Source organism: Effusibacillus consociatus (assembly GCF_042652925.1).
Taxonomy (GTDB): domain Bacteria; phylum Bacillota; class Bacilli; order Tumebacillales; family Effusibacillaceae; genus Effusibacillus; species Effusibacillus consociatus.
In genome coordinates this window covers 1-57,671 of sequence record NZ_JBHSHC010000132.1, presented here as the reverse complement: position 1 = coordinate 57,671, position 57,671 = coordinate 1, and the positions used below count along the sequence as shown (strand labels likewise).

56 protein-coding genes and 2 pseudogenes (1 of these 58 running past the window's edge) are annotated in these 57,671 nt (G+C 46.1%); 48 read left to right on the top strand and 10 right to left on the bottom strand.

Annotation, left to right across the window (positions count from 1 at the left end):
* The 13 genes from ACFO8Q_RS19300 to fabZ form a co-directional block, all read left to right on the top strand.
* A protein-coding gene (locus ACFO8Q_RS19300) for a complex I subunit 4 family protein (protein WP_380028093.1) crosses the window boundary here: on the top strand, positions 1-949 show its 3' portion. The gene continues 584 nt to the left of window position 1, outside the view; the window shows 949 of its 1,533 coding nt (coding positions 585-1,533); its start codon lies beyond the left edge, outside the window; its stop codon occupies positions 947-949.
* Between the two features lie 3 nt (positions 950-952).
* Positions 953-2,464: an NADH-quinone oxidoreductase subunit N gene (locus ACFO8Q_RS19295; RefSeq protein WP_380028091.1), complete on the top strand. Its 1,512-nt coding sequence runs from the start codon at positions 953-955 to the stop codon at positions 2,462-2,464.
* A 10-nt stretch (positions 2,465-2,474) separates the two neighbouring features.
* Complete coding sequence (locus tag ACFO8Q_RS19290) at positions 2,475-2,726, top strand: DUF1146 domain-containing protein (RefSeq protein ID WP_380028089.1); 252 nt, start codon at positions 2,475-2,477, stop codon at positions 2,724-2,726.
* A gap of 133 nt (positions 2,727-2,859) precedes the next feature.
* Positions 2,860-3,618 carry a YwmB family TATA-box binding protein gene (locus tag ACFO8Q_RS19285; protein WP_380028087.1) on the top strand — a complete coding sequence of 253 codons (759 nt, stop codon included), beginning with the start codon at positions 2,860-2,862 and terminating at the stop codon, positions 3,616-3,618.
* Between the two features lie 48 nt (positions 3,619-3,666).
* Positions 3,667-4,929, top strand: a complete 1,263-nt coding sequence (gene murA / locus ACFO8Q_RS19280) for a UDP-N-acetylglucosamine 1-carboxyvinyltransferase (protein ID WP_380028085.1) — start codon at positions 3,667-3,669, stop codon at positions 4,927-4,929.
* 293 nt (positions 4,930-5,222) lie between these two features.
* Positions 5,223-6,215: a stage II sporulation protein D gene (gene spoIID / locus ACFO8Q_RS19275; protein WP_380028083.1), complete on the top strand. Its 993-nt coding sequence runs from the start codon at positions 5,223-5,225 to the stop codon at positions 6,213-6,215.
* A gap of 182 nt (positions 6,216-6,397) precedes the next feature.
* Positions 6,398-7,096 carry a peptidoglycan DD-metalloendopeptidase family protein gene (locus ACFO8Q_RS19270; protein WP_380028081.1) on the top strand — a complete coding sequence of 233 codons (699 nt, stop codon included), beginning with the start codon at positions 6,398-6,400 and terminating at the stop codon, positions 7,094-7,096.
* A gap of 208 nt (positions 7,097-7,304) precedes the next feature.
* Positions 7,305-7,613, top strand: a complete 309-nt coding sequence (gene spoIIID, locus ACFO8Q_RS19265; protein WP_380028080.1) for a sporulation transcriptional regulator SpoIIID — start codon at positions 7,305-7,307, stop codon at positions 7,611-7,613.
* A gap of 145 nt (positions 7,614-7,758) precedes the next feature.
* Positions 7,759-8,775 carry a rod shape-determining protein gene (gene mreB / locus ACFO8Q_RS19260; RefSeq protein ID WP_380028079.1) on the top strand — a complete coding sequence of 339 codons (1,017 nt, stop codon included), beginning with the start codon at positions 7,759-7,761 and terminating at the stop codon, positions 8,773-8,775.
* Between the two features lie 5 nt (positions 8,776-8,780).
* Positions 8,781-9,626: a flagellar hook-basal body protein gene (locus ACFO8Q_RS19255; protein WP_380028078.1), complete on the top strand. Its 846-nt coding sequence runs from the start codon at positions 8,781-8,783 to the stop codon at positions 9,624-9,626.
* 38 nt (positions 9,627-9,664) lie between these two features.
* Positions 9,665-10,510, top strand: a complete 846-nt coding sequence (locus ACFO8Q_RS19250) for a flagellar hook-basal body protein (protein WP_380028076.1) — start codon at positions 9,665-9,667, stop codon at positions 10,508-10,510.
* Positions 10,511-10,668: 158 nt separating this feature from the next.
* Entirely contained in the window at positions 10,669-11,181 is a 513-nt protein-coding gene (locus ACFO8Q_RS19245; protein ID WP_380028072.1) for a CDP-alcohol phosphatidyltransferase family protein, read from the top strand.
* Positions 11,182-11,191: 10 nt separating this feature from the next.
* Positions 11,192-11,623, top strand: coding sequence for a 3-hydroxyacyl-ACP dehydratase FabZ (fabZ, locus tag ACFO8Q_RS19240; protein WP_380028069.1), 432 nt, complete (start codon positions 11,192-11,194; stop codon positions 11,621-11,623).
* A gap of 204 nt (positions 11,624-11,827) precedes the next feature.
* On the opposite strand, the gene ACFO8Q_RS19235 is transcribed toward fabZ, so the two are convergent.
* A complete protein-coding gene (locus tag ACFO8Q_RS19235; protein WP_380028066.1) occupies positions 11,828-12,481 on the bottom strand; it encodes a YigZ family protein in 654 nt (217 codons plus the stop codon).
* A 510-nt stretch (positions 12,482-12,991) separates the two neighbouring features.
* On the opposite strand from ACFO8Q_RS19235, the gene ACFO8Q_RS19230 reads away from it, so the two are divergent.
* Entirely contained in the window at positions 12,992-13,549 is a 558-nt protein-coding gene (locus tag ACFO8Q_RS19230; RefSeq protein WP_380028063.1) for a DUF5317 domain-containing protein, read from the top strand.
* Positions 13,527-14,849 carry an HD-GYP domain-containing protein gene (locus tag ACFO8Q_RS19225; protein WP_380028057.1) on the top strand — a complete coding sequence of 441 codons (1,323 nt, stop codon included), beginning with the start codon at positions 13,527-13,529 and terminating at the stop codon, positions 14,847-14,849. The genes ACFO8Q_RS19230 and ACFO8Q_RS19225 overlap by 23 nt, the downstream gene beginning before the upstream one ends.
* Positions 14,850-14,963: 114 nt before the next feature.
* Here the strand turns inward: ACFO8Q_RS19225 and ACFO8Q_RS19220 are convergent, their stop codons facing one another.
* From ACFO8Q_RS19220 to ACFO8Q_RS19195, 6 genes are all read right to left on the bottom strand, one after another.
* A complete protein-coding gene (locus tag ACFO8Q_RS19220; RefSeq protein ID WP_380028055.1) occupies positions 14,964-16,712 on the bottom strand; it encodes a DUF2325 domain-containing protein in 1,749 nt (582 codons plus the stop codon).
* A 158-nt stretch (positions 16,713-16,870) separates the two neighbouring features.
* Entirely contained in the window at positions 16,871-19,162 is a 2,292-nt protein-coding gene (locus ACFO8Q_RS19215; RefSeq protein WP_380028156.1) for an S-layer homology domain-containing protein, read from the bottom strand.
* Positions 19,163-19,298: 136 nt separating this feature from the next.
* Positions 19,299-20,372, bottom strand: a complete 1,074-nt coding sequence (locus ACFO8Q_RS19210) for a PAS domain-containing sensor histidine kinase (protein ID WP_380028053.1) — start codon at positions 20,370-20,372, stop codon at positions 19,299-19,301.
* A gap of 213 nt (positions 20,373-20,585) precedes the next feature.
* A complete protein-coding gene (locus ACFO8Q_RS19205; RefSeq protein WP_380028051.1) occupies positions 20,586-21,356 on the bottom strand; it encodes a hypothetical protein in 771 nt (256 codons plus the stop codon).
* Complete coding sequence (locus ACFO8Q_RS19200; protein WP_380028049.1) at positions 21,349-22,884, bottom strand: FG-GAP repeat domain-containing protein; 1,536 nt, start codon at positions 22,882-22,884, stop codon at positions 21,349-21,351. The genes ACFO8Q_RS19205 and ACFO8Q_RS19200 overlap by 8 nt, the downstream gene beginning before the upstream one ends.
* Positions 22,881-24,092: an O-antigen ligase family protein gene (locus ACFO8Q_RS19195; protein WP_380028047.1), complete on the bottom strand. Its 1,212-nt coding sequence runs from the start codon at positions 24,090-24,092 to the stop codon at positions 22,881-22,883. Before ACFO8Q_RS19195 ends, ACFO8Q_RS19200 begins: the two co-directional genes overlap by 4 nt.
* 207 nt (positions 24,093-24,299) lie before the next feature.
* On the opposite strand from ACFO8Q_RS19195, the gene ACFO8Q_RS19190 reads away from it, so the two are divergent.
* Together ACFO8Q_RS19190 and ACFO8Q_RS19185 are read left to right on the top strand one after the other, a co-directional pair.
* On the top strand, positions 24,300-24,482 hold the full coding sequence (locus ACFO8Q_RS19190) for a hypothetical protein (protein WP_380028158.1): 183 nt from the start codon (positions 24,300-24,302) through the stop codon (positions 24,480-24,482).
* 1 nt (position 24,483) lies between these two features.
* Positions 24,484-24,561 carry a hypothetical protein gene (locus ACFO8Q_RS19185; RefSeq protein WP_380028154.1) on the top strand — a complete coding sequence of 26 codons (78 nt, stop codon included), beginning with the start codon at positions 24,484-24,486 and terminating at the stop codon, positions 24,559-24,561.
* Positions 24,562-24,835: 274 nt separating this feature from the next.
* Here the strand turns inward: ACFO8Q_RS19185 and ACFO8Q_RS19180 are convergent, their stop codons facing one another.
* On the bottom strand, positions 24,836-25,126 hold the full coding sequence (locus ACFO8Q_RS19180) for a DUF6429 family protein (RefSeq protein WP_380028045.1): 291 nt from the start codon (positions 25,124-25,126) through the stop codon (positions 24,836-24,838).
* A 132-nt stretch (positions 25,127-25,258) separates the two neighbouring features.
* On the opposite strand from ACFO8Q_RS19180, the gene ACFO8Q_RS19175 reads away from it, so the two are divergent.
* From ACFO8Q_RS19175 to ACFO8Q_RS19065, 24 genes and pseudogenes are all read left to right on the top strand, one after another.
* The gene (locus tag ACFO8Q_RS19175) at positions 25,259-25,657 is read left to right on the top strand and encodes a nucleotidyltransferase substrate binding protein (RefSeq protein WP_380028042.1); all 399 of its coding nucleotides are present in this window, start codon (positions 25,259-25,261) and stop codon (positions 25,655-25,657) included.
* Positions 25,654-25,851, top strand: coding sequence for a nucleotidyltransferase domain-containing protein (locus tag ACFO8Q_RS19170; protein WP_380028040.1), 198 nt, complete (start codon positions 25,654-25,656; stop codon positions 25,849-25,851). Before ACFO8Q_RS19175 ends, ACFO8Q_RS19170 begins: the two co-directional genes overlap by 4 nt.
* A gap of 215 nt (positions 25,852-26,066) precedes the next feature.
* Positions 26,067-26,459 (top strand): hypothetical protein, encoded by a 393-nt coding sequence (locus ACFO8Q_RS19165; RefSeq protein WP_380028038.1) that lies wholly within the window; start codon positions 26,067-26,069, stop codon positions 26,457-26,459.
* A gap of 56 nt (positions 26,460-26,515) precedes the next feature.
* The gene (locus ACFO8Q_RS19160) at positions 26,516-26,812 is read left to right on the top strand and encodes a hypothetical protein (protein ID WP_380028036.1); all 297 of its coding nucleotides are present in this window, start codon (positions 26,516-26,518) and stop codon (positions 26,810-26,812) included.
* 196 nt (positions 26,813-27,008) lie between these two features.
* Positions 27,009-28,157 (top strand): D-alanyl-lipoteichoic acid biosynthesis protein DltD, encoded by a 1,149-nt coding sequence (locus tag ACFO8Q_RS19155; RefSeq protein WP_380028033.1) that lies wholly within the window; start codon positions 27,009-27,011, stop codon positions 28,155-28,157.
* Positions 28,154-29,344: an MBOAT family O-acyltransferase gene (locus tag ACFO8Q_RS19150; RefSeq protein WP_380028031.1), complete on the top strand. Its 1,191-nt coding sequence runs from the start codon at positions 28,154-28,156 to the stop codon at positions 29,342-29,344. The genes ACFO8Q_RS19155 and ACFO8Q_RS19150 overlap by 4 nt, the downstream gene beginning before the upstream one ends.
* 380 nt (positions 29,345-29,724) lie before the next feature.
* Positions 29,725-29,868, top strand: coding sequence for an AbrB/MazE/SpoVT family DNA-binding domain-containing protein (locus ACFO8Q_RS19145; RefSeq protein ID WP_380028029.1), 144 nt, complete (start codon positions 29,725-29,727; stop codon positions 29,866-29,868).
* A 259-nt stretch (positions 29,869-30,127) separates the two neighbouring features.
* Positions 30,128-30,289 carry a hypothetical protein gene (locus tag ACFO8Q_RS19140; protein ID WP_380028027.1) on the top strand — a complete coding sequence of 54 codons (162 nt, stop codon included), beginning with the start codon at positions 30,128-30,130 and terminating at the stop codon, positions 30,287-30,289.
* A 112-nt stretch (positions 30,290-30,401) separates the two neighbouring features.
* A complete protein-coding gene (locus tag ACFO8Q_RS19135; RefSeq protein WP_380028025.1) occupies positions 30,402-31,532 on the top strand; it encodes a glycosyltransferase in 1,131 nt (376 codons plus the stop codon).
* Positions 31,533-32,219: 687 nt separating this feature from the next.
* On the top strand, positions 32,220-35,222 hold the full coding sequence (locus ACFO8Q_RS19130; protein ID WP_380028023.1) for an S-layer homology domain-containing protein: 3,003 nt from the start codon (positions 32,220-32,222) through the stop codon (positions 35,220-35,222).
* Positions 35,223-36,051: 829 nt separating this feature from the next.
* Entirely contained in the window at positions 36,052-38,082 is a 2,031-nt protein-coding gene (locus ACFO8Q_RS19125) for a sigma 54-interacting transcriptional regulator (RefSeq protein ID WP_380028021.1), read from the top strand.
* Between the two features lie 270 nt (positions 38,083-38,352).
* Positions 38,353-39,162, top strand: a complete 810-nt coding sequence (locus ACFO8Q_RS19120; RefSeq protein ID WP_380028019.1) for a carbon-nitrogen hydrolase family protein — start codon at positions 38,353-38,355, stop codon at positions 39,160-39,162.
* Positions 39,163-39,188: 26 nt separating this feature from the next.
* Positions 39,189-40,652 (top strand): NCS1 family transporter, encoded by a 1,464-nt coding sequence (locus ACFO8Q_RS19115; RefSeq protein WP_380028017.1) that lies wholly within the window; start codon positions 39,189-39,191, stop codon positions 40,650-40,652.
* A 92-nt stretch (positions 40,653-40,744) separates the two neighbouring features.
* Complete coding sequence (locus ACFO8Q_RS19110; RefSeq protein ID WP_380028014.1) at positions 40,745-41,632, top strand: polysaccharide deacetylase family protein; 888 nt, start codon at positions 40,745-40,747, stop codon at positions 41,630-41,632.
* An 80-nt stretch (positions 41,633-41,712) separates the two neighbouring features.
* On the top strand, positions 41,713-42,057 hold the full coding sequence (locus ACFO8Q_RS19105) for a hypothetical protein (protein ID WP_380028012.1): 345 nt from the start codon (positions 41,713-41,715) through the stop codon (positions 42,055-42,057).
* A gap of 12 nt (positions 42,058-42,069) precedes the next feature.
* The gene (locus ACFO8Q_RS19100) at positions 42,070-43,101 is read left to right on the top strand and encodes a CobW family GTP-binding protein (RefSeq protein ID WP_380028010.1); all 1,032 of its coding nucleotides are present in this window, start codon (positions 42,070-42,072) and stop codon (positions 43,099-43,101) included.
* Between the two features lie 226 nt (positions 43,102-43,327).
* A complete protein-coding gene (locus tag ACFO8Q_RS19095; RefSeq protein ID WP_380028008.1) occupies positions 43,328-44,854 on the top strand; it encodes a YifB family Mg chelatase-like AAA ATPase in 1,527 nt (508 codons plus the stop codon).
* Positions 44,855-44,858: 4 nt separating this feature from the next.
* Positions 44,859-45,413: a transposase gene (locus ACFO8Q_RS19090; protein ID WP_380028005.1), complete on the top strand. Its 555-nt coding sequence runs from the start codon at positions 44,859-44,861 to the stop codon at positions 45,411-45,413.
* Between the two features lie 231 nt (positions 45,414-45,644).
* Positions 45,645-46,340: a dCTP deaminase gene (gene dcd, locus ACFO8Q_RS19085; protein ID WP_380028003.1), complete on the top strand. Its 696-nt coding sequence runs from the start codon at positions 45,645-45,647 to the stop codon at positions 46,338-46,340.
* Positions 46,333-46,698, top strand: a complete 366-nt coding sequence (locus tag ACFO8Q_RS19080; RefSeq protein WP_380028001.1) for a hypothetical protein — start codon at positions 46,333-46,335, stop codon at positions 46,696-46,698. Before dcd ends, ACFO8Q_RS19080 begins: the two co-directional genes overlap by 8 nt.
* A gap of 131 nt (positions 46,699-46,829) precedes the next feature.
* Positions 46,830-47,107 (top strand): annotated as a pseudogene (locus ACFO8Q_RS23890) (transposase); the annotation flags it as partial.
* A 102-nt stretch (positions 47,108-47,209) separates the two neighbouring features.
* On the top strand, positions 47,210-47,671 hold the full coding sequence (locus ACFO8Q_RS23885; RefSeq protein WP_417323479.1) for a zinc-ribbon domain-containing protein: 462 nt from the start codon (positions 47,210-47,212) through the stop codon (positions 47,669-47,671).
* A gap of 371 nt (positions 47,672-48,042) precedes the next feature.
* Positions 48,043-49,815 (top strand): SulP family inorganic anion transporter, encoded by a 1,773-nt coding sequence (locus ACFO8Q_RS19070; RefSeq protein ID WP_380027997.1) that lies wholly within the window; start codon positions 48,043-48,045, stop codon positions 49,813-49,815.
* A complete protein-coding gene (locus ACFO8Q_RS19065; RefSeq protein WP_380027995.1) occupies positions 49,805-50,131 on the top strand; it encodes an ArsR/SmtB family transcription factor in 327 nt (108 codons plus the stop codon). Before ACFO8Q_RS19070 ends, ACFO8Q_RS19065 begins: the two co-directional genes overlap by 11 nt.
* Before the next feature lie 410 nt (positions 50,132-50,541).
* On the opposite strand, the pseudogene ACFO8Q_RS19060 reads toward ACFO8Q_RS19065, so the two are convergent.
* Positions 50,542-50,691 (bottom strand): annotated as a pseudogene (locus ACFO8Q_RS19060) (ISNCY family transposase); the annotation flags it as partial.
* 392 nt (positions 50,692-51,083) lie between these two features.
* On the opposite strand from ACFO8Q_RS19060, the gene sigI reads away from it, so the two are divergent.
* From sigI to ACFO8Q_RS19025, 7 genes are all read left to right on the top strand, one after another.
* Positions 51,084-51,827 (top strand): RNA polymerase sigma-I factor, encoded by a 744-nt coding sequence (sigI, locus tag ACFO8Q_RS19055; protein WP_380027993.1) that lies wholly within the window; start codon positions 51,084-51,086, stop codon positions 51,825-51,827.
* A complete protein-coding gene (locus tag ACFO8Q_RS19050; RefSeq protein ID WP_380027990.1) occupies positions 51,827-53,080 on the top strand; it encodes an anti-sigma-I factor RsgI family protein in 1,254 nt (417 codons plus the stop codon). Before sigI ends, ACFO8Q_RS19050 begins: the two co-directional genes overlap by 1 nt.
* Positions 53,081-53,250: 170 nt before the next feature.
* Positions 53,251-54,201, top strand: coding sequence for a stalk domain-containing protein (locus tag ACFO8Q_RS19045; RefSeq protein ID WP_380027988.1), 951 nt, complete (start codon positions 53,251-53,253; stop codon positions 54,199-54,201).
* A 183-nt stretch (positions 54,202-54,384) separates the two neighbouring features.
* Complete coding sequence (locus ACFO8Q_RS19040; RefSeq protein ID WP_380027986.1) at positions 54,385-55,146, top strand: YveK family protein; 762 nt, start codon at positions 54,385-54,387, stop codon at positions 55,144-55,146.
* On the top strand, positions 55,136-55,819 hold the full coding sequence (locus ACFO8Q_RS19035) for a CpsD/CapB family tyrosine-protein kinase (protein ID WP_380027984.1): 684 nt from the start codon (positions 55,136-55,138) through the stop codon (positions 55,817-55,819). Before ACFO8Q_RS19040 ends, ACFO8Q_RS19035 begins: the two co-directional genes overlap by 11 nt.
* 19 nt (positions 55,820-55,838) lie before the next feature.
* Positions 55,839-56,606, top strand: coding sequence for a tyrosine-protein phosphatase (locus tag ACFO8Q_RS19030; protein ID WP_380027982.1), 768 nt, complete (start codon positions 55,839-55,841; stop codon positions 56,604-56,606).
* Positions 56,607-56,677: 71 nt separating this feature from the next.
* Positions 56,678-57,322, top strand: a complete 645-nt coding sequence (locus ACFO8Q_RS19025) for a sugar transferase (RefSeq protein ID WP_380027980.1) — start codon at positions 56,678-56,680, stop codon at positions 57,320-57,322.
* On the opposite strand, the gene ACFO8Q_RS19020 is transcribed toward ACFO8Q_RS19025, so the two are convergent.
* Positions 57,291-57,620, bottom strand: coding sequence for a VanZ family protein (locus ACFO8Q_RS19020; RefSeq protein ID WP_380028152.1), 330 nt, complete (start codon positions 57,618-57,620; stop codon positions 57,291-57,293). The genes ACFO8Q_RS19025 and ACFO8Q_RS19020 overlap by 32 nt on opposite strands.
* Positions 57,621-57,671: the final 51 nt, after the last annotated feature.

Here is a 57,671-nt window from a genome sequence, read left to right as displayed (position 1 = left end):
TGCGAGCTTGCAGCCCGGGAATATCGGCGGGCACCTAAGTTTCGATATGATTCAAATAGCCGACGTGTTTAAGAAAGCCGGGGATATTATACCGATTGACTATCGTCAGTGGATTTTCATCGTCTTGTTCCTTGCGATTCTGATTGAGGAAGCTTTCTTCCCGTTCCATACGTGGATGCCGGATACTCATGAACAAGCGACGCCGGCGGTCTCCATGATCGTTGGAGGCGTTCTGATGAAGGTCGGCGCGTATGTATTGTTCCGTATCGGGGTGGGGGCTCTGCCGGATATGATCTCCTATTTTGGAACTGCCATTGCGGTGATCGGTGTTATTAACATCGTATACGGTGCATTAGTCGCAATGGTGCAAAAAGACTGGAGACGACTGCTCGCCTTCTCAACAATCTCGCATATGGGGATTGTTCTGCTGGGGGTTGCCTCCGGCACCAACGAAGGACTTCAAGGTGCGGTCTTTATGACAATCTCGTCCGGACTCCTGTCTGCTTTGTTGTTCTTCCTGGTAGGAGCTATTCAGGAACGCACCCGTACCACCTACATCGATGCAATGGGTGGAATCTCCAAGCAGATGCCGATTTTGTCGGGGTTCCTCCTGATTGGGGCACTGGGTTCTCTCGGTCTGCCCGGGATGAGCGGCTTCGTTTCAGAGATCGTTTCCTTCATGGGAGCCTTCCAGAAGTTCCCGATCCTTTCAGCGCTCGGCACTTCCGGTATCATCTTGGCGGCTGTCTATCTGTTGTGGGCTATCCAGCGGACAACGTTTGGGCCGCAAGGGGTCGCGCTTGAGGGGAGTCATGATGCAAGACCCGCCGAATATGTACCGATGGTGGTGCTTTTGGCGTTTGTGATTTTGATCGGTGTCTATCCGGCCGTTTTAGGCGACCTGATCAATCCCACATTGACTCAGTTAGTCGGGAAGATAGGAGGATAGACGATGCCACAGATGGGTAAAGATTTTTTGACCGGTGTATGGAGCGTCATGGGGCCGGAAGTTCTCCTCGTCATTGCGGGATTTGCACTGTTGACGCTCGAATTATTCCTCAACAAAGAGCAGAAGAAGATCATTCCCTGGCTGGGGCTTCTGTCCTTGTTGCTTGCGGGCGGTTTGGTTATTTCCAACATGGTGAAGCTTCACACGGCTGCACAACTGGAACATCTGTCGAACTACCTGTATATCATGGATGATTACGGCAATATTTTTAAACTGATTTTCTTGTTGGGATCGGCGCTGACCCTGGTGATGTCGATCGACTATCTGCGTCACGTGCACATGCCGAAAGGGGAATACACATATCTCCTGTTGTTTGCAACCGTGGGTGCGATGGTAATGGCCTCAGCGCTAGATCTCATCACGATTTTTGTAGGACTGGAACTGCTGTCCATTGCGTCCTACGTGCTGGTCGGTATGCGGAGAAATTATGCAAAATCGGCCGAGGGTGCAATGAAATATCTGGTCATCGGAGCAGTCGGGACAGCGCTGACTCTGTACGGGATGTCTTTCATTTACGGGTTGACGGGAACCACCAACATCGCGATGGCGATGGAACCGATCAGTGCGCTCTGGGCAGATTTTAAATTCCTGTTCCTTCTGTCGCTCGTGATGATGCTTGCCGGTTTCGGAATCAAGATTTCGATGGTTCCCTTTCACATGTGGACACCTGACACTTATGAAGGGGCTCCGACACCGATTACCGCATTTCTTTCGGCAGTATCCAAGGCGGCCGGATTTGCGATGCTCTTGCGGGTATTCCTGTTCCTGTACTCCAATTATATCGCGGAGTGGTATCTGATTCTCGTGGTACTTGCGATCTTGACAATGGTGATCGGGAATGTGGCGGCTCTTTCGCAAAAGAACGTTAAGCGATTAATGGCCTATTCAAGTATTGCCCAAGCCGGTTACCTGTTGGTTCCGATTGCTGTCTTGGGAAAGCCGCAAGGTTCGGTGACGTTGCTCCAGTCGTTGACGGAACTGGTCTTCTATCTTGGCGTATACGTGTTGATGACTATGGGAGCATTCGCTGTCATTGCTTATGTAACGCGTGATGCGGCTTCGGAAAGCATTGAGTCTTTCCGCGGTTTGTATCAGCGTTCGCCGTACCTGGCAGTTGCGATGTCCGTGTTCCTGTTATCAATGGCGGGGATGCCGATTACGGCTGGGTTCTTCGGGAAGTTTATCATCATTCTCGGAGCAATCCATACCCAATCTTTCTGGCTTGCAGGGATCATGTTTGCGGCCTCTGTGATTTCGTTCTATTACTACTTCGGGCTGATTCGTTTGATCTTCAGCAAAGAAACGGATGGCGTTGAGCCGCGCTTGCAGACACCAATGAGTTTGTCTGTTGTAATCGGAATTGCACTGCTTGCCACTGTCGGACTTGGTGTAGCACCCAACCTGTTCCTGGACGTCCTAAGCGTTCTGAAGTGGTTCGGCCCGGGACCGGCGTAAGGGGATCGATATGTTCCCGAGTTTATCACTGCCAGTAACCGCCGGATTATATGGTCTGCTTCAACTGCTTGTCTATCTGATGACGATCGCCATTGCATGGTATGCTTTGGGCAGCGTAAAATGGGATCTGTTCTTGCGGGATCACCGTGGAGGACCGGCCCGCATGCTGCGCCTGCTGCTAGCGATCGGACTCGGTTTTCTCATCGGCCAGTTTTTCTTGCAGTACTTGAGTGCATCCTTACTGCTAAAAAATCTCGGATAACGCGAAAAGCCCTCGGGAATCAGAATCAATCCCGAGGGTTTATTTTTCTTTTCCTGCACGTATAGATCTTCTTTCAGATGGTCAGGCTGATTGATAGGGTTATAGATTCGAACGTGCAGGGGGACTTGTTCATATGAAAAAATTGGCTTTGGTTGTACTTTTGATTTGTGCAGTGATCGGGGTGGCATATGCATCGCCTGTCAGATCGACAGGTGTGAAGGATATTCAAATGGGCGAGATGCTAACGCGCGCATTCGATGCTTCCCAAGCTCAGGCAGAGGGGTATTATGTGCATAATTGGTCAATCGTGAATCAGACATTTATGACAATGGATGAATTGGCTCAGATGGCCCAAAAGATGAACTCGGTGCTGCAAATCCCCAATGCACAGGAAAATAAAATCAATGGCGAGCGACAGTATGTTTACCAACTGTATGGGAGATGGGATCCGAGCACGGAGGTTTCCCTTGCTCTAACCACAATGAACCTGCAGGGACAGCAACCTCAGACAGTGTTGGTGATAAAAATCGAACGGGATTCCAACCGTGTGCAGGATATTACCCAGTCAGTAGAGAAAGTAAAAAGTACGGCTGCACAAATCGGGGTAAGCCCACAAATTAGCACTTGTATCAAAGGATTTTACAATGATAGAATTGACTCTATGGGACGAAATCAGATCATTGGCCGGGTATTTAAAGCGGTCAACGCAAATGAGGTTGAAGGAATTCGTTCCGATTCACTCGTGAGTGTATCGGGGTACTCACCTCTTTCCAAGGAGTACATAAAAACCAACGGAAAGCGAATGAACCTGCAAGTGGCGGTTCATTACGATGCCTTTCAGAAGAAGACCCGTATTCTCGTCGGTTCACCGATTGTAACAATTGAGTATTAGTGTCTAAGTATCTGGGCAAGAGCCCGCCTGAGCGGAGGTTGCACAACATTGTCGAAGTATTTGATTCGTGGCGGAAACCGCCTATCGGGTAGCGTGAAAGTTGACGGTGCAAAAAATGCGGTTCTGCCGATTATTGCTGCTTCGATTCTTGCATCGGAAGGAACAAGCGTGATTGAAGATGTTCCCTGGTTAACGGACGTGGAAACCATCAGTGAAGTGATAATCGCTTTAGGAGCCGAAGTGCGCCGGGAAAGCGACAGCATACTGCATATCGACTCGCAAAACGTGAACGAATGGATCGCAGAGGAATCCCTGGTTCGCAAGATGCGGGCCTCTTTTCTTGTAATGGGACCTCTTCTTGCACGGATGGGTCAAGCCCGCGTAGCCTTGCCTGGCGGTTGCGCAATCGGAGCAAGACCCGTTGACCAGCATCTCAAAGGATTCCAAGCACTTGGCGCGGAAGTGGAAGTTGGGCGCGGACATGTGCAAGCTCGCGTCAAAGGGAAACGATTAAAGGGAACCCGCATCTATCTGGATATCCAAAGTGTGGGTGCGACGCAAAATATTATGATGGCAGCCGCTCTTGCTGAGGGCAGAACGGTTATCGAAAATGCCGCAAAAGAACCTGAGATCGTCGATCTCGCAAACTACCTGAACGCAATGGGTGCCAATGTTCGGGGTGCGGGTACGGACGTAATTCGGATCGAAGGGGTCGAATCATTGCGTGGTGCAAACCATACTGTGATACCGGACCGGATTCAGGCGGGTACATTCCTGATCGCCGCAGCAATGACTGGCGGAGAGGTGTATGTGGAAGGAGCGATCTCCAACCACCTGAAGCCTGTGATTGCCAAAATGAAAGAAGCCGGCATCGGAATCGAAGAGGATGTCGCCGGAATTCGTACGGTTGGCGGACCCGGCAACAAGCCATTGGATTTGAAGACACTGCCCTATCCGGGATTTCCTACGGATATGCAGGCACAAATGATGGCATTGCTGACCGTTCTTCCGGGCAACAGTCTCGTCACCGAGAGCGTGTTTGAGAACCGGTACATGCATGTAGCTGAGCTGCAGCGCATGGGAGCCGACATCAAGATTGAAGGCCGTACGGCAATGATCACTGGAGTTCCTTATCTGACCGGAGCCAGTGTTACTGCAAGTGACCTTCGGGCCGGTGCGGCGCTTGTGATTGCAGGACTTGGCGCGCAAGGAGAGACGGAAGTTCAAGGTCTGCATCACATTGACCGCGGATATCTTACTTTTGAGGACAAGCTCCGTTCAATCGGTGCCGATATTGAACGCGTGGAGTAATTGACTCATCAATACGTGACAGATCAGGGCTGCTGATTTTAATCAGCAGCCTCTTGTTTTTCAGCGTTAAGCGGTCAAGTACGAATTCGCTCATACCAGTCTGATTTGGAGGGGAAAAATTTTATTCTCCAGATAGAAGATGGGATTAATTGAACCCTTCTATGTGAACTCTATTCCAATTGAATTTCCTTTGAGCGGGCAGATGAAATCGGATCTACTGTCTCATGGGGCATACTGGTACAAGTTGCACATATACTTTCTTAGAGTTAAAAAACATGGGAGGGATCGCCACAGTGAACAACGCTGCAGCCGTCAACAGACCGATTTTCATCATGCTCGCCCTAACTCTTGTCCTCATGTTGGCGATTCCGGCCGGTTTGGTCAGTATTCTGCCGAAGAAACAAGCGCCTGCGCCTGAGCTGACAGTGAAGACGGATGACACCAAGATCAAAGTGTTTTTGACTGAAAAGCAAGAGGTGGTTGAGGTTCCGCTCGAAGAGTACGTGAAAGGTGTGGTGGCCGCCGAGATGCCGGTCACTTTTTCAATGGAAGCGCTAAAAGCACAAGCGGTTGCAGCCCGTACCAACGCAGTGCGGCGTATCCAGAAAAACATTCTGACTGCAGAAGGGGCCCATGTCACGGACGACCACCGGCAATTTCAGGCCTACAGTTCAGATGAGAAGCTGAAGAAACGTTGGGGAGTGCTGGAGTATCAACTGAACTTAAACAAAATTGTGCAAGCGGTCAATGAGACAAAGGGACAGATTCTGACCTACCACGGGGAGCCAATTGATGCGCTTTTCTTCTCAAAGTCGAATGGAAAAACGGAAAACTCTCAGGATTATTGGGGCGGTAAGGCGCTTCCGTATTTACGTTCGGTAGATGCTCCGTGGGACAAAGAAGGAAAGCATGCAGCAGATAATACCTCCATGTCTCTTCAGGAATTCCATCGTCGGCTCGGAATCAACGACGCTGTGACATCCGCAAACCAGAGTCAAATGATCAAGGCAGTAGAAAAATCTTCGAGCAACAGGGTCAAGAAGATACGGGTGGGAAGCAAAGTGATGAGCGGGGCGGAATTCCGGGAAGCTCTCGGACTGTACTCGACCGATTTTTCATGGACAATTGAAGGAGACAGGATCACTTTTACCACTCATGGATACGGTCATGGGGTTGGTATGAGTCAGTATGGCGCGGACAGCATGGCAAAGGAAGGGAAGAAGGCGCCCGATATTCTCACCTATTTCTATCAGGGCACAACCCTTGCGCCTTATAAAAAACAGTAAAGTAGTATAAAGAAAACTTGGCATTCACCAAGTTCATCACGCAGGTGGATGCCTAGTTGCACTTATACTTGTAACCTCTGTACTAATTTTCCGTTACAAGTATAAAAATTTTCCATCATTTGAGTATTCCCTGTATAACATTTCTCATTCGTGGCGAGAATGGGGAATGAGGTGATGGAAAAATGAATCAAGAAAACAAAGAAACACAAAATTTGGCTCCAAGGAGTCAGAAAAAACCGGGGTTTTTCAAGAGTTTGTTTGCCAAACGGTGGACATTCCCGGCAATCTATCTTGGCGCAGCGGCCCTCATTATCGGATTGGTAGTAGCACAAACTCAGGACGCGAAGCCGTTCAACGATGCCGAGAAAACCCCGGAAGGGACGGCAGTGACTGATTCCGGAAATTCTTCTGACACCGCACCGGTTACCGCGAACCAAGAACTTGCTTGGCCGGTAGCACAACAGGACGAGAAAGAAGTCCAAGTCACGATGTCGTTCTACGATGAAACCAAAGACGAAAAGTCCCAAGCAAAATCCATTGTAAAGTACGATAACAACTTCTACACACAAAATGGGGTTGTAATCGGTCGCAAGGATGACAAACCGTTTACGGTAGTCGCTGCTGCATCCGGTACTGTGTCTCGAGTGGAAAACGATCCGTTAATGGGCCAACTGGTTGAAATCAAACATGACAATGGCTATGTGACGTATTACGCATCTCTTTCCGACATCAAAGTGAAGGAAGGCGACAAAGTAGTACAAGGTGCGGACATTGCCAAGTCAGGCAACAACCGCATCGAAGCGGATCAGAAGAACCATCTCCACTTTGAAGTCAAGAAGGACGGCAAAAACGTCGACCCGGAAAAAGCAATTAAACGCTAATTTAGGAAGTGAAAGAATCCCTGCCCGTTTGGGCGGGGATTCTATTTGTTTTTCGTCACTTTGATGGGGGGATGTCTTGTCGAGAAAGGAAGAGAAAAAACAAAGAAAATGGACCTTATGGCTTGTCACAGCGGTAATTTAGGCATATGTGGTACACACCCTCATATAATGTATCAGACCATTTGAAGTATGGGGGAGGCGAAAGGGAGTGCACGATTACATCAAAGAGCGCACCCTAAAGATTGGCGAATATATCGTGGAGACCAAAAATACGGTTCGTACAATCGCAAGGGAATTTGGTGTCTCCAAAAGCACGGTGCATAAAGACCTGACCGAACGTCTGCCTGACATTAACCCTGAACTTGCCAACCGTGTGAAAGAAATTCTGGAGTATCACAAATCGATACGCCATTTGAGGGGCGGGGAAGCAACCAAGAAAAAATACAGGAAGGACGAAACAAAGCGAAAATTGTCAAAGAATGTCGGGGTCGAAAGAGGAGTTTCTTCGCCGCTGTAGAATAATTTAGATAGCGGATTCTCGGTAATTTTTGGGATGCCAAGCGGGGGCCACAGGGGACAACACCATTCATATTTATATTTAACTGGCATACATTGAATCAGTAAAAGCATCTGACAATGTAAGAAGGAGGACTCTTCTGCACATGTTGAGCAAAGATATAGGTGTCGACCTGGGAACGGCCAACGTTTTGGTCCATGTAAAGGGAAAAGGAATTGTTCTGAACGAGCCTTCGGTAGTGGCAATTGAGAGCCAAACAAAAAAAGTGGTGGCGGTCGGTGAAGAGGCCCGTCAAATGTTGGGGCGAACACCGGGCAATATCGTAGCGATTCGTCCTCTCCGTGAGGGTGTCATTGCGGATTTCGACGTAACAGAGATGATGCTCCGCCACTTTATAAACAAAACGGTTGGGAAAGGGATGTTTGTTCGTCCTCGCATCGTGATCTGTGTTCCGGCAGGGATTACCTCTGTGGAGCAAAAAGCGGTGCGGGAAGCGGCAGAACGGACCGGAGCCAGAGAAGTGTTTATTATTGAGGAACCACGAGCTGCTGCAATCGGTGCCGGGCTGGATATTTTCCAACCAAGCGGATCGATGGTGGTCGATATCGGCGGAGGCACGACGGATGTAGCTGTCCTTTCTCTTGGTGACGTCGTCACCGCCTCTTCTATTCGCGTCGCAGGGGACAAGTTGGACGAGGCGATTATTCGCTATGTAAAAAAGCAGCACAATCTATTAATCGGTGAACGGACGGCGGAAGAAATAAAGATTACTATCGGCTCCGTGTATATGGATTCCCGTCACGAGAAACTGGATATTCGCGGACGGGATATGGTGACCGGCCTCCCCAAAACGATTCAGGTCACCTCCGAAGAAGTGCGTATTGCACTCGAAGAGCCGGTAGCACAACTGATTTCGGCTGCAAGAAATGTACTGGAACGGACTCCGCCGGAATTGGCGGCTGACATCTACATGAAGGGTGTCGTCTTGACGGGCGGCGGTGCACTGTTATACGGCCTAGACAAGCTTATGAAGGACGAGCTGCAGATTCCGGTTCATATCGCAGAGGATCCGATGACTTGTGTAGCGCGTGGCACCGGTATTGTATTAAATAATCTGGAAAAAGTGGTTCGGACACAGGGCAAACGAACCATGAGCAGGTGATCGAAGTGATACGGGGTTTATTTACAGCAGCTTCCGGGATGTTGGCCGGTGAACGCCGGCAGGATGTTCTGGCCAACAATCTCGCCAATGCAAATACGATCGGGTATAAAAAAGACGACAGTCTAATGCGCTCGTTTCCTGAGATGCTCCTCTATGCCGTGAATGATCATACAGGCAGCGGGCCCCAGGGCATTAGGCCAGGCATGCCGGATGTTGGAGCGGTCGGAACGGGCGCTTTTCTGGAAGAGATTCTTCCGCGTTTTACACAGGGTACGCTCAAGCCCACGAATAACAAGTACGGGTACGCGATTATTGATGTGGATCGGCCGTTGAATCCGCAAGCTCCCGACGCTCGCAGGAAAACTTTTTTTGCGGTAACCGATGGAAGCGGTAGCAGCTTCGTAACCCGTGACGGGGAGTTCCACGTCAACCAGCAGGGGTTTTTGATGAATGCGGCAGGACTGTTCGTGCAAGCTGTAGATGATCAAGGTCTGCCAGCAGCGAACTCACGAATTAAATTGAACGACACGGGGACGAGCCTTGAGGCCGGTACGGTTGAAGAGAACGGAGAGTTTACCGTAAATGAAGCGTATCGATTCGATGCGGTAGACGTTCTCGATACGGATCGGCTGCAGAATGCCGGAAACGGTGGATTCCGTTACGATCCGGCAAACCTGGGGGCCAGAACAGGTGAGGTTCGCCAAGGATTTTTGGAAGGTTCCAATGTCGATTTGACGGAGACCATGACCGATATGATTGCCGTAATGCGGAGTTACGAAGCGAACCAAAGAGTGATTCGTACATTGGACGGCACCTTGGACAAAGCCGTCAACAGCCTGGGACGGATCTGAAAAATGGCGAATCCCGCAGCGAAAGGAGCCAAAGTCGCATGAGAGCTCTCTACACATCCGCGTCGGGTCTCACTTCCCAACAAACGAAGCTTGACCTGATCGCAAATAATATTGCAAATATAAATACAACCGGATACAAAGCGAAGAATGCTCAGTTTGCAGAGTTGCTGCGTTCCGAATTCACGCAACCGGACGAATTCCGGTTGGAAGGACGCCGTTCGGATTCCGGACTGCGGGTTGGGAACGGTGCGTATGCGGCCTTTATGTCCCAGCTCTTCACACAAGGAAATTTGCAGAGCACCGGGAGTATGTTGGATCTCGCGATTGAAGGAAACGGGTTTTTTGCTGTTCGGATACCGGGGGAAGATCAAAACGGCGAGCCTTTGACAGCTTACACACGAACCGGTAAATTTCAAGTTGATCCTATTAACGGCTACATCGTTACAGATGCCGGATATCCATTGATGGATCCGAACGGAGAACCGATTCAAATTCCGGAGGAGCTGCGCGGGCGTCCGCTCTCGATTGCTCCCAATGGTGATATTGCCGTTCAAGGGGACAGCGGCTCCGTATCGATCGGAACGGTCAATCTCGTATTAGTGAGGAATCCGGAAGCCAATCTCCAGGCAGTAGGAGAGAATCTCTATCGGGCAGTGGATCCTCAAAGATACAATCCTCTCGAAGATTCTTTGATCTATTTGGTGGAAGAGGAAGACATCCGAAATGCAGGATTGATCCGTCAGGGAGCTTTGGAGATGTCGAATGTGGATTTGCCGCAGGAAATGACGGAATTGATTCAGGTACAGCGGGCCTACCAGGTAAATGCAAGATCCGTTCAGACAGTCGATGCAATGATGGGTATGGCCAATAATCTTCGTGCATAAACAACCGGAGGCCGATGTGCCTCTTTTTTTATGCGTCGGAATTCTCTAAAATAGTAGAATGGGTAGTCAGTTTTAGAAAAAATGCTGCTGTACAGGTCGGTTTTGATGATCCGGACGTACAATGGTATTATTAGGGATGGGCAGTAGGGGGTTATTCGGTGTATTTGCCAAACTTACTCACGCTGGTACGCTTGGGATTGATTCCGCTCTATTTCATAGCATTCTTTTCAGCATCGCCTTGGAACATGGAGTATGCTTTGGGGATTTTGGTGTTGGCCGGATTAACGGACCTGCTTGACGGGTATCTCGCCAGAAAGTATAACTGGATCACACCGATTGGCGTTATCTTGGATCCACTCGCGGATAAACTGATGATGCTCTCCGTGATTCTGTCGTTTATACTCGATGGACGAATACCGTGGTTCGCAGCGGCTTTGTTGATCTTCCGGGATGCGGTTATGATTCTTGCATCGGCATTTTTCCATTTTCGGGCTAAACGGATCGTTCCCGCTACGTGGTGGGGAAAGACCACAACGGTTTTGTACTACTTTACGGTGGTGGCCATCATGTTTAGATGGTCGATAGCTGGTATGCTTCTATGGAGCACGATCTGTCTCTCGTTTATTACCAGTTTCGTCTATTTACACAAATTCCGCGCAATCAACAGGTAGGGGTGTACGAATGTTAAACATTGATCAAATTAAAGAGATTATTCCTCATCGGTATCCGTTCTTGCTCGTGGATCAGATTTTGGAGTTGGAAGTAGGGAAACGGGCAATCGGCATTAAGAATGTGACTGCGAACGAACCTTTTTTCCCGGGGCACTTTCCGGATTATCCTGTAATGCCGGGCGTACTGATTGTAGAGGCCATGGCTCAAGTCGGGGCGGTCGCGATGCTTTCGGAAGAAGAAAATAAGGGAAAATTGGGATTTTTTGCGGGGATTGATAATGTTCGTTTCCGACAACAGGTACGGCCTGGAGACACATTACATATGGAAGTTGAAATCTTATCGATGAAGCGGAGTATCGGGAAAGGGAAGGGAATCGCCAAGGTCGGGGATAAAGTGGCTTGTGAGGCGGAGTTGATGTTCGCGATCGTAGATCCGAAATAACTGCTTTAGGAACTAAACGACCGTGCCAGGGTCGTTTAGTTCTTTTTCCGACGCTTACTTTGAAGCAGCTTCACAGAGTTTATTTTATCACAATGGGAAGTATTAATATCATTGCTTACAGCGGTCAAATTTGAGGGGGAAATTCGTACGATCTGAGATGAACTATGACTCGAAATTCCGTTATCACAGAACTGAGACGCTGACTTATAGCTTTTTTACCAGCTTACCGTCCTGAATCGTAGCGTAGATACTCTCTCCGATCATAATTTCTGCTTGTCCATGAGTAGTGTTTGTGATCAGTTTAGCGTACCTTTCGGCTTCCTCCGCGGGGACCAATGCGGTTACACGTACACGATCCATGTATTCAATGTGATCCACGAAATACCCCGCCTGCAGAGTCTCGTTTTCGACTTTCCCTAACCAGGTGTAATCAATTCCTACGTGAATCATTTGAAAAAGGGATCTGGTGACGATACCGGCAGCTCGCAGGCCTGCTCCGGCAGTTTGTCCGTAAGCGCGGACCAATCCGCCCGCACCGAGCATGATACCGCCAAAATAACGGGTTACCACCACGGCCACATTTTTCAAACCTTCTTTTTTAATCACTTCAAGAATCGGTTTACCGGCAGTGCCGGACGGCTCTCCGTCATCATTTGATTTTTGAATCTCGTCATGCGGCCCGATTTGGTAGGCATAACAGTTGTGAGTCGCGTCCCAGTGCTTTTTTTGTATCGATTCGATAAACTTCACCGCTTCTTCTTCCGTTTCTGCAGGCATTGCATATCCGATGAAGCGGGATTTTTTTATGATGATCGTTTCTTCTCCGTAGCCTTTAATGGTCTTGTAGGATGTAAGCATTTCGAACTCCTTTTCCAAATGTGCATTGTACCGGCTCTCAGAATTGTACCAAAAATTACAGCCACTTGAACACACGATCGGGAATTATCGCGGAGATATCGGCGAATACGGCTTCAAAGTTAGAAAATTTTTTTCAATTTATGAGAATAGTACTATTGTCTAATTTTGTCACACTATGTAAAATGTACTTGGGAAGTGCTATGAAGTATAGACTTTATCTGGTCGCTTGGTCTATATGGAGCGAGTAGCGAACCCATCTTTCCTGACTATCAGGGAAGTGCGTTGAAGTACAGGCTGTATTTGGTCGCTTGGCCTGTATGGAGCGAGTAGCGAACCCACCTTCCTCCTACCAAAGGAGGGATCGAGATGAAGAAGCTCGTAACAGCTATTCTCTTGGTCGCAGGTATCGTGGCTGCGACCTCGGCAAACTTTTATATTTAATGCTGAGCTTTCATCTCCTGAAAAACACCGCTCATAAGTGGTGTTTTTCACTAATCAAGGAGGATTTCCATGTTTCTCGATTTCATCTTGTTTTCGTTTATTGTTGCATTTCTAAGAGGCGGTCGTGTACGCGAAATACCGATCTTTCAGAAACTGTACTTTCTAGCAGCTAGTATTCTGCTACAGCTTACTTCGGTGTTCTTGCACCAGTGGGCAAGCGTACTGGTATCGATTGCCTATTTGTGTGTGTTACTATTCTTTGTCAGCAATCGAGAGAATGAAGATATCCGAATTTTCCTGATCGGCTGGTTGATGAATGCAGTGGTAATCTGGGCGAATTGGGGTCGAATGCCGGTTGATCTCGACCAAGCAAGAAAAACCGGTTTACCGCTAGACCGTTTAATTCAAGGTACAGATTATAAGCATAGTATACTTACAGACTCCACTCATCTTCCTTTCTTGGCCGATATTATATATATGCCATTTCCCATTCCGCGAGTGATCAGTATAGGAGATATTTTCATTATGTTAGGGGCTTTTTTACTGATCCAACGACTCATGAATAAACCAATATCACTGATTCAATTGCGCGAGGGGAAGAATTATGGAGCTGCTACAAAAGGTTGAAAATCGTTTTGAATGGATGCGTTCAGTAGTAAAGGTTGGATTGCCCCTAGCGGCAGTGTTGATCTTTGTTTCCGTACTTCCGGAACTAGAGAAACGAGAACATTGGGGACCTCTTTTTACTTATACCTTACTAACTATCATTTGCTCCTTCTCGGTAATTCGCACCTTTAATTTTAAACTTACGTTAAATAATGCGGTCTTTTTTTCAGGCATACTTCTGTATGGGGCATCAATCGCCGCGTGGTCTGTTGTGCTGGAAGTATTAATCTTAGCGTTTTTAACTAGAATGCCTCTCTTGAAAGTATTAGCTAATGCGGGACAGATGCTGTTGACGGTCTGGTTGGTGGCTACACTCCAATCGTACCTGAATTCTTTCTCTTTGCCATGGATGCTGACTGATATCTTACTCATCATCGTGTATTGGCTGGCGAATACTTTTTTGTGTGCAATCGGAATTGCGTCCTTTAATAAAGTTTCTTGGATGACTATTGCTAAGGTTATGATTAAGGATTTCGCCTTATCGTATCTAATGGTAATGAGTTTAGGGGAGCTTGGTGCAAGGCTGGTAGAAATACATGGTATACTTGCACTTCTTCCTGTAACAATAGCATTCGGGGTTATCAGTGCAGTATTTTATAAGTACGCTACTGGGGTAAACAAACTCGAACAAAAAATGGAAGAAATCCGAGTACTAAACGAATCATTCCTAGCCGCAATGGCGGCGGCGATTGATGCGCGCGACCCGTATACTCATGGACATTCCTCCCGAGTCGCATTCTGGGCAAGGGAACTTGCTTCCGCCTTGGGGCTTCCGAACAAGCAAGTGGAGGAAGTGTATTACGGCGGTATTCTTCATGATATCGGCAAGATCGGAATCGAAGATGCGATCCTTAATAAAACAGGCAAGTTAACCCATGAGGAATACGATAAAATCAAACAGCACCCTGTGATCGGATATCAGATTGTAGAGCGAGCCGGGGTGTTCCCTGAACTGCTTCCGGCCATCCGCTCCCACCATGAACGAATCGACGGGAAAGGGTATCCCGATGGTTTGCAGGGCGATCAGATTCCATTGATCGCAAGAATTCTTGCCATCTCGGATGCTTTCGATGCAATGGTTTCAGATCGCCCCTATCGAAAGGGCATGCCGGTGGAGACCGCACTGCAGCAAATCAAAGAGGGAGCTGGAACCCAGTTTGATGAGGAGTTTGCGGCAGCGTTTGTGAAATTGGTGAGCTCACGCTCAACAGAAGAGCTTGAAGCGCTGAATCGTCGAGGCAGCAACGATAGCAACAAATGACTAGTCTGCAGGCAGAGCCTACATATTTGCAAGAAGCAAGTAGGGCAATGGGGATTTTAGGGATTCCAAATGGGTATGGAAACGGTTTGACAACATCATACATAAATCTGTCATCTACATGGGAGTGTTGTCCAGGATTGCACTGCCATTTTTTATATGCATTTCCAATTCGCGAACAATGGATGAGACGCCGCCTGAGAGTGGGTAGCGAACCGGTTTCTTTTGACGTGAAGATTCCTCCTTTACCATCCAATAAAAAGGATGATTGATCTGATGCGTGTTGCAGATTATGATATCCGCTTTTGCAACATATGGCTGCATGGAGCGTGGCTGGTTTTCTAAGACGAGGACCGATCCGCCCCGTGACCGAATCGCCTCTTCATATGGTGTCACCATGTTCGATTGGGCCCCGCAGATCAGAATGTGCATCCCCTGGAGTATTTGTTCCATTTCTCGTGAATTCTCGGATTTCGAACTATCGGTCTTCCCGGCTTTCCGACGGGTGGGGTGACCCGTGCCCGTTTCATCCGGTGAGAAGTGCTCATGAACGGTTAAAATCCGGTTGTTGTGTGGATGCCCAGCATCAAATAAAAGGGTCACCACGTCCCCAACAGTTACATTTTGCAGTTCATATGCATGAAGCGGTATAAACAGATCCTGGTCATACAAGTCCCGAACGCCAATCCAACCGGAACGATTCTCAACGATTCCAAGCAACTCCCGGTGATTGGAAGGTTCTACACCTTTACGCAGTACACAATATCTGTACTGTGGAAGTCCGGGTGCATACTCTCCCACCAGATGCCCCTCGAGCTCATCCCCATCTTCTGCTCCGATACTGTAGATAATTTTCTCTGAAACATACAAATCCATCTCCTGTTCTGCCCTCAAGAATCCAAACTTGGAACGAATCGGAATGTGGAGAATGCCTTGAACCACTGGCGGATAATTGAGTGCGTCAGGTTCTGATAAGGGAGTCGGATTCTCAACGTGCATTCTGAGATCAGACTCTGTTGTCGTTTCGGAAGCAGGGGAAAGTAAGTCGCGCAACCTGGCAACTTCCTCTTTTAACTGTTGGATCGTGGTTTGATGGCTCTCATTGATCTCCGATAATTGAAGGTTTCGGAACTCCAGTTTTTGAATTTGTTGTTGGGAACGGGTATAATTTCGTTCCATTAACTTTACTTGCCTTTGAGCGGCTTGCCGAAGCACTTGTTCATCTTGGAGTTTTTGTTGAAAAAGGGCCACCTGCTTCTGATGTTTCTTTCCGAGTTGTTGTACCACCCTCTGCAGGGCGTTTCTTTCATCACGCAGTTTTGACAGTTCATTACGCCATTTTTCTTCTTTCTTCTGAAAAGATTTTTTTAGATTCTCCAACAAGCGTGTCAGGCGACGGTTTTCTTTATCAACCGTGTTGTCCGAAATGGGAGAAGGATGATTGTCCGGTTGTGATTCAAAGGGGAGTTTTTCCTCAATAATCTTCAGGGCCAAATTTTGCAGGTCGTTACGGCCTGACAGCAGTAGTGCAATGGCAAGATCACCAGGGTAGATTTCCCTGTCAAGAGCTTGAACATCTGCAACGGTACATGAAATGGGGAGGGAATCGATTTGAGTTTCCAAATTGGGAAAGCTTGTCCGCAGTTGGTTGATGATCACAGAAGTGTCGGCATGGGTGGTGGGGAATACTTTTTTATGGAAGTAGGATCGCAACACGAAATACGGCACTTTTTCCGGACTGCGAAAGCCCGGGGGACAAATACCATACAGTTTACACACTACCGGCAGCTCTTCGGAGCCAAGGTTCTCGATGTACCAGGATTGCCACTTCTTGAGGAGTTCGTTTGAAAGATGCTGTTTGTACATACCATCACCCGATCCACTCTTGATTCTTCTATTGTAACATGATGAACTGCGGAAGGGAATTTCTTACATGTAAAATCTTGTATAACAATGAAGTTTCTCAATTTAAAAACCCTTATTCGAGTTCGAATAAGGGTTTCGTATTTGAAAAATAGAATTTCTTACCACTTGAAAACGGCGAATTCCGCCCATCCTTCTGCCGTGGCTGTTCGTCCGCGGTAGGTCGAATAGCCGATGGCCCCGTGATCTTTTGCCGCCAGCATGGCCGCCTGGATCTCTTCCCAGGTCGGGTTCTGATTCGAGGTCGTGAACATATTGTAAGACTGTCCAATCATATGAATCGGCATATCTTGACGGGTCAATTCACGCATCTTGGCCATCTCGGCAGCTACCGCCTCATAGGTTTCTTTGTAGGTGTAGGGTCTTTCTTTATAGTGCCAGTACAGCATCGGTGCCATAATGTCGTAATACTTTGTATAGACCGCCCACGGCTGGCTTTTTCCCCATGTAGCCGGGTACACCACCGCCATCATCGGGTAGTTGGGCCCCATCGCATTCCGGACCGATTTTATATACTCCTCTTGATGCCATTGGTCCAGATTTTCTTCCAAATCGGCCGCCAATCCGTCAAATTTCTGCCCGGTCGGCGTTGCATAATTCAGTGTGTCAATCGTCTGTTGGGCATCTGCATAAGGATTTTTGTTTGCCGCATACACCCAACCGATTACCGCAATTCCAGCTGCATGTGCTTGATGGAGGAAATCATCCATCGAATCCTGTCCGAAAAATCCGTCCAGAGTCGTGGTTGTCAGAAGGTATACATGCGTCACTTTTGCATCCTTGAGCCGCTTAATCGTATCCTGAACAGGGTAGTTCTTCCAATCCCGCCACATCATCCAATCGCCTTTGCCGCTGACCAGATCGGTGGCAGACGCATAGATCGTCACTTCCTGCGAAATGGATTTTCCGTTGTATTGGGCAGTAATTGTCACCGGACCTTTCGTTCCTCCAGCCGTAAATGTGCCGATTGCCGGGTTGTTGGTCGAACCGATTGTGCCCCGGCTTGAATCGCTAACGCTAAAGGTGACAGGCACCGGAGGAACTTCATTGTCCCACTGGTCGTATGCACTGCTTTTTAACTCCACGGTTGATGCTGCACGGATAAACGTGGATGGAGCAACAAGCAATTTCAATTTCGCCAAATCGCCGGGTACGACTTTGAAGGCGGCAGAACCATTGGCAACAGTTCCCGGGCCTGAAACGGTTGCCGTATATGTTCCGGCTTTTGTCTTATTGACCGTAAAGCTTGCTTCCCCGTTCACTGTCGTTGCTTCAACGGTGGATTGTCCATCCGGGCCGTTGATGGTCAGGGTCAGCTTGCGGTTGTTGTCTGTTGGAACCGGCTGCCCGTTCTCATCGTTCACTTTGGCCGTAAGAGTTACGGGGTGTGTCGGTTTAAAGGAGCCGTAGGAAGCGGATGTGAATGCAAGGTGTTTGGGTTCTTCCACTGTTACATTTGCGCTGGCCGTGACCGGAGACTGTCCTTCTTGCAGAATGGTGGCGGTTATAACGCCGGAACCTGCTTTTGTGGCGGTAAACACGGTGCCTTCAAGGGTACCGATATCGCCACTAATGCTCCATGAGACTGTTTTTCTGCTTAGGAGCTGCCCGTTTCGATCATAGGTTTTGGCGGTCAGCTGCTGTGACTGTCCCTTGAGAATTGCAATGGGGTTCGGTGCGATCTCGATTGATTTGACGGTTGGATTCGTCATTTCTTTCAGCTCTTGAAGTTTCTCACCCGGAACATTGATCATTTTGTAGATCATGATCGAAGCGGCTGCCCGGGATGCCGGATTCAGAGGTTTAAACGTCTGATCTGGAAACCCGGCCACAACATCAAGATACTTGGAAGCGGCAACCGGTTTTTTTGCATATAGTGAAATCCGATTGAGATCGGAAAAAGGAAGTGAAGTTTGTACGATCGTGTCAGGAACGTCCGAAGTTTTTAATGCTCTTGCGATCATTGTTGCCATGTCTTGGCGTGCTATCACATCGTTGGGAGAGAACTGACCAGGAGCAGTTCCTGCAATGAGGTTGTTCTGATACGCGGTCTGAATAAATCGATAGGCGTAGTGATTTGTCGGTACATCTCGAAATGCGGGCGGCCCCTCGGAGACAAGCGGAAGTTTCATCGCTTTCACTAACAGAATTGCGAATTCTGCACGGGTGATATTGTCGTTGGGGGCAAAGGTCGTTCTACTTCTGCCTGATACAATTCCTTGTGCAGCGAGTGCGGCGATTGCTGATTCGGCGTAAAAACCGGGTGGAACATCCGCGAATCGTGTCGTTGACTCAGCGGCCATACCGGTCGGTAAAGGGGCCGCATGCAGCATCGCTAAAGTCCCAGCGAGGGCTCTCAGCGAGAGTTGGTGCAAACGAGTTTTTTTGGACATGTTCAATTGTATATACCCTCCCAGAGTTTCCTGATTATAGGAATTCGACACATCCACCCAAAATCCTACAAGCAGTCTAGTAAAATCTTCTAGAAGGAAAAAAGAAAAGTCAGGCCATGAGTCGGCTCTGACGGTCTTAGTTCACAGGCAAAAACACGTTTACGATTGTTCCTTGGTTGATTTCGCTTTCTATGGAGATGCTTCCGTGGTGATTTTCGATAATCTTATAAGTTACCATCAATCCCAAGCCGGTTCCTTTTTCCTTTGTGGTATAAAAAGGCTCGCCCAACTTGGGGATTCTCTCCGGGGGAATTCCGTGCCCTTCATCGATGAAACGAATCAAAATCCGGTTGACGCCATGTGTCCTCATTTCAATCACGATCTTTCCGCCATCGGGCATCGCTTCAATGGCGTTTTTGAGAATATTGATAAACACCTGTTTGATTTGGTTATCTTCGCATTTCACCAATGGCAGATCGGATTCGAATTCGGTCAAAATCTGGACATTGCTGAGAATGGCCTGAGTATCGAGCAGTGCAATGATATTGTTCAGCAGAATGCGTATGTCGTGTGGTTGATAGTTGGACACCTGAGGTTTCGCCAAAACCAAAAACTCATCTACAATCAATTCGATCCGTTCCAGTTCGGACAGCATAATCGCAGAATACTCTTCCTTGTAAGTTCCTGACTGCAGCAGTTGGATAAATCCTTTGAGAGCGGTTAACGGGTTTCGAATTTCATGGGCCACTCCGGCGGCCAACTGACCGAGCGCAGAGAGCTTATCCGATTTTCGCAGAAGTTCTTCGGTTCGTTTCCGTTCGGTGATGTCTTTCATGATTCCAAAGACTCCGACCATTTTCTCGTTAACGATAATAGGAACCCCAATTACATTCACGTCGATTAAGCGCCCGGACTTATGAGTGATGGCCACTTCCATGTTCTGCGGTTCGCCTTCCACTAATTTTTGAAAGTGAAAAAGCGCCCGTTCCCGATCTTCCGGAACAATAAAGGGCGCGAAAAATTTGTTAAGCAGTTCTTCCCTCGTAAACCCCGTAATTGTTTCTGTAGCTGGGTTGATGCTTTGAAAATTTCCGGTCAGGTCCAAAGAAAAGATTGCATCCGGATGGTATTGAAATAACGACTGATATTGCTCGCTCTCTTGTACCTGTAATTCCGAGGGACGCCTGGATGATTTCATTTGCGGGTTCAAGTCTATACCTCCACACGGACAAGGATCAGCTGTGATCTGGCAGTCAAAAACTGGACTTCTGAGTCAATTGTGGTTTAAGTTACAAATCTCGTTTTATTTTATCTTCTACATATTACGAAGGATGTCCTGCCTATATCGGGGTCGAGTGAGAAAATTTGTCGAAATTGCACAAAAAAAGGGCCCGCCCGTATAAGAGCGAGTCCTGCATCCAAGTTAGCGCTTTTGTTCTTTCAAATGCTTTTCCAGTGCCGCCGGCATTTCCACTTTCGTGGTGCCGATATCGAAAAATTTGATGGCAGCCTCCGAGAACAATGTGCCCACATCATCAACCGCGCTTGTCGAGACAATATCAATCTGTCTGATAAATCGATCCTTCTTATCGATATAGATGGTATACCGGCTGGGGATCGATTTTCCCTGTGGAGCGGGCAGACCCGCAACCGCCACTGCGTCCGCCTCGAATTCATAGACTTCCGTATCGTTGGGGGTGAGCATCGAGATGTCCTTCTGACGGTATACTTTGGACAATTGCGCATTGCTCAAGCGTTCCAACGAACCCCAAGTGTCGGGCAGCCGGATGCGTTCAACCGGCCGCCAGACATCCTCTTTCCGGTAGTAGGTGATATTTTCATCCTGGTAAACGTAGTACGACCTGCCGTCCACACTCTGGGACATTACGATTTTATCAGGGAGCACCACATGGCCGAAGACCCTCGATTCGTGGTATTTATTCTGCTCTCTTGTTCTCAGATCTGCCTGCACGCTAAAGTTTGTGATCGATTTGCTCACCCGAACCGCTTCGAGAATGGTTCTCCAACCGTTCTCGTCCAGTTTCTTTTCTTTCTTCTCGATTGGAATATCTCTTGAATCCGGTGCGGTGATCAGCGGGCCGCATCCACCTAGCAGCAGGGCAAGCGACAGGGTGAGAACAGCCGTCCGCAGCAGCTTTTGCTTCAACCGAAATGGAACTCGAATGTTACGCATTGCGGCGTTCCCTCCTTTGTACAATTTGGCAGCCATAACCCGCAAGCACCAATGCTGCATAAATGCCCGTAAGAATTGCCGGCACCGACATGTCCATCGGCTTTAGCACAATAATCCGGGGTCGCCCGTAGGACCCGCTTACCCACGTATCATCCGAAACGGGGAAAGGGAACAGCAGACTGGATTTGAATACTCGCCACTCACGCCGCAGTTCGCCATTCTGCCATGTATACCCGGTAAGGTAACGGGTTTCCTGATCGCGAATCAAACTCGGGTCCTGCGTGACAATCAGAGGTTGATTCGTTCCTTCTTGTTTGGTAACAAACTCGAATCGGAAGGATCTCTTGCCGCTTTCCCAGATCTGCTCAAAGTTCCGATCCCGATTCAGTTTCAGGATCTTGGCGGGTGTCGAGTTCACCATCACTTCATCCAGTCCGTCGCCATCGATATCGCCGATGACCAGATTTCGGGCAATAGGCTGTTCCCAGCTGCCTTTGTATGTGGCAATTGGAGAATCGGTTGGCGAAGCTTCGTTTATCAAACGGATTTCATTGTTCCCCAGAAGCAGCAGTTGGGTGCTTCCGTCAGGAAGAAACTTGCCTTTGCCGATCAACGTCGCACCCGGGTACTGCGGACGGGCCTCTCGACCGAAAGTGTTTTCCCAATTTTTTCGCGAAGTGTCTACTGACCGATTCGCGCGATCATCCATCGCAATCGTAACGGTCAACGGATCAAGGAAACTGGTCAGCACCGTCTGGGGTGAATCCGCTTGGGTAAAGTGCTGCTTGACGGCCCCATTTTCGATCGTCCAGCTGGAAGCATAGTATGGAAAACCCGCTAAACCGAATGATGGAAAGGGAAGGGAGGACATCTCCTCTTTCGACACCAGTTGTTTTTCGTACCCCTCGGTTGGAAGGAAGCGCAGTACATCCACATTTTCGAGCTGCTGTCTCTGTTTCTCGGCCGATACCAGCGGCGGTCTTTCTTTGGGATCGATCTGGGCTTCCTTGATCTCCTGGTCGGTTAATTTACGGAAATCGCCGAGTGTATAGAGAGTAGAGCCCTGGTTGACCAACGGATAGACCGGAAAAATGGGACGGAGGTCCAACGCTTCTGTTTCATGCTCAATCCGCAGCTTGCCGTAAAAAGCCATTTCCGGGAGAGGAACCACAGACAGCAGAACTGTAACAGCCGTAAAAACCGTTAGTGTACTGCGCCATGTTATGCCCGCATACGATGAAGCAATCCATCCCAGAAGGAGGAACATAACCGGAAGATTAATGAGCTTCCAGATCAGATAGTCTGCGAAAATATGCATCAAACCGTAACTGACCAGAAGAATCAAAATCGACAGCAAAGAAAACGTCCGGCGCCAAGGACGCGGAACCGCAAAGAATGCGAGCGCCGTCCCTGCAATCAGAATCGCCAGTCCGATGTAGGACAAATCAAGCAGCAAAGGAGTCACAATCAGTTGATAAAACGCCACTAGAAAAACGGCATAGAGAGCTGTGAACACGGTCTTTTTCATTTCTGGCTGGCCTCCTTCTCGGAAGAACCGGTGAGAATCACAGTCAAGCTGACAATGAACCAGAACAGGAAGTTCATCGCCGGGACTTCAAATACGTTCTCCACCGCATTTTGGACAAGGACTGCCAGAACGGAAGTAAACATTCCAAGCAGAAGCGGCCACTCCTGACGTGCTTGCAACGGTTTGAAAATCCGCGTGTACAAATTACGGATCACCGTGCCAAATAACGCCAACATCACCGACAGGCCCAGGAGACCCATCTCGGCTAACGTTTTCATGTAATAGTTATCGACATATCGAATGTCAAAGTGACGGGCTGCAACCGCCCCGCCGAAATGTCCCATGCCCGCACCAAAAAAAGGGTTGTACCGCATCGCGTCATACGCCGTTAACCAGCGCGCGATTCGTCCGTCCCGGGCGGCTTTCTGCCAGTACAAAGGATCGAATAAATTGAAAATCCGGTCCTGGATCTGCGGGATCAACAGAGCTGCCACCGCCCCGATGAGGATCAAGATCAACAGACGACGATTAAACAGAGCTGCTGTTACCGTAAGCGCGACAAACAGTGCCAACCAGGCGCCCCGCGTAAAAGTAAAGAGGAGAGCAGCGAGTGTAATGAAAGCAACGAATCCAAAGAACAAGCGCTCCTTGGTCGAACGGGATGCCCAAGCCATTCCGGCTGCCATCGGGAACATCATGATCATATAACTGCCCATGATATTGGGGCTGCCGAAAATAGAATAGGCACGCGTCCGGACAGTTTCAGTCGCATCCACCCAACCGGGCGGCATAGGAGCTTTTGTGATATATTGGTAGACCCCATGGAGTCCGATAATCAACCCTGCATATAAAGAATAGCGAATCAGTTTTCCCGCCAGATCCTTGTCGATCAGGAATGGAAGAATGAAGGCATAGAACGAATAGGTATAAATCGCCCGAAAACCTTCAAGGTCAATTGTAAAAGTGCTGAGCCCGATCGCCAGATACGCAATCCCCAACAGAATGAATCCTGTTAAGATCCGGTGATAAGGAAGCTGCTCGAATCTGTCGCCAGCCAAATAACGTCCCAGCGCAAGGGCAGCAAGCCCGACGAGGATCAGATCATCCCAGACAGATCCGAGAAAAGGAACTTTCCGTAAAAGGAAATCCACGATTGGGAAAAAAGCGAGTGCGACAAGACTCCAATACTTCAACCGTTCAATTTTCACTGAATAATTCTCCTTCCGATTCATTCCCTGTCCGATTATACCATAACAACAATATGGAACGGTGCTACGGGAATGTGAAGAAAGTGAGGAAAAATTTGCTTGTCTTATACGGAGTTTCGGAATATGATATTGCTGTAAATGCAAAAGAGGATTTTTCCATTTGCTGACGGATATTCATCTATCGATGTAGTAAGGGGAGAAATACGGATGTTGAAAAAAGGGGTACTGCTTTCACTGCAGGCTCTGGTATTTGCTGCGGGAGTCGGATGCTGGACAAACATTGGCAAGAAAGGAGATGCGCTGCCGAATTTTACTGCGATGGCTGCTTCGGCGGTCGAAACTGCAAAACACATTCCGCATCTTGTTGAATGGGCAGCAGGTTCATTTTGACGTGGAGCCCCAAATCATCGATGGACGCACCTGCGTTCCGTTTCGCAAGTTGATGGACGAATTCGCGTGGAACGGCTAGTTGGACTGCATACGGCGGGGGGAATCGATTTTTCTACCTCCTCAGTTCCCACTGGTTCCGGCTCCAGTTCCGCTCCCACTTCCACCTACTCCTACAATCCTCCGCCACCCCCACCACCGCCTCCGACGAACCTCTAATGAACGGATCGTAATGGAAGTTAGGATGAAGCCTTCCATCAGGAGACACGTCAATGAAAATTGAGTTCATTGATGATCGGATTAGATATCCTCTTGAGTGGGAGGTTTCCGATCGACTTAGAGAGAATGGAGATCTATCAAAGTCGTTTAATGATGAGTTTAAAAACGAAAAGAGGGCTCCATGTCCCTTCTTCTTGTTTGGAAATCATTCGGGAAACGTATTCTTCCCATTCCCTCAATAAACCAGCGGTTTTCGTGTCCGTGATCACTCCTTCTTCAGCTAATTCGTTCAGCGCGTCGAAATCATATCCTTTCCAACTGCGTCGATATTCGAAGCCCCATTCCTTTTCAATCCATGAATTAAGATAAAGAAGCAGGAGCGTCAATTCTTTTATGTGTTCCTTGAGATCCACATCTTCGTCCTTCATAATAATTCCCTCCAGTTGCAACAAGATCTTGTGAAACACAACTATATTATAGCTCAAGGGGGCCAACCCGGTTAGTCAGTATTGGTTTTGTGGTATAATTTTCAAAAACATACGGAAAAAAGTGAGGTATGAATGATGAGCGCCGAGATAAGATGGAAACAACGCTTTCATAACTTTCAAAAAGCGTTCAAAAATCTAGAAGAGGCTCTGGCTAAAACGGAACTTTCCAAGTTAGAAAAAGCCGGAGTCATTCAGATTTACCGGTTTACCTTCGAGTTGGCATGGAAGACGACCAAAGATTATTTGGAGGAAAAAGGAGTTTCAGTAAAATTCCCTAGAGACACCATCAAGGAAGCATTCAAATACGAAATAATAGAAGATGGTGAATTATGGCTGGATATGCTGCAAAAGAGAAATCTCATGGAACATACTTACGATGAAGCCTTGGCAGAACTCGCTTATAGCCTGATTGCTGATCATTACTATGCCGCTTTGAGACAAGTCTTGTTGAAGCTGGGAGCGGAAAAATGAATCAATTTGGTATATCAGAGAAATCGTTTCAGTTATTGTTGGATACCTTTATGCAATATACTCAAGTGGAAGAAGTGATTCTTTTCGGCAGCAGAGCAAAAGGCAATTGTAAAAAAGGAAGCGACATTGATTTAGCAATCAAAATCAAGGGAGAAGAATGTTCAGCGAGTCTGGCTCTGACACTACAATCCTAATGAGGAATTACCTAGCCCTTATACCGTGGATGTAATTGACTATAATTCTTTGGATCATACGGAATTAAAAGAACATATTGATAGAGTTGGAATAAAATTGTATAAACGATGAATCATTAATACGCCTCTCGAGCCCATATATGTACTCTGATACATTTTGTATCTCTTGCGCTAAGTAATCACAGGTGAGAAAATACAATCAGGAGATGATTCAAATGGATGAGTTGAAGTTTTTCATGATTCAAGTAATGGAACAGTTTGACGGAATGAACAAACGGTTCGATGCAATTGATCAAAAATTTGATGCAATCGACAAACGGTTTGATGGAATGAATAATCGGTTTAACGGAATAGACGGACGGTTGGAGAAAATTGAAGAGCGCTTAGGTGCTCTTGAAGAATCACAACGTGTAATAATCCAATCCCAGCGTGAGCTTGAGAAAAGACATCATAACTTTGAAAAGAAGCTCGATCACGCACTGGCGAATACCGCAAAAATCCAAGAGGATATGGTTGGTTTAAGGAGGCGGGTTTTTACTGCTCTTAACAACAGTGCAACAGCACTTGCTATCGTTACCGAGCAAAATCAACAAAAACAAGCAGAATAACACAACACTCCTTAGTGATTGCGAACGTGGGACCATTCAAGTAGGAGAGGATTCGAATGGAGGAGATTAAAGCTTTACTCACTCAAATGGATCAAGAGATGAAACTGACCCATGAAGAGCTTCGCCAAGAGATGAAGTTGACGCGTGGAGAGCTCCGCCAAGACATGAAAATGATGCGGGAAGAATCGAAGCCAATGTTTAGTGCGTTGAAGGAAGCCAATGAGTACACACACGCTAAACTGGAAGCCTTAATTATGGATGTTCGTAATCTTCAGGGTGAAGTGGAATCCTTAAAGGAACATCAACAAGATCTCGATCTGATCGGACGAATTCGAAAAGCCATCACGGAATAATACCATATACTACATAAGCACTCCCACTTGCCAGTCAAGTGGGAGTTTTTGTCGGATTCGATGATAATTTGACGTTCTTCCACAACTCCCTTTACAATTAACCCATACTCTTATTATTGAATTCATCTGGGGGCACCGGACGTCGGGGTTTCCCCATTTCCTATTTATTGGACAAGCAACACGTGGAGGAACGTTGATGAGACATATCTTGTTTTTTGTTTTTCTGGCCTTTTTTCTTGTTCTTGGGCATGTAATGACCCCCTGGGCGATTGCAAAAGGATACGGATTTGGCGAGAACTATCGCTTTACCCAGGGCCCAAACACCACCTTTCATGAAGTGGAGTTATTTGTCGATGCGGCGAAACGGACAGAAGCCCACAAAATTGCTTTTGTCGGCGATTCCGTTGTGAATAGTGTGTTTGCGAAGCCTGGTGAAACTCTCCCCGTTTATTTGGAACAAAGCTTGTCTGCCAATCAGCCGCGGGTAGAGGTGTATAACTTCGGGATGCAGGGGGCCTTGCATTTTGACTACTTCCAAATGATTCGGTATCTGCACGAACAACAAGCGGTCGATGAATTTGTGATCAATCTGTCGTACCCCTTCTTCTCGAACAAACTGGCCTCGGGCCGTTCCCTTTATTACCGCATGCTGTATCCTGTGATCCGTCCCGGAGAATTGGAGCGCATTGGGATCGACTACAAACCCAAGCAAGAAGAGAAAGTGGAAGTCGGCAACACCAAACTCGAAAGCTGGGTCGTCGACCACTTGATTAGCAAGTACAATCCGTACAGGTATCGGGATGATCTGAATCATATTCTGTTCGATGGACATCCGGTAAGCAAGTCCAAAGAATGGATCGATCAAAAAGTTTTGAAGAAACCGGCGATCCAGCCGGAGAATCCAACGGAACCTCCATCTGAAAAGGATTTGGAAGTAAACAAATACAAATCGTGGACGGAGTTCGGTTGGTCCGAAAAAGACATTACCCATTTGGCTAACGTGTATTCGGTGGCGGATTTGCGCAAGGATCCAACCAACGCAAAACCCTTTTTTGAATTGCTGGAGTATGCAAAACAGAACAACATTCGGTTAACGGTGGTGGTAACGCCGATCAACTTTACGCTGCTCCACAAATACAAGATTTTCGATGAGAACCGCTACCATCAAAATATGCAATATCTGAAGGAGCAAATTGCCCGATACGGATTCACCACTCTTGATTTTCAAGGACAAATTCCGAATGAATATTTCCATGATTCGTTGCACCTGCTCGGCCCCGGGAACCAATTGTTTGCCGAAAAGATCGCAAACGAGATGGTCCGGCAAAGAGGTGGTAAGCTTTGATCTTTAATACGTGGGCATTCGGGCTTTTTCTGCTTCTGACGGTTGTTGTCTATTGGTGTTTGCCTGGCAAGTGGAGACATGTCTTTCTGCTGATCGCTTCTTTCCTGTTTTATGCGTACTATTTTCCGCCTTACACATTCCTGATTTTATTTATGGCTTTGGTGGTATACGGTTTGTCACTGATCATGACAAGCCGGATGGGAAGATGGCGGAAGACTGTTTTTATCTTGGGGATCGTGTTCTGTCTGAGTTTTCTGGTCTATTACAAATACACAAAAATGATTCTGAGAACGTGGAACGAACTGGCTGCCGTCTTCCAAGGGCCGATTCTTTCCATACCTGACCTGCTTGTTCCTTTGGGGCTGTCTTTTTTCGTTTTCGAGTTTGTTCATTATCTGGCGGATTCTTACAAAGGAAAAGCGGAAAAAGTCTCGATCACCGAATTCGGTTTGTTTGCGATGTTCTTTCCGACTTTGGTCGCAGGCCCCATCAAACGGTTCCAGCCTTTTATCGATCAATTGCGCCGCATTCGGTTCAGCTGGGATCATTTCACGGTTGGGTTGCAAAGAATCGTCATTGGTATCGCCAAAAAAGTGATGATTGCCGATCCGATGGACCACTTCCTGCACCCGCTGTTTAAACCGCATTCTGCAACAGATGCGGAACTGTATGCAGCGGTTTTGGCCTATGCGATCAAGATTTATGCGGATTTTTCCGGGTACAGCGATATCGCGATCGGGGCAGCCAGGTTGTTCGGGTATCAAATTCCGGAAAACTTTCTCTACCCCTACTTCCGCCGTAATATCGCGGAGTTCTGGAACCACTGGCATATTTCGTTGTCCAGCTGGATCCGGGATTATATTTACATTCCGCTTGGCGGGAGCCGGGGGACATTGGCTTTTGCAATTCGGAATTCATTGATTGCCATGGCATTAAGTGGTCTCTGGCATGGAGCCTCGTGGAATTTTGTGGTATGGGGGCTGTGGCATGGAATGGGGCTTGCCGGTTTGCGCATCTGGAACTATGGATTGAAACAGGCCGGAATTCCGAAAGAGAAACTTTCCTTTTTGACCCCTTTTTCGGTTCTGCTGACATTCAGTTTCGTTTGCGTCGGATGGGTATTCTTTGTGGTAACGAATCTTTCGGATGCATTTTACATCGTAATGCGAATCCTGCAGATGAAGTGAGGGATACAATATGACGATCAAAACATTGTTTCTCAGTTTGTTTCAGGCGTTTCTCTGTTTTGTTTTAATCATTCTGATCCTGCTCTTCAGCACGGGAGTCGAATCCAAATTTATCTACACCGATTTTTAAACGGGTCTGAAACTTTTTCTCGCTCATGACGTCTATAGATATGCAAGACCCGAGCTTTTTCCCCTTTTAAAGAGGTGCCTTTCGGGGCACCTCTTTCTATATTGCTATCAGGGGCAATCAACAAATCGAGTACAGTTGACTTGCGTGAGTTTGTGGTATTTTTCGTGTGTTTGTTGATTCCGAAAGGTTGTTTGTAAAAAATGGACAGGTATACTGTAATTACAGATCAACTGAAAAGGTGGATTTCAAGATGAGCGGAATCATACAGCAGGTTCAAAAACGTATGCTTATCAGTCTAGCTCAAGTTGCGAAAGATTTAAACTTGCAGGAAGGCGACCATGTATTGATTGAAGAACGAGACGGCGGAATCTTTATTAGACCGACACGACTTTGATAAATGAACCGGGATTGAACAAAAACAAGCTCGTAAAGCATTAAGGCTGTTGGCCGAGGATCCAAGGTACCCATCTTTACAGATCCATAAGGTTCGAGGTACTGCTTTTTGGGAAGCGTACGTTACTATGGATATCCGACTGATCTTTGAAAACAATGGAGACACATTGGTTCTTCATGCGAGTGGACATCGTGACATACTCAGGAAATTTTAACCGGCCCGATCGTTAACGTTTCGGACCAAATCGGGTATAGTTGCCTTGCGTGAATTTTTGGATGCTACGAGCAAGGAATCAAAAGAAAAAGGAATTACAGAAGAGGAACTGTTGAAGGAATTGGAAAAGGTGCGAGAGGAATTGTGGACGTTCCTAGAATATTTTGCCATCTATACTCCATCTGAATTTCTCCTGCAATGGCAGTAATTGCACCCGCGAGTACTAGCTACCAGCCTATTGATCTGCTATGATCATCTTAATATTATTTTTACATATGGAATTCACTATCTGTGGGATGAAGGCGTGGTGAACAGGGGCAATGGGGGAACCGACAAAAGTTCTCTATATCATCGGAGGCGGAGAATTTGGAGGGGCTGAGCAGCATTTGCTCGGGCTTGTAAAATCGTTGGATCGCAATCATTGGGCTCCGCATGTGGCTGTATTCTACCAAGGGGAACTTGCGGAGCGGCTGCGTCAGTTGCAGATCCCTGTTACAGTCCTCACACCAACGAACGTGTCCGGGTTAATCGGGATTGTTCCCGTGCGCAAACTGATTCGTGAATTGAAACCGTCGATCATACATACCCACGGTGTCAGGGCGAACCTCTCCGGCCGCCTGGCAAATAAAGCGGAAGGCTGCCCGGCCAAAGTGGTTACCACCATACACAGCATCTTGACACTGGATTACCCCGTGGCATGGAAGAGGATGCTGTTCGGATTTCTTGAAAAATGGACCTGGCGCTATGTGGATCATTTTATCCTTGTATCCCGGACCATGCGGGACAGCCTGGTCAAAGAGGGTCTGCCCGAAAAAAGGTCTTCGGTGATTCATAATGCCATTGATCTTCCGGAAAAACCGTCGGTTCGGACAGAGTATTCCAAGCTGCGGGAAGAATTGGGGCTGCCGCAGGACACAAAATTAGTAGGTACTGTTGCCCGCTTGCACAAGGTGAAAGGGCATACCTACTTGATTCAGGCGGCTCAAAGGCTGAAAGATAAGTACCCGAACCTCCATTATGTTTGGGTTGGCGGCGGTGAAATGTATCAACAGTTGAAAGAAGAAGTCCGGGCTGCCGGACTTGAAGAGAGGATTCACTTTCTGGGTGTCCGGCAGGACGTTTCGGAACTGCTGCCTGAATTTGACTTGTTTGTACTCCCGTCCATATATGAAGGGTTTGGCTTGGTGGTCCTTGAAGCCCAACTGGCCGGCCTGCCCGTGATTGCCAGCGCGGTGGGCGGGTTGTTGGAAGTTGTCGACGATGGCCATGACGGCCTGCTTGTCCCTCCGCAAAATGCGGATGCTTTGTCCCAAGCGATCGATGAGGCATTGTCGATGCCCGAACGCTCCCGGCAGATGGCGCTGGCCGGGCAGGAAAAAGTTTTTCGACACGGTTCTCTTGAGCGGTTGGTTCAGGAAACTACGAATGTTTACAAAAAATTAAAAAGTTGATATCAAAAATTTTTTATTCAAACCTTGTAACCTTTTTATACCCAATAACGTCTATATCTAGTGGCAGGGGTACGCTTACTGCCGCGAGGGTGTGGATGTTTTTTATTTTTTATTTTCCAACTATTCTAAGGGGAAACTATTGCCAAGCAATGGAAAATGGTATAAAATCTGATAGTGATACATATGGATGGCAGGGATGGTTTACAAACAGAACAATTTTGTGGGTAAGACTCCAAGCCTATTTACGGAATGGGGTTGGAAAGTTTATAATGGCATGGTAAGTTTTTTATTTTCTGCCAATCGACACATAGTTTTGGCAATCCCAGACAGAAACTGCCAATACATATAAGGCGGATTGCAAAAAGGAATTCCTCGATTCTTGTCGTATTACTAGTAGTGTGAGATTGATACGGCGATTCTATTGCCGTTTTAGTAGAGAAATTGACACTGAGGGGAGTGATGTTGTCCTACGGGAACAGGCGCTCAAATAAGCACCCGTGATCTTCCGGTATAGTCAACCCAGAGGGAACGGGATGCAAGTCGAGGGCTCTGACATCGCGGTATCATGGTGTGCAGGGTGAAGGTTCTTGTGGGGGCAATAATATAGAGAAAACATTCACTTTCGTACAACGCACTACCTGATCAGTACAGTCTTTGTTTTTATTTAAGAGGAGGAGAAACAAAAGGATGAAGAAAAAAGTAATCTCTGGCGCTATCGCGGCATCACTCGTTCTTGGAACTGTAGTACCGTCCGCATTCGCGTCTACACAATTCTCTGATATTGAAGGTTCTTATGCTAAGCAATTCATCCTTGAGCTTGCTGACAAAGGCATTCTCAACGGTGTAGGCAACGGCAAATTCGATCCGCAAGGATCCTTGACTCGCGCTCAATTCGCAGTAGTTATCTCTAAGGCTCTCGGTCTTCAGGCTACTGCAACCACTTCTTCTTTCTCTGATGTACCGTCTTGGGCAGTTCCTTACGTTGAAGCTGTTTCCAAAGCTGGCATCATGGTTGGTGTTGGCGGCGGCAAGTTCGGTTCTGACGACATCCTGAACCGTGAGCAAGCTGCAGCTACCCTGGTTCGTGCTCTCAAATCCAAGGTAACTGTTGAAGAAACTGAAGCTCTCAACTTCTCCGACGCTGCTGCAATCTCGGCTTGGGCAAAGAAAGAAGTTGCAACGGCTGTTAAGTACGGAATCGTTGCTGGTATGGGTGACGGCACTTTCGCTCCGCAAGGAAAAGCTACTCGTGAGCAAGCTGCTGTTCTCGGGAGCAAGTTCTTGGCTACTGTTGAAGCGGAAATTGCTAAGCAAGCTGTATTGAAAGTTGATAGCGTAAGTGCGACTAACCTCAAAGAAATCGTAGTTGCTTTTAATAAAGCAGTTGATAAGGATACTGCTGAAACTACAGCAAACTACACTGTAAAGGTTGGTGCAGTAACTAAGACAGCTACAGCTAAATTGAATGCGGACGGAAAAGCTGTAACTCTTACACTGGCTGGTGGTTCTGAGCTTGTTAACCAAGACACATTTGAAGTAACCGTTGAGAACGTAAAAGATACAAAGGGTGCGGTTATTTCTAAGACCACTAAAAGCGCTCAAGTATTTGACGTTACTGCTCCTAAAGCTCTCAGCGTCGCTGTAACTGGTCCATCTACCCTTGAAGTTACCTTCTCTGAGCCGGTTAACGTTGCTGGTACTTACAAGATTAACAACGGTTCTTACTCTGTAGCTCCTGTTGCTGCCACTGGTACTAACAAAGTAACTCTCAACATTTCTTCCTTGCCGGAAGGAACTTATACTTTGAACGTCGCAGACGCTGTTGACTTCGCAGGATTCAAGTCTGGTACTCAAGACCTGAGCTTCACATTTGCAAAGGATACTACTGCTCCGACAGTTTCTGTTGACACTGTTAAGCAGAACGAAGTTAAGCTTGTTTTCAGTAAGGCTATCGTTGCTGGGGATCAAGCTAATGTAAAGGTTTATCATACTTACAATGGCAATTCTAGCTATGAAGCTACTTCCTACAGCTGGACTGACAGCAAGACTTTAGTTGCTACTTTCAACGGCAACTACATTCCTGTAGGTTCTGCTACAGTTTTTGTTAAAGCTGGGGATGAAACAAACGTCCGCGATGCATGGGGTAATGCTCTTAAGAATGCATCCTTGAATGTTTCTGTGACCGCTGATACTCAAGCTCCGACAGTTACAGGCGTTAAGTTCGTAGACAGCACCCACATTGATGTAACCTTCAGCGAAGCTGTTACAGGTGCAGATGTAGCTGCTAACTACACCCTGAAAGATGCTTCTAATAGCGCTGTTGCAGTAAGTGCTGCAGTGAAGCAAGGTACAACCAACACCTATCGGTTGACCACTGCTCAACTCACTGGTGGCTCCTACAACTTGTCTATCGCAGCTGATGTAATTGCAGATACTTCTATTGCTCAAAACAAACTGGCTGCTTACAGCACAACATTGTCTGTATCTGACAAGGTAGCACCGATTGTTGGAGCTGCTGTTACCAACAAAGGCGATGCAACTGCAACTAAGATTAAGCTGAGCTTTAACGAAGTTATGGCTACCAGCGGTTCGGGTTCTGTTCTCGACCTTGGTAACTATCAATTGGCTGGTGCAGCACTTCCTGAAGGAACAACTGTTGCTACTGAAGATGGTGGAAAAGCTGTTCTCTTCACAGTGCCAGCTCAAACCCTCAATGGTGTAACATTGACTGTTGGTCGTGTTGCTGACGTAGCAGGAAACTTTGTATCCGCATTTTCTACACCTGTTGTTATTGCGACTGACGTGATCGATGATAACGATATCAAGAACGCTAAGACTGTTAATGCTACAACTGTTACATTTGAAGTATTAGCACCGCTCAGCGCAATTGATTACTCTAAGTTTACTGTAGGTGGTAAGGCAGCAGTATCCGCAACCTATGTGAACCAATCGGTTGACGATGGTAAAGTTAATGGTTCACTTGTAACCGTGCGTGTTGCTGACGCTGATAAGTGGGCTGCCAATGCAACTCCTGCAATTGCAACAACTGCAGCAGGTGCATTTACTACAACATTTGGTACAGCAGCAGCTAACGGTATTACTGTGCCAGCTGCAGATAAGACTGCACCGACTGTATCCACAACTAAAGTAACTGGTGCTAACCAAATAACAATCACCTACAGTGAAGCTATTAAAGGTACTTCTGTAAGTCTCTACACTTATACTGTTGCAAACAACACAGTATCTGCTGTAAACGTTAATACTGATACTGTTACCTTGACACTTGGGACTAACTTGACTGGAACAAATGCAACTGCTACCGTAACTCAAGCAGTTGAAATTCAGGACGTTGCAGGTAACAAACTTGCTCCTTCTGCAGCAGTTACCGCAACTGACGGACAAGGACCGACAATCTCTTCCGTAAGCAGAACTGGTAATACAATCACTGTAAACTTCAGTGAAGCATTGGATGCAGCAACTGTTACTACAGGTGCATTTACTGTTGCAACTGGTGCTACGACTGATACACCTTCCGTAACTGGTGCTACCTTGTCTGCTGATGGCAAAACTGTTACCGTAACTGTATCTGGTGCTACATTTGGTACCGCACCTGACACAATTACTGTATCTAACGCTGTGAAAGACAAAGCAGGTAATGCTAACACTTCTGTTACAGCACAAAATATCTAATTGATATGATTAAAGGAGTCCGAGAAATCGGATTCCTTTTCTTGTCGTAATAGAAAGTATATCTTTTTGGGTTTTCGAAGGTCATTGATTTTATTGGGTTTTCGAATAATATGATTAACTGGGTGCCTGTCACCGCTCGAAAAATGTCGAAAGGGCCTACCGTATAGATGCGGTAGGCTCTTTCAATAAATTCGAACTAACTGCAAAAGGTAGTGCTAACTCGCCGCATAATTAATGGTTTGGTGCCTGTAACGCCCCGACGCCCCGATAATTGTTGAGGGATTGGTGCCTGTCACTCCCCGAAACATTTGGTTTGGTGCCTGTCACGCCCCGATAATAAATAGGTGTCAACTTGATGCCTCCTTTTCGGAGACTTTCGTCAACCAGTGGTGAGATGCCTGCAAAACAAAAGAGGCCATCGGCCTCTTACTTTTGTGCTGAAGGTTCATAAACCTCGAATATTCGGATGTCTGGCGCAACCTTTACCGAGTGGCCTAATGATTGGCGTACTTGAGGGTAAATTCTATCATTCGCAGCTTCTGCATCCTCTCTATTTTCCCAAAGGCTTACAGCTCCGTACTCTCCAACTGTATCATCAATAAAAGGTTTGGTGCCTGTCACTCCCCGAAACATTTGAATCCCGTCCGGGCCAACATGATTAAGGTTCCCGAGCAGTGCGCATGGAGCAGCTTTCGTTTTTATGTCTCTTCATTGGAAAAGGAACAACCGTATATGGATTGGGAAGTAATACTTGTAGTACACTGAAATCATCACTATACGTTTTGAATGCTGCAAAAAATTCGATTTTTCGCGATTTCGGGTGAGAGAAATGGAAATCACAGGTTTTTTGAAAAAGGAATATAAAATTCTTTCGGAAGCAGATTGGGAGAATGATCTTTCTCTTAACCAGTACCTGGAACGCGGTATTGTTCTGGTTTGCGATTCGGAAGAACGGATCATTGGAGTCGTTTCTCAAGAGAATCAGATCGTCCCTGTTGGGATTGCGTCTCTCCAAATGATTCAATCGGAAGAAGGGGAATGGGATGTCCACCCGATATGGATTGTCATAAACCATGATCAAAGAATTTTGGGTTGGATTGAACGCGAGAACCTTTACAAGTATTTCTACCACACCTTGAAGAGAAAAAAAGATCATTATGAAACAGTCCTGATGTCCCTGCCTCATGGTATTACGGTGATTGATTCGGAGGCAACCATTTGTTTTATGAATCAGGAGGAGTTGAAAACTCAAGGCGTATCTCAGCTTGAAATGCTCGGAAGACACATACGGGACGTTGATCCGGCGTCTTCGCTTGAGCAGCTGCTTTCCTGTCATGAAAAAAAGACCATAGTTAAGATAACGGACGATAAAAAGGGAATTTATACGCAAACCAATATTTTGGATAAGGGAGTACCGATCGGGGCGATTCAGGTGTATTGGGAAGCGGAGGAAATAGAGAAAATCGCCATGGGTCTTGAAGCATACACCAATCTTGCCCAGGACCTGAAAGCCGTATTTGAAACCAGCTACGATGTCATTTACGTTTCAGATGGAGAAGGAATGACTTTACGGGTTAGTTCCGCCTCTGAAAAACTCTGGGGATATAAACCGGAAGAACTGGTGGGAAAAACTGTCCATGAATTGGAAAAACAGGGAGTTTTTAAACCGTCAATTACCCGTCTTGTGTTGGAAAGGAAAGAAAAGGTTCAGACTATCCAAACGACGAAAACCGGCAGAAGACTGATGGTAGTCGGTACCCCCATCAAGAATGGGGAAGGAAACATTATCCGAGTCATTAATACTTCACGGGATATTACCCATGAAAGCAGACTTCAACTGGAGTTAGAGGATATCAAGTCACTGATGGAAGGATACAAACGGGAGTTGGAACAGCTAAGACAACTTGCAATGAAGAATGATCAGCTTGTCTTCAAGAGTGAATCAATGCGAAATGTAATTGCTCTCGCCGGTAAGGTAGCCGAGGTCGATTCCACGGTTTTAATCCTTGGTGAGTCCGGGGTGGGGAAAGAAGTTCTGGCCTCTTATATTCATCAAAATAGCCAAAGGAAGGATAAGCCATTTATTAAAGTAAATTGTGGGGCGATCCCGGAAAATTTACTGGAATCCGAACTCTTCGGATACGAAAAAGGGGCTTTTACGGGTGCTTCCAAACACGGGAAAATGGGGTTGTTCGAAGCGGCTAACGAAGGTACTTTATTTCTGGACGAGATTGGAGAAATCCCACTCTCCTTACAAGTGAAATTGTTGCGGGTTTTACAGGAGAAAGAGGTGGTACGTCTAGGAGGGACGAAGCCGGTTCGGGTTAACGTTCGAATCATTGCTGCAACTAATCGCAACTTGGAGGAAGAAGTGAAGAGAGGGCTGTTTCGTGAGGATCTCTATTATCGGTTAAATGTAGTCCCCATACGGATACCTTCACTTCGGGAACGGAGAGAAGACATTCTGCCATTGGTTCTTCATTTCATTGAGAAATTTAACAATGTACATCACTCGAACAAGTCTTTTTCCATTGAAGCGATGGAACTGTTACAAACGTACAAATGGCCCGGTAATGTACGGGAGTTGCAAAATATTATAGAACGTCTGGTGGTGTTGACGGATCAAAAACTAATCGAGGTCCATCACTTACCGGAAGCCATAATGAATGGACAGAGTGGTTCGACGGCTGTGAGTATCACGAATATCATGCCGCTGCAAGATGCGATTGACTTACTGGAAAGGCAGCTTTTAGCAATGGCCAAGGAACGATATGGAACAACCACCAAAATTGCGGAAGCGTTAGGAGTGAACCAATCTACTGTAAGCAGAAAAATCAGCAAATTTGGACTTGCAAAATAAGCTATGCATCGAGGCATAAACATTATGCATATAAGCATAACGAACCGTTCTCTCGGATTTTTGCATGGTTTATGAATTTTTTGTAACGGAAGGAGAATTGGTTTATGCAGTGGTGCATAGAAATCTTCTTCGATATTGTTTCTTTGAGATTCTATTTTCAAACAAACGATCGTTTTTCATGAAAATCGGGTGGAACTTTCCACTCGATTTATTGTTTGGCACAAAATTTGCATATTTAAATTAAATGAAAATGGGGAAAGGAGGGTAGGGATGTCTAATGTATTAAAAGCCGCAGCCATTCAGATGAATTGTATCTTGGGTAATAAAGAAGAAAATCTGGCAAAAGCGAAGAAACTGGTTGAGGAAGCTATTCATCAAGGGGCCAGGCTGATCGTCCTTCCGGAGTTATTCAATACCGGGTATCGCGTCGAAGAGAACGATTTGGATCTCGCCGAATCTATTCCTGGATTCACAACCCACTGGATGAGTGAAATCAGTGCACGAAGCGGAATTTATCTGGTCGGATGCTTTCTGGAGAAAGGTCAAACCGATGGACTCATTTATGACACTGCAGTGGCAGTTGGGCCTAACGGACTGATTGGTTCTTACCGAAAAATTCATCTCTGGGACACAGAGAATACAAGGTTTACGAAAGGTGAAGAATTTCCGGTTTTTGATCTCGGATTTGCTCGTCTCGGAATGCAGATTTGTTACGAAGTTGGATTCCCTGAAGGTGCCCGTATTTTGACATTAAGCGGTGCCGATATTGTAGTTTATCCATCGGCATTCGGCAAGGCTCGTCTTTACGCATGGGATGTGGCCACTCGTTCGAGGGCTTTGGAAAACGGTATTTATGTACTCGCGTGTAACCGTACAGGAACGGAAAAAGGCGAAACAACATTTGGAGGAACCAGTCGAATTGTAAATCCGCAGGGAATGGTCCTCGCGGAAGCTTCTCAAGAAGACGAAGTGGTTATATCCGAGATTGATCTGGATATGGTTGCAAGACAACGCAGATCGATACCTTACTTGCGAGATTTGAACAAAAGCGTTGTTTTAAAAGGCTTGGCCAGCAAATGAGAAAAAATAAGCAGGGGGTGTATAGGATGACAAATATGAAAAGAAACAATTTGGTCTCCCGGGACATTGTTCCCGTCCACGGAAAAGACCGTGTAATTAGCGGTTTTGGTTTCTTTAATATTTGGGTAGGTATGGCGGTGATTATTGCCACCTTCATGATTGGCGGGAACGGAATTGATTCCATGTCGATCTGGGGTGTCGCATCTGCGATTTTAATCGCCAACCTCGCGATTGCATTAATCGGGAGCCTAAGCGGAGACATCGGAATTGAGCATGGTTTGTCCTTTGCCGCTTATATGCGTGCGCCTTTTGGTACCGCCGGTGTCCATTTGCCAGCAGTTAGCCGGGGAATTGTAGCCGCAATCTGGTTTGGTATTCAAACCTATCTAGGGGCAATCGCGATCAATGCGCTTGTTGCCAAGATGACAGGCTTTGACTCCTGGTTCGTCTGGTACGTTGTTTTTGCGGCGGTTCAAATTATTAATACGGCAATGGGAATCAAAGCGATCGACCGATTTGCAGTGGTTGCCGCGCCATCCATTATCGTCATCTCATTCTGGCTCCTGTTTAAGATGAGTGGAATGGCTGAAGCGAAAGGTATCGATATCTTGGCGTATGAGGGAACAAAAACCACCACTTCCTGGTTCTTGGTAATGGTAGCGAACATGGGATTCTGGTCTGCATTAGCGGTCGACATTCCGAACATTACCCGTTATATTAAAACCACAAAAGGGGAAAAAAGCTGGGTAAAGCGAAATTGGAACAGCTTCTGGCCTCATATAACGGCTTTGCCGTTGGTTCAAACCTTTATGGGTGTGATTGGTGCCGTCAGTATCCTCGGTGCAGGAAACTGGAATCCGATTGAAGTAATTCAAGGAACGGCATCCGGTTGGGCATATGTAGTTCTTCTTTTGATGATTGTGTTGGCACAATGGTCCACCAACACCGCAGCTAACCTTATTCCGGCCGCCCTTACATTTGTCAATGCCGGTGCGGGTATCCGGATGTCAATGGTAACAGGAATTGTTCTTGCAGGAATAGTCGGAACCATCGTTCAACCTTGGGCAATCCTCAACCAGTTGTTCACATACCTCGGGTATTATGGTGCAATTCTCTCGGCTGTTGCGGGGATCATCATCTGTGACTACTACGTGATTCGGAAACGTCGTCTCAATGTTAATGATCTCTACAGGGAAGACGGACAGTTTAAATACGATGGCGGAGTGAACTTGGCCGGTATGTTGGCCTGGATTATCGGAGGCGGTTTGGCCCTGTATTTCATGGAATATATGTATCTTGTTGGATTCCCGGTTGGATTTATTGCTTACTATGTTCTGATGAAAGGTTGGTACTTGAACCGGCACAAGCAGGCTGAAGTTGAATCCAATTACTCAGATGAGTATCTTGGAACGACTGCTGGCCGGGATTGGGATATTCCGTTTGAAGTTGGAGTTCCTTCCGGAAAATCAGTAACAACCGAGGCCGTATAACTGGATCCCGGATCCTTGCAAAAAGGATTTCTACTAAATTATGTCTAATATTTGTAATAATTATAACTTTATGAAAAGGGGCAGTGATCTGAATGACCAGGAAAAAGGAAATCTTTGTTGCATATGGAGTCGACGTAGATGCAGTAGCAGGTTGGCTTGGTTCTTATGGTGGTGAAGATTCGCCGGATGACATTTCACGGGGCCTTTTCGCAGGTGAAATAGGGACTCCCCGTCTCCTGAAACTTTTTGATAAATATAATTTAAAAACAACGTGGTTTATCCCGGGTCACTCGATCGAGACATTCCCCGAGCAAATCCGTATGGTGGTAGAGGGCGGTCACGAAATTGGAATCCACGGATATTCCCATGAAAATCCAATTGCCATGACCCCGAAGCAGGAAGAGGACGTTCTCCTCAAATGTATCGACCTGGTTGAAAAAGTTTCCGGTAAACGTCCGACTGGTTATGTTGCTCCTTGGTGGGAGTTCTCCAACGGTACCAATGAGCTGCTCTTGAAGCACGGGATTAAGTATGACCACAGCTTAATGCACAACGATTTCCATCCCTACTATGTTCGTGTAGGAGATAAGTGGACCAATATCGACTATGAACTGGAAGCTCACCAATGGATGAAGCCGCTTGAACGGGGTGTAGAAACAGATCTCATTGAAATTCCTGCTAACTGGTACCTGGATGATCTTCCTCCGATGATGTTTATCAAGAAATCCCCGAACAGCCACGGTTTCGTAAATCCGCGGGATATTGAGCAAATGTGGAAGGACCAGTTCGATTGGGTTTATCGTGAACATGACTATGCGGTATTCACAATGACCATTCATCCGGATGTGAGCGGAAGACCGCAAGTTCTGCTGATGCACGAACGTTTAATCGAATACATCAACGGCCACGAAGGGGTTCGCTGGGCGACATTCGATGAAATTGCCGACGACTTTAGAAACCGTTTCCCAAGAAACAAATAATTTGGAAGGGCAAGCTTTTACGGCTGATCGAATTGATCAGCCTGCTTATTTTTAAAATACTGCAACCGGAGGGATAGAAAATGTGTGTGCTTTGCGGTGAATCCGTGATGCAAATCCATTGGACGGATCGAAAGATCGAGAGTAACGGGAACGGGTCTGCAGTGGTAGTCGGGCAATATCAAAGATCTCGTCAACGAGACCGCCACCACCGGACACGTGTTACCAACAAAATTCTTCGCTATTACGGTCTGACATTGGAGGATTGGACTGGAAGCAAATACGTCCTTCGTGATAAAAAGGGGCGTACTGAGATTATTCATGACCTGGGAGCATTGTGGCCGGCTGCTGAAAAAATAGTTGGTCGGCCGCTCGATCCGCTGGACCCTTTATTGATCGGGCATCTGCTATCGAATCAAAGGCAATAGGGAGACAAGAACATGAGAAGTAACACTAAAAAGCGACCGGTAACAGTGGTTACGGGATTTCTCGGAAGCGGCAAGACCACTCTTTTGAATAAGGTTCTTTCGGAGCCAAGTATGAAAAATACCGCCGTTTTAGTAAATGAGTTTGGGAAAGTTGGTCTTGACCATCATTTGCTTCGAAAAATTGACGAGCAGACAATTCTTCTGGGCGGCGGGTGTCTTTGTTGTACTGTAAGGGATGATCTCGTAAAGGCTCTTAAAGATCTACTGGATATGGATCAACGCGGGGTCATTTCGCGTGTGGAACGTATAATCATAGAAACAAGTGGTCTTGCCGATCCGGCGCCGATTATTTTTACTATTTTAACCGACCCGGTTCTTCAACACCATTACTATGTTGATCTGGTGCTTGTAACTGTAGATGCGGTCAATGGGAACTTGCACCTGAGCCGGCAGCCGGAATCGATAAAACAAATTTCGGCTGCAGACAAGATAATTGTTACAAAAACTGATATCGCAACACCGGAGGTTATAACCGACCTAATTGCACGACTTCAAAGTCTAAACCCTTCCGTCCAGATTTTAGAGGCTCTTTCAAGTGAAGTAGCTCTTGAAGAATTATTTCGTTCCCAAGAAATGGAGCATACACAAACAAAAAATAAAGTTGTATCGTTTGATACTACTCGAATGAACGATGGTGCTCACGTCCCTGATACCCGTTCCATATCACTCACGTTTGATAAACCGCTCGACTGGACTGCATTCGGTCTTTGGCTTAGCATGTTGCTGCATGCTCGGGGACAGGATGTACTCCGGGTCAAAGGGCTTATAGATGTAGGGGAGGAAGGCCCTGTTGTACTTAATGGCGTACAACATATCATTCATCCGCCGCAGCACTTAGCCAGTTGGCCAAGTGACGACTGCCGTTCCCATCTTGTTTTTATCATGAGATCGATTGATGCTTCTGATATTCTAACCTCATTAAGCGCATTTCAGAGCGTGCTGGGGGCCAGCCCAATATTACTTGAAACCAACGTACACGTATAATGGAAAGGAAAGAATAGGAGAAAAGGGTGAACCAGCGATTAAGACGTTCCGGATAGAAGGACGTCTTTTTTATATTGTGAAAGATGCTTAAAGGTTTGGTGAAGGTTTGGTGCCTGTCACTCCCCGAATCATGTCGAAAATTTAGGGTTGAAAAGAGGGTAGGTGTAAAGTAAGATGGGTGTATAAAAGAATCGAATATATGTTCGTGTTTGAAGGAGTGAATAGGTTGACGGTCAAGATCACCAGTATTGGATTGAAAGGACTGGAAGGGTATCGGGTAGAGGTAGAAGTACATTTACTGCCGGATCAGCCGTCCATGGTCATTGTTGGTTTGCCGGATGCTTCTGTGCGAGAAGCGAAGGAGCGCGTCCTGGCTGCAATGCATTCGTTGGGCAATGAACAGCCATCCAAAAAGATTATTGTGAATTTATCGCCGCCTGAACAGAAGAAAAACGGTCCGCTGTTCGATTTGGCAATGGTGATTGGAATTTTAAAAGCCAGCGGTATCATAAAGGAAAGGATTCCTCAAAACATAGCCTTTCTTGGGGCGTTGTCGTTAGACGGATCCATTCGTTCGGTAGATGGGCTATTGTCAGTGGTTCTGGCAGCTAAACGCATCGGCATTGAAATGGTATATCTTCCTGAAGACTCCTCGATCCCCATTTCCCAAATCCCTGGCATTCGCTGTATTGCAGTCCGGCATGTAAAAGAAGTCTTGCAATCTTTATCCGGACAAGAACTGCACCCCCTCACTTCTATACCTTCAACCGCCGCTATCCATGTATCATCTCCCCATTCTAAGCGAGACTTCCGGCATATTCTTGGACATCAACAGGCGAAACGTGCGCTAGAAATTGCCGCTGCAGGGGGTCATCATGTGTTTATGTCAGGTCCCCCGGGTTGCGGGAAAAGTTTGTTATCAGAGACCTTCCCATCGATTTTACCCACGTTATCAGATGAAGAGTCATTAGAAGTGATGAGTATCTATCAATTAGCACAGATTCCTGGTCCACCCGTTCGAATCCCTCCATTCAGACAGCCTCATCATTCCGCTTCTTATGTGTCCATCGTCGGTGGCGGTGCGAGTCCTCGTCCTGGAGAAGTTTCCCTTGCCCACCATGGTGTCCTCTTTCTTGACGAAATGGGCGAGTTTACGAAAAAAACGCTGGATACGCTTCGTCAACCGATTGAAACAGGTAAAGTGACCATAAGCAGGGCGTCTGGTACGGTGACTTATCCCGCCCGTTTTCTTCTTCTTGGAGCCATGAATCCTTGTCCTTGCGGTTATCTCGGGTCAAAAACACATTACTGTTCCTGCACGCCGAAACAACTTGAGTTGTACCGAAATCGTATATCCGGCCCCATCTTTGACCGAATGGATATTATTCTCAACTTACAGCCCGTTCAGTTGGAAAGGGAACAAATAAACGGAGAATCGTCAGAAAACATTCGTGAAAGAGTGATGAAAGCCAGGGAAAGACAATATGAGCGTTATGGCAGCAACCTGACAAATAGCATTGTGCCGGTCGAACTTCTGCTTTCTCAGTCTCTTCCTGCCAATCAAAAGCGAATGCTGGAGCAAACGGCCAGTACTCAGGCCTGGAGTAACCGTGTACAAATGAAGGTCATCCGGCTTGCACGGACGATTGCCGATTTGAAAGGGGAAGCAAACATCACAGATGAAGCGATTTGGGAAGCCGTTACCCTCCGGCGAGTGACTCAGTCACAAAAGTCTTCCCGGCTAGCGAGGTGAGGAGATGGGGAGGAAGAAGCGAATATGGATTTCACAATGTTACTATCACATTGTAAGCCGTGGGAATCGTCGAGATCCCTTGTTTATCGATATCCATGATTTTGAAGCGTTTTTCCACATCCTCCGTCAAGTCCATGAAAAAACCCCGTTTTCCTTAGCCTCTTATTGTTTAATGACCAACCACTATCACCTCCAGCTCCGTTCCTCCAACCAACCGGTCTCCAAAGTGATGTCCCTTATTAACAAACGATACGCAACCTATTACAATACCCGCTATCGTCTCAGCGGCCATGTGTTTGAAAAGCGGTTTTATGACAAGGCGATTGAGACGAAAGAGGGAATGCTCGAAGTCAGCCGCTATATCCATTTGAATCCCGTCCGGGCCAACATGATTAAGGTTCCCGAGCAGTACGCATGGAGCAGCTTCCGTTTTTATATCTCTTCATTTGAAAAGGAACAACCGTATATGGATTGGGAAGTTCTTTTGGATTATTATTCAGGGGACTTACGAGAGAAGCAACAAAAGTATTACGAATTTGTTCGTCAGGAAATGGAATAACAGTTTGGTGCCTATCACGCCCCGATAAAAAACCCACGCTTCTACAGTCTCACATGGTGCCACAACCAAGAAACTCAATCATTACGGTGCGGACCACTGTTGGAGTCAATCTCACATTTTACAAGTCGTGCAGGGCAGGAATATACTGGTCATTTGACGTATTAATCAATTGATGCTGATTGCATTTTTTTATTCATTGATGCAAAATGTAGTTAATCAGGGGGTGGTAATATGATGTTAAGCGACCGGGATTTGCACAAATTGGCGATTGAACAGGAGATCGTTAAACCATATGATCCAGCCAGGTGTGAGGGCGCTACCATTAACCTAACCCTTGATAAGACAGTACTTAAATATATATCAAATGAGCCAATAACGCTCGGTAAAAAAGTTACTCGTAACCAATACCGGGAGGTTGACCTGTCAGGTGCTGAATTTTGGCTGCAGCCTGGAGAATCGGCTCTGATTCAAACCAACGAGTTTATTCATGTTCCGGAAAATATGGCCGCACTTGTTCTTGAAAGGTTCGGGGTAAAATCACTCGGACTGATAGTCAGTCCTGGTCATTACTTAAATCCGGGGTATCGCGGAAAGATTACATTGGTGGCGGTGAATAACTCACCTGTACGATTACAACTTGTCGCGGGAATTGAGATATGCCAATTGTCTCTCATCCAATTATCATCGAATCCATTAAAACCCTATGGTCAACAAGATGGTAAATATATGGATGCGAAGGATGTAAGCATATCTAAGCTTCATCTAGATGAAGAAATTCAGGAATTTTTACGGCTGAAAGGGATACAAAAGGTTTCCGATGAAATGGCAAGGGATTTGGGCGAGCATTTAATGGATCATATTCGCCGGTCTGCTAAAAGATTGGCAGATATCCTTCGTGAAGAGGAAGGCAAACGAAAAGATGAGTGATTTGCGCGAAATAGTTCGCCGTCATGTTGAAGAGGAAACATTAAAACAATACTTGGGGGAAGGTTACGCTGCAACGCCCTTTCCGGAGAAGCAAAGATTGCTGGATGTGTTGAGAACCCGTGGTGAAATCGATCGTGAAATCAGACGGATTGTTAATGCGTATCTGGAAGAGTTAGAACAAGACTCTCCGAAGAAAAAGCAGCGTTTTTGGGGAAACATTGCGTTGTTAATAGTGAATTTAGTTTGTACTGCAATGATTTCTTATGCAGTTAATATAACTAACTGGCCAGTAGTGATTGCGTTTAGCGTAGTTCTGCTTATTGCTCATTTAGTTAACACATATTTAATAGGCAAATAAAGGGCTCTAATGGGGGCCCTTTATTTGCTTGGAGTTAGGCCTTTCTAAGGTTCTTCCGGCATATTCCTGGACATCAATAGGCGAAACGTGCGCTAGAAATTGCCGCGGCAGGGGGTCATCACGTAGGTTTTTGGTGCCTATCACGCCTGACCAACAACTATCACCCCCAGCTCCGTTCCTCCAACCAACCGGTGCCAAAGTGATGTCCCTTATTAACAAACAATACGCAACCTATTACAATACCCGCTATCGTCTCAGCGGCCATGTGTTTGAAAAGCGGTTTTATGACAAGGCGATTGAAACGAAAGAGGGAATGCTCGAAGTCAGCCGCTATATCCATTTGAATCCCGTCCGTGCCAACATGATTAAGGTTCCCGAGCAGTACGCATGGAGCAGCTTCCGTTTTTATGTCTCTTCATTTGAAAAGGAACAACCGTGTCCCGCTACAGTTTCCCACTGGTTTGGTGCCTGTCACCACCCGAAAAATGGTCAACAAGGTAAAGGTGATATTATGACGAATCTTGGCTTCAAACGGGCGAGAGACATAAGATACAGCTTTGCATATCAATATCCTGATTGGGTCAAGTATTGGGACTTTGAAAAAAACAATGTTAACCCATACACGATATTCCCACGCAGCGGGTACTACGCCTGGTGGACTTGCTCGCAAGGTCATAGTGTTCGCATCAAAGTGAGGAGTCGGCTTCGTTATAAAGAGTGCAAAAAGTGCGCGAGTATGAAAATGGTGGTAAAGGGTTCTCTGCAGGAAAAGCACCCAAATATTGCCAAGGAATGGGATTATCAAAAGAATTATCCATTAACCCCTAAAAATATAAAACCGCGATCCGGAAGGAAATTTTGGTGGATCTGTCCTGAGAAACAACATAGTTACTCTGCCAGTCCAGATAACCGTGTAGGCCACGGTTCACGATGTCCGTATTGCTACGGAAGCAAAAAATGGATCGATCAGTAGAGTGAGGTAACATGAACATTTACCAAAATAACCTTGGATCAGAATGCCCTCCGTGGGAGAACCGCAATGATCGGAAATCCGGCATTGAATACTCAGATCCGTTTATAAAGAATCTTGGTCTCGGGTGTCTTGATTGAAAACAGATGAAAAGATTTGTCCCCAAATGGAAACAAGTGTCTCCAACTTCTCATCCTCCGTGAATTGTCCCCAATCCACTTGCGCTTGTTGATATCCGTGTGTTTCCGACCGCCTGAATCAAATCAAAAGAAAGCTCTCTGAAGTGTTGAGGAATTGACAATCAATACAAAGTGGGCGTATGATTTTTGTATATTCAAATAATCAAATATTCGGAGAGAAGAAGGGTTACAGACATGAAGTGGACGGGACGATTTGAAGGCTATAACTTGGGATCATTCCGGAAAGATTGCATTTCAGGATTGATTGTCGGAATCATTGCCATTCCTTTGGGAATGGCATTTGCCATTGCATCTGGGGTGAAACCGGAGTACGGTATCTACACCACTATCATCGCAGGTATTTTAATTTCCATGTTTGGAGGCTCAAGATTTCAGATTGGAGGCCCCACTGGTGCATTTATTCCCATTTTGTTTGGGATTGTCATGCAATTTGGATATGAAAACTTGCTTATTGCCGGATTTTTGGCGGGTATCATGCTCGTTTTGATGGGAATTTTTAAGCTGGGGACTCTCATCAAATTTATTCCTCGCCCCGTGACCATCGGATTTACAGCAGGTATCGCTGTAATTATTTTCTCTGGACAAATTGCTAATTTCCTGGGGCTTAGCGAGATTCAAAAACATGAGGATTTCCTTTCCAACATGAAAGAAATAGGGATGCACATTTCTACGATCAATCTTTATAGTGTGATTACGGCTTGCATTTGTTTGGTCATTATTTCGGTAATCCCACGACTGTTCCCAAAAGTTCCAGGATCACTGGTTGGGCTTGTCATTTCGAGCATTGTAGCCACGTTATTATTTGAAGGGAAAGTGGCCACAATCGGGTCCACTTTCGGGCCTATACCAAGCACATTGCCGAGCTTTCACTTTCCTGAGATTACTCCGGAAAGAATCAAACAACTGCTGGCTCCTGCATTTATCATTGCAATGCTAGGCGGGATTGAATCCCTCTTATCGGCAGTCGTGGCAGACGGAATGACGGGCAATCGGCACCATAGCAACCGGGAGTTGATCGGTCAAGGAATCGCCAATTTGGTGACTCCATTATTCGGCGGAATCCCGGCTACCGGCGCAATCGCCCGGACGGCAACCAATATTAAAAATGGCGCAGTATCGCCCATGTCTGGTATCATTCATGGGCTTGTGGTATTACTCGTGTTGATGCTGCTTGCTCCTTATGCATCTCATATACCTTTGGCCAGCATGGCTCCCATTTTGATGGTTGTAGCCTGGAACATGAGTGAACGTAAAGAATTTGCCCACGTTATCAAAACCAAGACAAGCGATTCTGTGGTATTGCTGATTACTTTTCTGCTTACGGTATTTACGGATTTGACAACCGCTGTGCAAGTCGGTCTGATCCTTGCTGTGATTTTGTTCGTTAAACGGATGAGCGAAATCTTGACTGTAGCCAAAGTGCTGCCCGACCCGTCTGCAAAACATGAAAAGGTAAAACCACATATGGTGACGGAAGGTCACGATTGTCCTCAACTAAGTATCTTCACCGTGGAAGGAGCTCTATTTTTCGGTGCGGCAACCTTGTTTGAACAATCCATTATGAGCACGATCCATTATCGTCCTAAAATATTGCTCCTCAGAATGGGGAAGGTTCCTTTCATGGATACCACGGGTGAATCCAATCTGGCCAGTGTGGTCAAAGATTTTAAAAATCATGGTGGGATGGTAATTATTTCAGGCATTCAACCCCAACCCAAAGAAGTACTGCAACGTACCGGACTTTATGGATATATTGGGCAGCGGCATTTCTTTGAACATACTGGGGAAGCCATTGATTTCGCCCTGACCCAATTGGAGCATAACAAATGTTTAGGGTGCCAGAATTTTGCCTTTCGGGAATGTGCTTATTTGTCATCGAACGTAACGAGTGAAAAGTGGGATGTCTGTCATAATACGAAGAATGGGGGATTGTCCGTTGAATCTTGAGTTGCAACAATTCAAAGCAGATTTTTTTAAAGCATTGGGGCATCCATTACGGATTCGAATTCTGGAATTGCTATCTGAGGGAGACAAAAACGTCAATGAACTGCAAGCGTTAATTGGAAGCGAAGGTTCCGCTGTTTCCCAGCAGCTTTCGATTTTACGGAACAAAAACATCGTGTACGGGACTAAGGATGGAAATAAAGTTACGTACTCGCTTCGTGATCCTATGATCATCGAGCTCTTAGCTGTCGCCCGCCAAATCTTTAACAATCATTTGATTGATACGATTTCGATGTTGGATCGGTTCAATGAGGAATAATAACAGGAAACGTAATCTTCCTGTTCAACCTCTTCAGGTAAGGTGAAAGAATAGTGCTCCATAATATTAATGTGCTCATGGCCTAGACCACCCTTGAACTGTTCGTAAATTGATCTCCTGCTTTGATTCCTCTTGTGGTGAACATGCTTCGAAAAACTACCAACTCCCTGCTCCTGCCCCGGGCGCTCAGATGCTCGAAACGATGAAATCCACTTCCGAACAAGCTTGCACAAAACATTTCTGACTGTAACTCACTGCAGGGACTTGAAAATAAGTAGGGCCTTAGACCTATTTTCGTTTAAAACATGCTCCCTTGGATAGTATGATCAATCCATATATTTCAGCCGTTCCAACAAACTTATTTTTGCTTCTCCTGCGGTTCGAAATCGTTGCAGGTCTCTAAACCAAAGTTGTGCTACTGGATCAAAGAAGCTCACGAACCGGTCCGCAATGATGCGATTCCCGGACACCACTTGCTTCGCTTGAACGATCGATTTTCTCGTCAACGTGATGGCTTCGCCTAGCTTTTCTTTCATCGCCTTGATGGAAGATATGCCTTGTCCTTTGCATCATCCAACCATTAAAACCACCTCAAAAAAGGATTTTGAGGGGCTGCGTTGAATTCATGAACATAGGAATTCGCACCTCTGGACTGGTTATCTTGACAATGACAATTTCCATTTAGAGGCTTCGAATTCCTTTTATTTTTACTGAAAGCCCCGGACTTTTTGAGGGTTAACTAATTAGTGCAAAGATCAAGCCGTGCCGTCACTGCCAAATGCAGTGGCGGCTTAAATCATTCTCGAACATGGGTGGGACTTAAAGATTTTTCCTGATTTTCGGCTTGAAAGATAGGGCGAGAGTTGGTAACCGTCGAATAATGTGATGTGAAGACGGACTGTTAATCGTAGTTAATTCCGTATACATGAATAGGGGATGGAGTGTCAAGTGGATGCTGGAAGATTCGGTTCTACGAGAATTGATTAGCCAAGCCCAGCAAGGGAACGAACGAAGTCGGCAAGAAATTATCGAAGTCAGCAAAGTGTTTTTGGAAAAGATAACCTCCAAAATTTGCAAACGGATCATCACTTGGAATGATGACGAGATGAGCATCAGCCTGATCGCATTTAATGAGGCGATCAGCAGGTATGATAAAACTCACAATGAAAACTTTTACGGGTATGCCAAGGTGATTATTCAGTCCAGACTGATTGATTACTTTCGAAAAGAGGGTCGCCAACAGGCTGCTGTTAGCCTCGACAATGTGTCAAACGGCAGGGGCGGTGAGGAATACGAGCTGAGTCCTGCTGAAATAAAACAAGCATACGACGACTATCTGGAACAGCAGCAAATTCAAGAAAGAATTGAAGAAATTCAGGTCTATAGTACCAGGCTCGAAGATTTCGGGATTCATTTGGAAGATTTGGAAGATGCCTCTCCCGGTCGGGCGGATGCACGAAAGAATCTTGTTCAGGTTGCGAACGAGTTTGTCAAATACCCGCATCTGGTAGAGTTGTTTCTCAAAACCAAACAGCTGCCGCTTAAGCAGATACTGGATTTTGTTCAGGTTAGCCGGAAAACGGTGGAACGGGGGAGGAAATATTTGATTGCCCTGATTATCATATTAATCTCCGATGACCTTCCTCATCTGAAATCATCGATTCAATTCCCGGACTTGGAAAGGAGGGTCGAATAGTGGATCAAACAAAAGGCCTGGTCATGAAAATTACAGATCGATATATGGTGGTTATGTGTGATGATGGTATATTTCGCAATCTTCCGCTGCCGGAACAAATTCCAAGTGTGGGAGAGAGAATTGGCGTTCCGCTCCGTAAGAAGAAACAGATTTCACTTTCCTGGTTGTCTGCGGTGGCTGCTATATTCTTAATTTTCTTGGGTTCAATAATCTGGTTTCAACTGCAGCCCAAATACTCTCATGTAGTGGCGATTGATATAAATCCCAGTCTCGAGTTGTATTTGAATTCGGAAGGGCGTGTGATGCAGGCTCGTTCACTTAACCAGGATGCGGAAACCCTGCTAAAGAACCTTTCTGTTGATTCATTGATCCTAAACGATGCCATTCAACTTGTTCTGAGAAAATCAGTGGATCTGGGGTATATCAAAAAAGAGAAGGAAAATCTGATTATGGTGACTGTGGCGAAGTTGAAGGGGAAATCAGAGATAATTCCCAAGACCATTGAGTCTCTTGTCACAAAGACCCTGCAATCCGAAAATATAGACGGTTTCGTTAGAGTGGAGCAAGCTGACAAATCCTTGTATAAAGAATCAAAGCAAAAAGGTCTTTCTCTAAATAAATTGACTCTTGAAAAGCAAGCGGAGCAACGCGGGATTCCAATGGACTTTGAGAAAGCGGCATCCGATTCTATTCAGCAAGTATTGCAAAAAGCAGGTGTCAGCAAGGAAGAATTTTTTGTGCCGATTTCAACGAATACAAAAAAAGATCAGAAGGAGAAAACGGGAGATCAATCGTCTAGTCAAAAGAATGAACGGGAGCAACAACAAAAATTTTCCCCCATGCCACCTGGGGATGGAATCAGTAAAACGAAGAAAAGCCCAATTCAACCAAACTCGACCTCGGATGCATCGAAATCGGATCTTGACAGTTCCGAGAATTACCAGTCCGAAGGGCATGATACAGAGGATTCAGAGTCAGATAGTACTGCGTCCAAGGGATCTGGTGCAGGTACAAGTCCAAAGAATTCAACATCTACTTCGACCCGCCCGGAGCCGGTATCGACCGAGAATGGTACAACAGAGAGTGACGTCACCAACAGTAACACAAAGAAAAATGGTTCAATAGGCAACAATCCGACTGAAAACGATTCAACTGATAACGATTCCAAAGATGAAGTTTCTACAAATTCCGATTCGACCGACCAAGATGCAATGCAAAGTGACCTTCCGCAAATTCAAGTCCCCCGTCAATAAGATAATAGATCCATTCGAAGAAGCCGGCTACCCAGCCGGTATTTTTTATGTTTTCAAGACAAATAAAAAAATTAGAGAAAATCTACTAACCTACCCCCACATTCCAAACACTACTTTCGTATAACAAACTAGCAATCCAAATTTTTCATACAATTGGAGGTTATGTTCCAATGAAAAAGTTGACCGTTCTATCGCTTGCATCTATGTTGGCAATTACCCCGGCAGCATCAAGTTTTGCAAGTGCTGCACAAGCTGTTTCTCCTACTGCGAAAACAGGATCTGCATTAGATACAACATCTATTATTAACGAATTAAAGAATCAACAAAATCAGGATCAGTATGGCCAGCAACGGATTGACCAGGATGTGAATGGTGAGGATTTGGACAAGCTCGATAAAGAACAGCTGGATGCAGCTCAAGAGAAAGCGATTGAGGTTGTGTTGGACAAGCTGTTGGAAGTGGGTAAGGAGAAAAAAGGAAATCTGAACGATGAGGAAATTAGTGCGATCATTGAAAAGTTGACAGAAATACTGATGCAGCAAGGTGAAGCTTCATCGGAGGAAGTTGCGGAAGATCTGGTAGAAGAGAAAATTGAGCTTGATGTCGAGGATGGCACGGCTTCAGAAGAAGAAGTCGGTATTCTGGTCACTCTCAAAATGAAAAAGAATAAAGATGAGGAAGCAGTGACAGCAGTGGAAAAAGCGCTTGCCGCAAATCCGAATTACGATTCCTTATATGGCTTATTGAGCGAAATCTTCCAAAGTGTAGGCAATACTGAGAAAGTAAAAGTGTATGTAGGGGGGAAGCAGCCCAATTTTGATGTACAGCCGCTTATTGAAAACGGACGTACGATGATTCCTGTCCGGGCTGTAACTGAGGCGTTGGGTGCTCAGGTTGATTGGAAAAATGAAACTCAAACTGTTGTGATCAAAAAAGAGAATGTAATCATTGAACTTCCTTTAGGAAGTAATTCAATAAAGCTAAATGGGCAGACAATAGCTATTGATGTGCCGGCTCAAGTTAAAGACAACCGAACCTTGGTTCCTGTGCGGTTTATTTCGGAGTTTCTTGGTCATCAAGTGGGATGGGATCCAAATTCAAATATGGTGATTGTAAAGTAACGGAAGTAAAAATGGCTGGGGAAACTCATGTGTCGAATTCTGACGAAAGAGTTTTCCTGGTCAAATTAGGAAAAATGAGTTCTTTTTATGAGGGGTTTGACGATAGGTGTCGAAATCTATAAGTGAAAGTGGTAATTCTACCGGTATCTGCGCGCGAGATCGCAATAAGGGGTTGTAAGAACTATGGCTGAATCGACACAGGAGATCGAACTCCGGGAAATGTTTGAAATCCTTCAAAAAAGATGGAAGATGATTTTTTCCCTTACTTTGATTGCGACATTGGCTAGTACACTTATTACTTTTTTTCTGATTACTCCAAAGTACCAGGCTTCGACGGAACTTCTTGTAAACAAAACAGAGAGGGATTCTTCGGCGGTATATAACTTTAACGATATCCAGACCGACTTGAAGCTGACCGAAACCTACAATGTGATTATCAAGAGTCCTCGAATTCTTGAGCAAGTGATTCAACAGCAGCAATTGGAGACCACCTCATCAGAACTAACCAGACAGGTGAAGGTCTCTACTGTCAAGAATTCGCAAGTGATATCCATTACCGTGACCGATTCGGATTATGAACAGGCTGCCATGATAGCCAATGCAATTGCTTCGACATTTAAAAAAGAGATTGTAAAAATCATGAGGGTCGATAATGTTCAAATTCTTGCAGAAGCTCAACAGGATATAGTGGCCGATCCGGTTAGCCCAAAGACAATACTCAATATCTCTTTGGGACTCATTATCGGTCTGATGGTCTCCGTCTCCCTTGCTTTGCTGCTGGAATATCTGGATACCACATTACGGACCGAAGAACAAATCGAGGTCGTACTTGGTTTGCCGGTAGTAGGCAGTATTGCTCCGATTACCAAAGAACATCTTCGTTCGAATACCCCAGGCGGATTTGAAGGCCGGTTGAGAAGAGGGAGTGAGTCTTATGATGCGTAACCGAAATCTACGTGAAAATAAACTCGTCACTGTGATAAATCCGAAGTCGCCAATTTCGGAAGCGTATCGGACACTACGGACGAACATCCAATTTTCCAATATTGACAAGGAACTGAAGACCATTATGGTGACCAGTTCGGGTCCGGCGGAAGGCAAAACAACCACGGCCAGCAATCTGGCGGTAGTGATGTCCCAAGATCATAAGAGGGTTCTCTTGGTGGACTGTGATCTGCGAAGACCCACTGTTCATCATGCGTTTGCTGTACCAAATCGAATTGGAGTCACCAATGTATTGATTGGGTCTACTGCGTTGGATCTTGCGGTCCAAAGCGGACCAATCGACAATCTGCAGATTTTGCCTTCCGGTCCGATCCCTCCCAATCCGGCCGAATTATTGTCATCAAAACGAATGGGCAATCTGCTGGATGAACTACAGGATCAATACGATCTTGTTTTGCTTGATGCACCACCGGTTTTAGCCGTTACAGATGCCCAAATCCTTGCGAGCAAAGTGGACGGGGTACTCCTGGTCGTGAAAAGCGGCCACACAGATCGTGGCATGGCTCTGAAAGCCAAGGCCATGTTGGACAATGTTCATGCAAATATTATGGGGATCGTATTGAACAATCGAAAGGCAAATCGGGGTCACTACTACTATTATTATAGGAAATAAGTAATTGGGGGTGGGAGAGTTGATAGACATTCACAGTCATATATTGCCCGGTGTCGATGACGGAGCCAAAAATCTGGACGAAGCCGTCAATATGGCTCTTATGGCCTATCGAGATGGTATTCATACAGTTGTAGCCACTCCTCACCATAAAAATGGGGTCTATCATACTTCTGCAGAACTTATTGTGGAGCTTGTCGGCGAATTAAATTCTATCCTGTTGAATCGAGGGATTCCGGTTACTGTACTCCCTGGGATGGAACCCCATGTCTATTCCGATTTCTGTAATGATTTATTGGACGGCACAATCCTAACCTTGAACCGAAACAAGAAATATGTTTTTCTTGAGCTGCCTTATGACCAGGTTCCACGGTACCTGAATCAGATCATATTTCAAATTGTGCTAGCCGGGTTTATTCCAATCATTCCTCATCCAGAACGGAATTACTCGATTCGTAAGCAGCCCGATATCTTGTACGAAGCAATTAAACGCGGGGCGCTTAGCCAACTTACAGCGGGCAGCTTATTAGGGGCATATGGGAAACCGATTCAGGATTTGAGCGAAAAACTGATCGAACACAACATGGTGCACATCATCGCCTCAGACGCACACAATACAGGGAAACGTCGACCTGCTTTAGCTGAAGCTTATTCACTAATTGAACAAAAGTGGGGAAAGGAAATCTTCATCGAATTTATGGATAATGCGAAAGCAATCATAGATGGCAAAGATATTTATACTTTGCATCCTGAAAAATTCGTCAAGAAGAAGTTGTTCGGAATTTTTTGAAATATGCGGGGAAATGTCGGGGATTTGTAGGGGTTTATGTGGATTCCTATCGAAGTGAGGAGAGGGGATCCATGCAAACATTAGTAAAATCTTTAATCCAAATCAATTGGAATTCTTACGTTAAACGGATGATGGATGTGGTGTTATCGTCGGTTGGCATTGTCATACTGCTTCCGGGTTTTTTGCTGCTCTGGATCTTGGTGAAAATCGATTCACCGGGGCCTGCCATCTTTAAGCAAAGACGGATCGGGAAAGATGGAGTGCCTTTTGAAATATTTAAATTTCGGACCATGATTGCGAATGCGGAAGAAAGGTTAAAGGGGGATCCGCAACTTTACCAAAAATATCTGGATAATAACTATAAGCTTGAACCGGAAGAAGATCCCCGGATTACGAAACTGGGCCACTTTTTACGGAAGTCAAGTTTAGATGAAATCCCACAATTGTTCAATGTTCTGAAAGGAGATATGAGTCTTGTTGGTCCCCGACCGGTGGTGAAAGAAGAACTTCAAGAGTATAAAGATCGAGTAAATGACTTTTTGTCCGTAAAGCCGGGCATAACAGGATATTGGGCAGTCAGTGGTAGAAGTAATGTTGTCTACCCGGAACGAGTCGATGTGGAATTGTATTATGTTTACCACCAGTCATTGGTGTTAGATATAAAGATCCTATTAAAAACTGTTGTTACTGTATTGAAGCGGGATGGGGTTTATTAGACTTCTTTTCACGAGATACCAATAACACACCGAAACAGGCCCCAACAAGATCAAGAATGACATCTTGAATAGCAGCGTAACGGAGAGGAGTTGTGGACTGGATCCATTCATCAGCTGTTGCAATAAGAAATATAAACAGAAGAATGATGGTTCCCTTCCAAATTCCCCTGGTTTTATAGGGACGAATCAATAAATATGTAAGTATCGCTAAGGTGGCGTATATGAATACGTGGGCTGCTTTACGGAAAAGGAATTCGATGAAACCAAACGGATCTTCCTTCGGATTAACCCCGCTTATTTGGACATACCTTCATTTTAGAGCTATTTTCATAGAGTTTCGTTTTATATG

Bases quoted from the DNA above. Each gene is read 5' to 3' on its own strand.
- ACFO8Q_RS19190 (WP_380028158.1), top strand. From the start codon at position 24,300: ATGTTGAAAAAAGGGGTACTGCTTTCACTGCAGGCTCTGGTATTTGCT.
- sigI (WP_380027993.1), top strand. From the start codon at position 51,084: ATGCTGGAAGATTCGGTTCTACGAGAATTGATTAGCCAAGCCCAGCAA.
- ACFO8Q_RS19295 (WP_380028091.1), top strand. From the start codon at position 953: ATGCCACAGATGGGTAAAGATTTTTTGACCGGTGTATGGAGCGTCATG.
- ACFO8Q_RS19045 (WP_380027988.1), top strand. From the start codon at position 53,251: ATGAAAAAGTTGACCGTTCTATCGCTTGCATCTATGTTGGCAATTACC.
- ACFO8Q_RS19135 (WP_380028025.1), top strand. From the start codon at position 30,402: ATGGGGGAACCGACAAAAGTTCTCTATATCATCGGAGGCGGAGAATTT.
- ACFO8Q_RS19200 (WP_380028049.1), bottom strand. From the start codon at position 22,884: ATGAAAAAGACCGTGTTCACAGCTCTCTATGCCGTTTTTCTAGTGGCG.
- ACFO8Q_RS19090 (WP_380028005.1), top strand. From the start codon at position 44,859: ATGGGGAGGAAGAAGCGAATATGGATTTCACAATGTTACTATCACATT.
- ACFO8Q_RS19110 (WP_380028014.1), top strand. From the start codon at position 40,745: ATGACCAGGAAAAAGGAAATCTTTGTTGCATATGGAGTCGACGTAGAT.
- ACFO8Q_RS19040 (WP_380027986.1), top strand. From the start codon at position 54,385: ATGGCTGAATCGACACAGGAGATCGAACTCCGGGAAATGTTTGAAATC.
- ACFO8Q_RS19170 (WP_380028040.1), top strand. From the start codon at position 25,654: ATGAATCAATTTGGTATATCAGAGAAATCGTTTCAGTTATTGTTGGAT.
- ACFO8Q_RS19100 (WP_380028010.1), top strand. From the start codon at position 42,070: ATGAGAAGTAACACTAAAAAGCGACCGGTAACAGTGGTTACGGGATTT.
- mreB (WP_380028079.1), top strand. From the start codon at position 7,759: ATGTTGAGCAAAGATATAGGTGTCGACCTGGGAACGGCCAACGTTTTG.
- dcd (WP_380028003.1), top strand. From the start codon at position 45,645: ATGATGTTAAGCGACCGGGATTTGCACAAATTGGCGATTGAACAGGAG.
- ACFO8Q_RS19220 (WP_380028055.1), bottom strand. From the start codon at position 16,712: ATGTACAAACAGCATCTTTCAAACGAACTCCTCAAGAAGTGGCAATCC.
- ACFO8Q_RS23885 (WP_417323479.1), top strand. From the start codon at position 47,210: ATGACGAATCTTGGCTTCAAACGGGCGAGAGACATAAGATACAGCTTT.
- ACFO8Q_RS19125 (WP_380028021.1), top strand. From the start codon at position 36,052: ATGGAAATCACAGGTTTTTTGAAAAAGGAATATAAAATTCTTTCGGAA.
- ACFO8Q_RS19270 (WP_380028081.1), top strand. From the start codon at position 6,398: ATGAATCAAGAAAACAAAGAAACACAAAATTTGGCTCCAAGGAGTCAG.
- ACFO8Q_RS19250 (WP_380028076.1), top strand. From the start codon at position 9,665: ATGAGAGCTCTCTACACATCCGCGTCGGGTCTCACTTCCCAACAAACG.
- ACFO8Q_RS19120 (WP_380028019.1), top strand. From the start codon at position 38,353: ATGTCTAATGTATTAAAAGCCGCAGCCATTCAGATGAATTGTATCTTG.
- ACFO8Q_RS19070 (WP_380027997.1), top strand. From the start codon at position 48,043: ATGAAGTGGACGGGACGATTTGAAGGCTATAACTTGGGATCATTCCGG.
- ACFO8Q_RS19290 (WP_380028089.1), top strand. From the start codon at position 2,475: ATGTTCCCGAGTTTATCACTGCCAGTAACCGCCGGATTATATGGTCTG.
- ACFO8Q_RS19115 (WP_380028017.1), top strand. From the start codon at position 39,189: ATGACAAATATGAAAAGAAACAATTTGGTCTCCCGGGACATTGTTCCC.
- ACFO8Q_RS19230 (WP_380028063.1), top strand. From the start codon at position 12,992: ATGTTTCTCGATTTCATCTTGTTTTCGTTTATTGTTGCATTTCTAAGA.
- ACFO8Q_RS19080 (WP_380028001.1), top strand. From the start codon at position 46,333: ATGAGTGATTTGCGCGAAATAGTTCGCCGTCATGTTGAAGAGGAAACA.
- fabZ (WP_380028069.1), top strand. From the start codon at position 11,192: ATGTTAAACATTGATCAAATTAAAGAGATTATTCCTCATCGGTATCCG.
- ACFO8Q_RS19160 (WP_380028036.1), top strand. From the start codon at position 26,516: ATGGAGGAGATTAAAGCTTTACTCACTCAAATGGATCAAGAGATGAAA.
- ACFO8Q_RS19105 (WP_380028012.1), top strand. From the start codon at position 41,713: ATGTGTGTGCTTTGCGGTGAATCCGTGATGCAAATCCATTGGACGGAT.
- ACFO8Q_RS19235 (WP_380028066.1), bottom strand. From the start codon at position 12,481: ATGCTTACATCCTACAAGACCATTAAAGGCTACGGAGAAGAAACGATC.
- ACFO8Q_RS19215 (WP_380028156.1), bottom strand. From the start codon at position 19,162: ATGTCCAAAAAAACTCGTTTGCACCAACTCTCGCTGAGAGCCCTCGCT.
- ACFO8Q_RS19225 (WP_380028057.1), top strand. From the start codon at position 13,527: ATGGAGCTGCTACAAAAGGTTGAAAATCGTTTTGAATGGATGCGTTCA.
- ACFO8Q_RS19155 (WP_380028033.1), top strand. From the start codon at position 27,009: ATGAGACATATCTTGTTTTTTGTTTTTCTGGCCTTTTTTCTTGTTCTT.
- ACFO8Q_RS19035 (WP_380027984.1), top strand. From the start codon at position 55,136: ATGATGCGTAACCGAAATCTACGTGAAAATAAACTCGTCACTGTGATA.
- ACFO8Q_RS19175 (WP_380028042.1), top strand. From the start codon at position 25,259: ATGATGAGCGCCGAGATAAGATGGAAACAACGCTTTCATAACTTTCAA.
- ACFO8Q_RS19165 (WP_380028038.1), top strand. From the start codon at position 26,067: ATGGATGAGTTGAAGTTTTTCATGATTCAAGTAATGGAACAGTTTGAC.
- ACFO8Q_RS19130 (WP_380028023.1), top strand. From the start codon at position 32,220: ATGAAGAAAAAAGTAATCTCTGGCGCTATCGCGGCATCACTCGTTCTT.
- ACFO8Q_RS19180 (WP_380028045.1), bottom strand. From the start codon at position 25,126: ATGAAGGACGAAGATGTGGATCTCAAGGAACACATAAAAGAATTGACG.
- ACFO8Q_RS19285 (WP_380028087.1), top strand. From the start codon at position 2,860: ATGAAAAAATTGGCTTTGGTTGTACTTTTGATTTGTGCAGTGATCGGG.
- ACFO8Q_RS19025 (WP_380027980.1), top strand. From the start codon at position 56,678: ATGCAAACATTAGTAAAATCTTTAATCCAAATCAATTGGAATTCTTAC.
- ACFO8Q_RS19205 (WP_380028051.1), bottom strand. From the start codon at position 21,356: ATGCGTAACATTCGAGTTCCATTTCGGTTGAAGCAAAAGCTGCTGCGG.
- ACFO8Q_RS19145 (WP_380028029.1), top strand. From the start codon at position 29,725: ATGAGCGGAATCATACAGCAGGTTCAAAAACGTATGCTTATCAGTCTA.